Annotated in this window: 49 protein-coding genes (2 of these 49 only partly in view); 20 read left to right on the forward strand and 29 right to left on the reverse strand. The window is 62.9% G+C overall.

Annotated features, from left to right (window positions below; genetic code table 11):
* The 7 genes in view from ACLKMW_RS07165 to ACLKMW_RS07195 are tightly spaced (at most 5 nt apart) and all read left to right on the forward strand, a layout consistent with a single transcriptional unit that may run on beyond the window.
* Nucleotides 1-918, forward strand: the 3' portion of a protein-coding gene (locus ACLKMW_RS07165) for an L-aspartate oxidase (protein WP_415723717.1). It extends 639 nt beyond the left edge of the window; the window shows 918 of its 1,557 coding nt (coding positions 640-1,557); the start codon falls outside the window, past its left edge; the stop codon is at nucleotides 916-918.
* Between the two features lie 5 nt (nucleotides 919-923).
* Complete coding sequence (nadC, locus tag ACLKMW_RS07170; protein ID WP_415723718.1) at nucleotides 924-1,823, forward strand: carboxylating nicotinate-nucleotide diphosphorylase; 900 nt, start codon at nucleotides 924-926, stop codon at nucleotides 1,821-1,823.
* Nucleotides 1,820-2,818 (forward strand): biotin synthase BioB, encoded by a 999-nt coding sequence (gene bioB, locus ACLKMW_RS07175; protein ID WP_415723719.1) that lies wholly within the window; start codon nucleotides 1,820-1,822, stop codon nucleotides 2,816-2,818. Before nadC ends, bioB begins: the two co-directional genes overlap by 4 nt.
* On the forward strand, nucleotides 2,815-3,963 hold the full coding sequence (locus tag ACLKMW_RS07180; RefSeq protein ID WP_415723720.1) for an 8-amino-7-oxononanoate synthase: 1,149 nt from the start codon (nucleotides 2,815-2,817) through the stop codon (nucleotides 3,961-3,963). Before bioB ends, ACLKMW_RS07180 begins: the two co-directional genes overlap by 4 nt.
* Nucleotides 3,960-4,598 carry a dethiobiotin synthase gene (gene bioD, locus ACLKMW_RS07185; protein WP_415723721.1) on the forward strand — a complete coding sequence of 213 codons (639 nt, stop codon included), beginning with the start codon at nucleotides 3,960-3,962 and terminating at the stop codon, nucleotides 4,596-4,598. Before ACLKMW_RS07180 ends, bioD begins: the two co-directional genes overlap by 4 nt.
* Entirely contained in the window at nucleotides 4,595-5,860 is a 1,266-nt protein-coding gene (locus ACLKMW_RS07190; RefSeq protein ID WP_415723722.1) for an adenosylmethionine--8-amino-7-oxononanoate transaminase, read from the forward strand. The genes bioD and ACLKMW_RS07190 overlap by 4 nt, the downstream gene beginning before the upstream one ends.
* Entirely contained in the window at nucleotides 5,857-6,840 is a 984-nt protein-coding gene (locus ACLKMW_RS07195; RefSeq protein WP_415723723.1) for a beta-ketoacyl-ACP synthase III, read from the forward strand. The genes ACLKMW_RS07190 and ACLKMW_RS07195 overlap by 4 nt, the downstream gene beginning before the upstream one ends.
* A 16-nt stretch (nucleotides 6,841-6,856) precedes the next feature.
* Here ACLKMW_RS07195 and doeB read toward each other — a convergent pair whose 3' ends face one another.
* The 10 genes from doeB to ehuR all read right to left on the reverse strand — a co-directional run bounded on the left by doeB (nucleotide 6,857) and on the right by ehuR (nucleotide 16,576).
* Nucleotides 6,857-7,861: a N(2)-acetyl-L-2,4-diaminobutanoate deacetylase DoeB gene (gene doeB / locus ACLKMW_RS07200; RefSeq protein ID WP_415723724.1), complete on the reverse strand. Its 1,005-nt coding sequence runs from the start codon at nucleotides 7,859-7,861 to the stop codon at nucleotides 6,857-6,859.
* Between the two features lie 7 nt (nucleotides 7,862-7,868).
* The gene (gene doeA, locus ACLKMW_RS07205; RefSeq protein ID WP_415723725.1) at nucleotides 7,869-9,047 is read right to left on the reverse strand and encodes an ectoine hydrolase DoeA; all 1,179 of its coding nucleotides are present in this window, start codon (nucleotides 9,045-9,047) and stop codon (nucleotides 7,869-7,871) included.
* 37 nt (nucleotides 9,048-9,084) lie between these two features.
* Nucleotides 9,085-10,077: a cyclodeaminase gene (locus ACLKMW_RS07210; protein ID WP_415723726.1), complete on the reverse strand. Its 993-nt coding sequence runs from the start codon at nucleotides 10,075-10,077 to the stop codon at nucleotides 9,085-9,087.
* A gap of 37 nt (nucleotides 10,078-10,114) precedes the next feature.
* Entirely contained in the window at nucleotides 10,115-11,107 is a 993-nt protein-coding gene (gene eutB / locus ACLKMW_RS07215; protein ID WP_415723727.1) for a hydroxyectoine utilization dehydratase EutB, read from the reverse strand.
* A gap of 5 nt (nucleotides 11,108-11,112) precedes the next feature.
* Nucleotides 11,113-11,892 (reverse strand): ectoine utilization protein EutA, encoded by a 780-nt coding sequence (gene eutA / locus ACLKMW_RS07220; RefSeq protein WP_415723728.1) that lies wholly within the window; start codon nucleotides 11,890-11,892, stop codon nucleotides 11,113-11,115.
* Between the two features lie 3 nt (nucleotides 11,893-11,895).
* Nucleotides 11,896-12,555, reverse strand: coding sequence for an ectoine/hydroxyectoine ABC transporter permease subunit EhuD (gene ehuD, locus ACLKMW_RS07225; protein WP_415723729.1), 660 nt, complete (start codon nucleotides 12,553-12,555; stop codon nucleotides 11,896-11,898).
* Nucleotides 12,555-13,214, reverse strand: a complete 660-nt coding sequence (gene ehuC / locus ACLKMW_RS07230) for an ectoine/hydroxyectoine ABC transporter permease subunit EhuC (RefSeq protein ID WP_415723730.1) — start codon at nucleotides 13,212-13,214, stop codon at nucleotides 12,555-12,557. Before ehuC ends, ehuD begins: the two co-directional genes overlap by 1 nt.
* 132 nt (nucleotides 13,215-13,346) lie before the next feature.
* Entirely contained in the window at nucleotides 13,347-14,198 is an 852-nt protein-coding gene (ehuB, locus tag ACLKMW_RS07235) for an ectoine/hydroxyectoine ABC transporter substrate-binding protein EhuB (RefSeq protein WP_415723731.1), read from the reverse strand.
* Between the two features lie 76 nt (nucleotides 14,199-14,274).
* Nucleotides 14,275-15,060 (reverse strand): ectoine/hydroxyectoine ABC transporter ATP-binding protein EhuA, encoded by a 786-nt coding sequence (gene ehuA, locus ACLKMW_RS07240; RefSeq protein WP_415723732.1) that lies wholly within the window; start codon nucleotides 15,058-15,060, stop codon nucleotides 14,275-14,277.
* Between the two features lie 130 nt (nucleotides 15,061-15,190).
* Nucleotides 15,191-16,576 (reverse strand): MocR-like ectoine utilization transcription factor EhuR, encoded by a 1,386-nt coding sequence (gene ehuR / locus ACLKMW_RS07245; protein WP_415723733.1) that lies wholly within the window; start codon nucleotides 16,574-16,576, stop codon nucleotides 15,191-15,193.
* Nucleotides 16,577-16,660: 84 nt separating this feature from the next.
* Here ehuR and ACLKMW_RS07250 point away from each other — a divergent pair, with 84 nt between their 5' ends.
* The 5 genes from ACLKMW_RS07250 (at nucleotide 16,661) to groL (ending at nucleotide 23,295) form a co-directional block, all read left to right on the forward strand.
* A complete protein-coding gene (locus ACLKMW_RS07250) occupies nucleotides 16,661-17,149 on the forward strand; it encodes an Lrp/AsnC family transcriptional regulator (protein WP_415723734.1) in 489 nt (162 codons plus the stop codon).
* Nucleotides 17,150-17,275: 126 nt separating this feature from the next.
* Nucleotides 17,276-18,769 (forward strand): NAD-dependent succinate-semialdehyde dehydrogenase, encoded by a 1,494-nt coding sequence (locus ACLKMW_RS07255; protein WP_415723735.1) that lies wholly within the window; start codon nucleotides 17,276-17,278, stop codon nucleotides 18,767-18,769.
* 31 nt (nucleotides 18,770-18,800) lie between these two features.
* Nucleotides 18,801-20,180, forward strand: coding sequence for an aspartate aminotransferase family protein (locus ACLKMW_RS07260; RefSeq protein ID WP_415723736.1), 1,380 nt, complete (start codon nucleotides 18,801-18,803; stop codon nucleotides 20,178-20,180).
* 197 nt (nucleotides 20,181-20,377) lie between these two features.
* A complete protein-coding gene (locus ACLKMW_RS07265) occupies nucleotides 20,378-21,478 on the forward strand; it encodes an alcohol dehydrogenase family protein (RefSeq protein ID WP_415723737.1) in 1,101 nt (366 codons plus the stop codon).
* Nucleotides 21,479-21,666: 188 nt separating this feature from the next.
* Nucleotides 21,667-23,295 (forward strand): chaperonin GroEL, encoded by a 1,629-nt coding sequence (gene groL / locus ACLKMW_RS07270; RefSeq protein WP_415723738.1) that lies wholly within the window; start codon nucleotides 21,667-21,669, stop codon nucleotides 23,293-23,295.
* 47 nt (nucleotides 23,296-23,342) lie between these two features.
* Here groL and ACLKMW_RS07275 read toward each other — a convergent pair whose 3' ends face one another.
* Both ACLKMW_RS07275 and ACLKMW_RS07280 read right to left on the reverse strand, forming a co-directional pair.
* Nucleotides 23,343-24,596 (reverse strand): S41 family peptidase, encoded by a 1,254-nt coding sequence (locus ACLKMW_RS07275; RefSeq protein WP_415723877.1) that lies wholly within the window; start codon nucleotides 24,594-24,596, stop codon nucleotides 23,343-23,345.
* A gap of 248 nt (nucleotides 24,597-24,844) precedes the next feature.
* Entirely contained in the window at nucleotides 24,845-26,092 is a 1,248-nt protein-coding gene (locus ACLKMW_RS07280) for a glycosyltransferase family 4 protein (RefSeq protein ID WP_415723739.1), read from the reverse strand.
* 312 nt (nucleotides 26,093-26,404) lie between these two features.
* On the opposite strand from ACLKMW_RS07280, the gene ACLKMW_RS07285 reads away from it, so the two are divergent.
* From ACLKMW_RS07285 to ACLKMW_RS07305, 5 genes are read left to right on the forward strand one after another with little or no spacing between them, the layout of a single operon-like run.
* Nucleotides 26,405-27,793, forward strand: a complete 1,389-nt coding sequence (locus tag ACLKMW_RS07285) for a UDP-glucose dehydrogenase family protein (RefSeq protein WP_415723740.1) — start codon at nucleotides 26,405-26,407, stop codon at nucleotides 27,791-27,793.
* 11 nt (nucleotides 27,794-27,804) lie between these two features.
* Entirely contained in the window at nucleotides 27,805-28,641 is an 837-nt protein-coding gene (locus tag ACLKMW_RS07290; protein WP_415723741.1) for a UDP-2,3-diacylglucosamine diphosphatase, read from the forward strand.
* A 6-nt stretch (nucleotides 28,642-28,647) separates the two neighbouring features.
* The gene (locus ACLKMW_RS07295; RefSeq protein WP_415723742.1) at nucleotides 28,648-29,661 is read left to right on the forward strand and encodes a glycosyltransferase family 4 protein; all 1,014 of its coding nucleotides are present in this window, start codon (nucleotides 28,648-28,650) and stop codon (nucleotides 29,659-29,661) included.
* Nucleotides 29,662-29,696: 35 nt separating this feature from the next.
* Nucleotides 29,697-30,947, forward strand: a complete 1,251-nt coding sequence (locus ACLKMW_RS07300) for a BtaA family protein (RefSeq protein ID WP_415723743.1) — start codon at nucleotides 29,697-29,699, stop codon at nucleotides 30,945-30,947.
* A 3-nt stretch (nucleotides 30,948-30,950) separates the two neighbouring features.
* A complete protein-coding gene (locus ACLKMW_RS07305; RefSeq protein ID WP_415723744.1) occupies nucleotides 30,951-31,619 on the forward strand; it encodes a class I SAM-dependent methyltransferase in 669 nt (222 codons plus the stop codon).
* Nucleotides 31,620-31,687: 68 nt separating this feature from the next.
* Here the strand turns inward: ACLKMW_RS07305 and ACLKMW_RS07310 are convergent, their stop codons facing one another.
* The 10 genes from ACLKMW_RS07310 to ACLKMW_RS07355 form a co-directional block, all read right to left on the reverse strand.
* A complete protein-coding gene (locus ACLKMW_RS07310) occupies nucleotides 31,688-32,236 on the reverse strand; it encodes a formaldehyde-activating enzyme (protein WP_415723745.1) in 549 nt (182 codons plus the stop codon).
* A gap of 158 nt (nucleotides 32,237-32,394) precedes the next feature.
* Nucleotides 32,395-33,900: an L-piperidine-6-carboxylate dehydrogenase gene (gene amaB / locus ACLKMW_RS07315; protein ID WP_415723878.1), complete on the reverse strand. Its 1,506-nt coding sequence runs from the start codon at nucleotides 33,898-33,900 to the stop codon at nucleotides 32,395-32,397.
* 229 nt (nucleotides 33,901-34,129) lie between these two features.
* The gene (locus tag ACLKMW_RS07320) at nucleotides 34,130-36,142 is read right to left on the reverse strand and encodes a putative 2-aminoethylphosphonate ABC transporter permease subunit (protein ID WP_415723746.1); all 2,013 of its coding nucleotides are present in this window, start codon (nucleotides 36,140-36,142) and stop codon (nucleotides 34,130-34,132) included.
* On the reverse strand, nucleotides 36,126-37,295 hold the full coding sequence (locus tag ACLKMW_RS07325) for a putative 2-aminoethylphosphonate ABC transporter ATP-binding protein (protein ID WP_415723747.1): 1,170 nt from the start codon (nucleotides 37,293-37,295) through the stop codon (nucleotides 36,126-36,128). The genes ACLKMW_RS07320 and ACLKMW_RS07325 overlap by 17 nt, the downstream gene beginning before the upstream one ends.
* Nucleotides 37,296-37,361: 66 nt before the next feature.
* Nucleotides 37,362-38,384: a putative 2-aminoethylphosphonate ABC transporter substrate-binding protein gene (locus tag ACLKMW_RS07330; RefSeq protein ID WP_415723748.1), complete on the reverse strand. Its 1,023-nt coding sequence runs from the start codon at nucleotides 38,382-38,384 to the stop codon at nucleotides 37,362-37,364.
* A gap of 187 nt (nucleotides 38,385-38,571) precedes the next feature.
* Nucleotides 38,572-39,411: an EamA family transporter gene (locus ACLKMW_RS07335; RefSeq protein ID WP_415723749.1), complete on the reverse strand. Its 840-nt coding sequence runs from the start codon at nucleotides 39,409-39,411 to the stop codon at nucleotides 38,572-38,574.
* Between the two features lie 173 nt (nucleotides 39,412-39,584).
* Nucleotides 39,585-41,042 carry a phosphonoacetaldehyde dehydrogenase gene (gene phnY, locus ACLKMW_RS07340; RefSeq protein WP_415723751.1) on the reverse strand — a complete coding sequence of 486 codons (1,458 nt, stop codon included), beginning with the start codon at nucleotides 41,040-41,042 and terminating at the stop codon, nucleotides 39,585-39,587.
* A gap of 14 nt (nucleotides 41,043-41,056) precedes the next feature.
* Nucleotides 41,057-42,313: a phosphonoacetate hydrolase gene (phnA, locus tag ACLKMW_RS07345; protein WP_415723753.1), complete on the reverse strand. Its 1,257-nt coding sequence runs from the start codon at nucleotides 42,311-42,313 to the stop codon at nucleotides 41,057-41,059.
* Nucleotides 42,314-42,341: 28 nt separating this feature from the next.
* A complete protein-coding gene (locus tag ACLKMW_RS07350; RefSeq protein ID WP_415723754.1) occupies nucleotides 42,342-43,544 on the reverse strand; it encodes a 2-aminoethylphosphonate--pyruvate transaminase in 1,203 nt (400 codons plus the stop codon).
* Nucleotides 43,545-43,657: 113 nt separating this feature from the next.
* Nucleotides 43,658-45,328 carry a Na/Pi cotransporter family protein gene (locus ACLKMW_RS07355; protein WP_415723755.1) on the reverse strand — a complete coding sequence of 557 codons (1,671 nt, stop codon included), beginning with the start codon at nucleotides 45,326-45,328 and terminating at the stop codon, nucleotides 43,658-43,660.
* A 149-nt stretch (nucleotides 45,329-45,477) separates the two neighbouring features.
* Here ACLKMW_RS07355 and ACLKMW_RS07360 point away from each other — a divergent pair, with 149 nt between their 5' ends.
* Complete coding sequence (locus ACLKMW_RS07360) at nucleotides 45,478-46,347, forward strand: LysR substrate-binding domain-containing protein (protein ID WP_415723756.1); 870 nt, start codon at nucleotides 45,478-45,480, stop codon at nucleotides 46,345-46,347.
* Between the two features lie 5 nt (nucleotides 46,348-46,352).
* Here ACLKMW_RS07360 and ACLKMW_RS07365 read toward each other — a convergent pair whose 3' ends face one another.
* From ACLKMW_RS07365 to ACLKMW_RS07380, 4 genes are all read right to left on the reverse strand, one after another.
* Nucleotides 46,353-48,812 carry a GcvT family protein gene (locus tag ACLKMW_RS07365; protein WP_415723757.1) on the reverse strand — a complete coding sequence of 820 codons (2,460 nt, stop codon included), beginning with the start codon at nucleotides 48,810-48,812 and terminating at the stop codon, nucleotides 46,353-46,355.
* 77 nt (nucleotides 48,813-48,889) lie between these two features.
* Nucleotides 48,890-49,684 carry a DeoR/GlpR family DNA-binding transcription regulator gene (locus ACLKMW_RS07370; protein ID WP_415723758.1) on the reverse strand — a complete coding sequence of 265 codons (795 nt, stop codon included), beginning with the start codon at nucleotides 49,682-49,684 and terminating at the stop codon, nucleotides 48,890-48,892.
* Between the two features lie 74 nt (nucleotides 49,685-49,758).
* On the reverse strand, nucleotides 49,759-52,182 hold the full coding sequence (locus ACLKMW_RS07375; RefSeq protein ID WP_415723759.1) for a GcvT family protein: 2,424 nt from the start codon (nucleotides 52,180-52,182) through the stop codon (nucleotides 49,759-49,761).
* 78 nt (nucleotides 52,183-52,260) lie between these two features.
* Nucleotides 52,261-53,460, reverse strand: a complete 1,200-nt coding sequence (locus ACLKMW_RS07380) for an aromatic ring-hydroxylating oxygenase subunit alpha (RefSeq protein ID WP_415723760.1) — start codon at nucleotides 53,458-53,460, stop codon at nucleotides 52,261-52,263.
* Nucleotides 53,461-53,555: 95 nt separating this feature from the next.
* Between ACLKMW_RS07380 and gcvA the strand changes: the two genes are divergently transcribed.
* Entirely contained in the window at nucleotides 53,556-54,473 is a 918-nt protein-coding gene (gene gcvA, locus ACLKMW_RS07385; protein ID WP_415723761.1) for a transcriptional regulator GcvA, read from the forward strand.
* Here gcvA and ACLKMW_RS07390 read toward each other — a convergent pair.
* From ACLKMW_RS07390 to ACLKMW_RS07400, 3 genes are all read right to left on the reverse strand, one after another.
* Nucleotides 54,470-54,970, reverse strand: a complete 501-nt coding sequence (locus ACLKMW_RS07390) for a hypothetical protein (protein WP_415723762.1) — start codon at nucleotides 54,968-54,970, stop codon at nucleotides 54,470-54,472. The two genes, gcvA and ACLKMW_RS07390, sit on opposite strands and share 4 nt — an antisense overlap.
* Before the next feature lie 36 nt (nucleotides 54,971-55,006).
* Nucleotides 55,007-55,360 carry a hypothetical protein gene (locus tag ACLKMW_RS07395; protein ID WP_415723763.1) on the reverse strand — a complete coding sequence of 118 codons (354 nt, stop codon included), beginning with the start codon at nucleotides 55,358-55,360 and terminating at the stop codon, nucleotides 55,007-55,009.
* A gap of 62 nt (nucleotides 55,361-55,422) precedes the next feature.
* Nucleotides 55,423-56,376 (reverse strand): YihY/virulence factor BrkB family protein, encoded by a 954-nt coding sequence (locus ACLKMW_RS07400; protein ID WP_415723764.1) that lies wholly within the window; start codon nucleotides 56,374-56,376, stop codon nucleotides 55,423-55,425.
* 229 nt (nucleotides 56,377-56,605) lie between these two features.
* Between ACLKMW_RS07400 and ACLKMW_RS07405 the strand changes: the two genes are divergently transcribed.
* Nucleotides 56,606-57,208 carry the 5' portion of a hypothetical protein gene (locus ACLKMW_RS07405; protein WP_415723765.1) on the forward strand. It continues 54 nt past the right edge of the window, so 603 of the gene's 657 nt are visible here — the first part of the coding sequence; its start codon is at nucleotides 56,606-56,608; the stop codon falls past the right edge of the window.

The following is a 57,208-nucleotide window of genomic DNA, read 5'->3' on the forward strand; positions in this document are numbered from 1 at the left end:
CTGGCGCTGGCCGCACGGGCGGGCGCCGAACTCGCCGATCTTGAGTTCGTTCAGTTCCATCCCACGGCGCTCGACGGACCGCGCCGCCCGATGCGGCTGATAAGCGAAGCCGTGCGTGGTGAGGGCGCGGTGCTGGTGGACGAGGCCGGCCGCCGCTTCCTGGCCGATATGCCCGGCGCGGAGCTTGCGCCCCGGGATGCGGTGGCGCGCGGCGTCTGGCGCCATCTGTCCGAAGGACATCGCGTTTTCCTCGACGCGCGGCAATGTCTGGGTACGCGGTTCGCCGAGCGCTTTCCGGCGATCGCTGCATACTGTCATGGGGCCGGCGTCGACCCGGCAACACAGCCGATCCCGGTGCGGCCCGCCGTCCACTATCATATGGGCGGCATCGCCGTGGACCCCGCCGGGCGCAGCTCCGTTCCCGGGCTCTGGGCTTGCGGTGAAGTCGCTTCGACCGGCCTGCACGGCGCCAACCGGCTCGCCAGCAACTCGCTGAGCGAGGCTGTCGTCTGCGCTCAAAGAGTAGCCGAAAGCGTCGCCGCAGCGACCTCCGGCCCGCTACGTCGCTTGCATTTTCCGATGGCGGCGTGTCTGCCGCCGCATCCCGACCCGTTGCCCGTCCGGCCGATCGTTTCGTTCGCCATGGGCGTATTGCGGCACCAGGAGTGCCTGAGCGAGGGCATCGAGGCGTTGCTGCCGCTCGCAACGGCAGACGGCGCGGCTTCCGATCCGGCGACCGTCGCGCTGATGATGTGCGTGGCGGCAATGCAGCGGCAGGAAAGCCGGGGCGCACATTTCCGCTCGGATTTCCCCCAGCGCGACACCATCGCGCGCCGCTCCAAGCTTACTCTCGACGCGGCGCTGGACGCCGCCTTCGCCTTGATCGACCGCCCCATTCCGCTGGCCAGGAGCGCCTGAACCCGATGAGCCTTTCCCCGCTTCCATCCATCCTGCTCGAACCGCTGGTGCGGGCCGCTCTGCTCGAAGACCTCGGCCGCGCCGGCGACCTGACGACGGATGCCATCGTGCCGGCCAACCAGCCGGCCGCCATGGCGCTTGTGGCGCGGCAGAACGGCGTCGTGGCCGGGCTCAACCTTGCCGGCATGGCTTTTCGCCTGATCGATCCGGCCATCGAGATGACCATTGAACGCCCGGATGCGGCCGCGGTGTCTGCGGGAGAAGTCATCGCGACGGTCACCGGTCCCGCGCGTGGCTTGCTGACGGCAGAACGTGTCGCGTTGAATTTTCTCTGCCATTTGAGCGGCATTGCGACTGCAACCTCGGCGGTGGTCGAGGCGGTGCGCGGGCACAAGGCAAGAATCGTCTGCACCCGCAAGACCACACCGGGCTTGCGGGCTGTCGAAAAATATGCGGTGCGCGCTGGCGGCGGCTCCAACCATCGCTTCGGCCTCGACGATGCGGTGCTGATCAAGGACAATCACGTAGCCATTGCCGGCGGCATTCGCCCCGCTGTCGAGCGGGCGCGAGCGAGCGTCGGCCATCTGATCAAGATAGAAGTCGAGGTCGACACGCTCCCCCAACTCGAAGATGCGCTACGGTTGGGCGTCGACGCCGTGCTGCTCGACAATATGACGCTGGAGGAGTTGCGCGAGGCTGTGCGAATGGTCGCCGGCCGCGCCGTAACGGAGGCTTCGGGGCGCGTCACGCCCGTCACGGCACCGGGCATCGCAGCCACGGGTGTCGACCTGATTTCGATCGGCTGGCTCACCCATAGCGCGCCGATCCTTGACATCGGGCTGGACACGGCAGCTCTGCCGGGGCAATGCGAACGACAGGCAGGGCAGGAACAGGAGACGATATGACCGCCGAGTTGCACCTGAACCGGACCACGAAACAGTGCGACAGCCTCCGCCCGAAATGGACTTCCGACGAAGCCCGGGCGATTTATGACTCACCCTTCAACGATCTCCTGTTTCGCGCACAGACGGTCCATCGCCAGAATTTCGATCCCAACCGTGTGCAACTCAGCCGGTTGCTCAGCATCAAGACCGGCGGATGTCCCGAGGATTGCGGCTATTGCAGCCAGTCGGCGCATCATGAATCCGGTCTCAAGGCCTCGAAGCTGATGGAAGTCCAGCGCGTGCTGGCCGAAGCGAAGAAGGCGCGCGATGCGGGCGCCACCCGTTATTGCATGGGCGCGGCCTGGCGCAGCCCCAAGGCGCGCGACATGGATGCGGTGGTTGCAATGGTCGAAGGGGTGAAGGCGCTCGGCATGGAGACCTGCATGACGCTGGGCATGCTCGATATCGACCAGGCCCAGCGGCTCAAGCAGGCCGGCCTCGACTACTACAACCACAACATCGATACGTCCGAGCGCTACTACAGCGAAATCATCTCGACCCGCAGTTTCGCCGACCGCCTGGAAACGCTTGCGAATGTACGCGACAGCGGCATCAAGGTCTGCTGCGGCGGCATTGTCGGCATGGGCGAGGAAGCCTCAGACCGTATCGACATGCTGGTGACGCTGGCGAACCTGCCCGAGCATCCCGACAGCGTGCCAATCAACATGCTGATTCCGATCGAAGGTACGCCGCTCGCCGAGGCCGATCCCATCGCACCGATCGAATTTGTCCGCACCATAGCGCTTGCCCGCATCATGATGCCGAAATCGCATGTGCGGCTGTCGGCCGGCCGTACTGCCATGAGCGACGAAATGCAGGCGCTGTGTTTCTTTGCCGGCGCGAATTCGATCTTCGTCGGCGATACATTGCTTACCGCTGAAAATCCTGAGGAAGACAAGGACACCGCGCTGTTTCGCCGTCTCGGTATCGAGCCGATGGAGCAGGGCGCCGCGTGACCGGATCGGTATGGACCGACCGCTACGAAGCGAACTTGCGAGGTCTTGCCCGAAAGAGCCGGCTGCGCGCGCTTGTCCCGCGCGACGGCCTCGACTTCGCCTCGAACGACTATCTCGGGCTCGCCCGTTGCAGCAGGCTTTCCGATGCGGTTGCGACCGCGCTTGCCAACGGCACATCGGTCGGCGCCACGGGATCGCGCCTTTTGCGCGGCAACGACCCCGAGCACGAGGCGCTGGAGGCGCGGGCGGCGGATTTTTTCGGTGCCGAGCGTGCGCTGTTCTTTGGCGGCGGCTATATCGCCAATTTCGCCGTGCTGACGACGCTGCCACAAAAGGGCGATCTCGTCCTACTCGACGAACTTATCCACGCCAGCGCCCATGAGGGTGCTCGCGCCGGACGCGCGCAGATGCGCGAGGTGCGCCACAACGATCCGGCTGCGGCCGAGGATGTGATCCGCGCATGGCGCGCCACCGGAGGCACCGGGCGACCGTGGATCGTCGTGGAAAGCCTCTACAGCATGGACGGCGATTTCGCTCCACTGGAGGACCTGATGGCGCTTGCGGATCGCCATGATGCCTTCCTCTTCATCGACGAAGCACATGCCACCGGCATCTATGGACCGGAAGGGCGCGGCCTGGCACACGAACTTGAAGGCCGCGACAATGTCGTGGTGCTGCACACCTGCGGCAAGGCGCTTGGCGCGGCAGGCGCGCTGGTCACAGCCTCGGCTCCCCTCATCGACTATCTGGTCAACCGATGCCGGCCCTTCATCTACGCCACGGCGCCTTCGCCGCTGATGGCGGTGGCCGCATTGGAAGCGCTGGCCATCCTTGGCGACGAACCTGAACGGCGCGAACGGCTCGCGCGTCTTGTCGCCCTGGCGGGTGAGGAAGCGGCAGTTCGCTGCGGAGTAAAACCAAGCGGCTCGCAGATACTGCCCATCGTCATCGGCGACAATGGGCGGGCGATGGCGCTGGCCGGCGCGCTCCAGGAGCGGGGCTTCGACGTGCGCGGCATTCGCCCGCCGACCGTTCCGGAAGGCACCGCGCGCCTGAGGGTCTCGCTCACACTCAATGTAGAGGCGGCGGATGTATCGGCGCTGTTTGCCGCCCTTGCCGAGGAATTGGAGCGCGCGGACGCATGAGCACACGTATTGTCGTTACCGGCACCGATACGGGCATCGGCAAGACGGTGTTTGCCGCCGGACTCACCAACCTGCTCGACGGCGTCTACTGGAAGCCGGTGCAGTCGGGTCTCGAAGAGGAGACAGACAGCGAGATCGTACGCCGGCTTGCCGATCTACCGGCCGAACGGGTGCTTCCCGAAGCCTATCGCCTCTCTGCGCCACTCTCGCCTCATCGCGCTGCCGAGATCGACGGGCTGGCGATTGATGCCGGCAACATCATGCTGCCGCCCACCCAACGTCCTCTGATTGTCGAAGGCGCCGGGGGCCTGATGGTGCCGCTCAATCGGGAGACACTGTTCATCGATGTCTTCGCGCGATGGGGCGCACCGGTCGTGCTCTGCGCGCGCACCGGGCTCGGCACGATCAATCACACCTTGCTGTCGATCGAGGCGCTGCGCCGCCGGTCAATTCCGCTGCTCGGCGTCGCCTTTATCGGCGAGGAGATGACGGATACGCAGCGCACGATCGCCGAAATCGGCAAGCTGCGCGTGCTCGGCCGACTGCCCCGGCTTGACCCGCTGACACCCGACAGTCTCGCCGCAGCCATGCGGACATCGTTCAACGCCGCAGCCTTCCGCGAGGATCAGCCATGAGCCGCTCCGCCGTCTGGCATCCTTTCACCCAGCATGCCACCGAACCTGTGCCGCCGCGCATTGCGCGAACCGAAGGCGCCTACCTCGAAACCGCCGACGGCAAACGCATCCTGGATGCGATTTCATCCTGGTGGGTGATCACCCACGGCCACCGGCACCCGAGAATCGTCGAGGCGATCAGCGAAGCGACCGCGACCCTCGACCAGGTGATTTTCGCCGGACTCAGCCACGAACCGGCCGAGCGCCTTGCTTCCGCCCTGGTCGAAATGGCGCCAGCCGGACTCGACTGGGTGTTCTATTCCGACAGCGGGTCGACCAGCGTCGAGGTCGCGCTCAAGATGGCGCTCGGTTTCCACCGCAACATTGGCGCGCCGCGCTCGCGCATCGTCGTCACGGAGCACAGCTATCACGGCGACACGATCGGCACGATGAGCGTCGGCGCTCGCGGTGTCTTCAATGCGGCCTATGAGCCGCTGCTGTTCGAGGTCGACACAATCCCCTTTCCTTCCACCGGGCGTGAACAGGAAATGCTCGACCGCTTCGAAGCGCTGTCGCGCTCCGGCGAGGCGGCAGCCCTGATCGTCGAACCTCTGGTTCTCGGCGCCGGCGGCATGCTTATGTATCCGCCTTCCGTGCTCACCGAACTCAAGCGCATCGCCGAGGCATCCGGCACGCTCCTCATCGCAGACGAGGTGATGACCGGCTGGGGCCGCACCGGCACCATGTTCGCCTGCGAGCAGGCCGGCATCTCGCCCGACATATTGTGCACGTCGAAGGGCTTGACCGGCGGGTCGGTGCCACTCGCCGCGACCCTGGCGACCGATGCCGTCTTCCGCGCCCACTATTCCGAAGACCGCGCCAAAACCTTCTTCCATTCGAGTTCCTACACTGCCAACCCGATTGCCTGCGCGGCAGCGCTTGCCAATGTAGGCATCTGGCGCGAGGAGCCTGTCATCGAGCGCATCGCGGCGCTGTCGCGGATGCAGGCAGACAAGATCTCGCGTTTCCGCGACGATCCGCGTTTCGAGAATGTCCGTTCAACCGGAACCATCGCAGCGTTGGATCTGCGCGTCGGCAGAGCGGGGTATCTGGCGGAGGTCGGCCCCAGGCTGCGTGCCTTCTTTCTGGAGCGCGGGCTCCTCCTCAGGCCGCTCGGCAATGTCATCTATGTGCTGCCGCCCTATTGCGTGACATCGGATGAACTTGACCGTCTCTACGACGCCGTCGATGAGGCGGCCGATATCGTGCGAGCCGTGCGGTGAACAGGACGGCGTGTTTCCTCGGCTTCGGCCATCACGTTCCGGCCCGCAAAGTGCCTAATGCCGAGATCGAGGCCAGCCTCGAGCTGGAAGACGGCTGGATCGAAAGACGCACCGGCATACGCTCGCGCTTCTGGGCCCTGCCCGGCGATACGCTGTCGGAACTAGCAGCCAGAGCCGGCGAAATGGCGCTCCAAACATCCGGCCTCGACCGTGGCGATATCGGGCTGATGCTGCTCGCCACTTCGACGCCCGATCATCTGCTGCCGCCGAGCGCCCCGCTCGTGGCGCATCGGCTTGGTCTTGATCGCGCCGGGGCAGTCGATCTGGCTGGTGCCTGCGCCGGCTTCATCTATGCCCTGGCCTTCGCCGAGGGCTTCGTGCGCCTGCATGGCCAGCCGGCACTCGTCATCGCCGCCAATATACTGAGCCGTCGCATCAACCCGGCCGAGCGGGCAAGTGCGGTGCTGTTTGCCGATGCAGCGGGCGCGGTCGCGCTTGGTCCTTCCGCCGATCCGGATCGGGGCATCCTCGGCGCGTCGGTTGCGTCCGATGGCTCGGCCTATGAATTGATCCGGATTCCGGCGGGCGGCAGCAACCGGCCGTTCGCGGAAGACCTTGATATCGCTGAAACGCGCATGACCATTGCCGACGGCCACAAGGTGTTCGTCAAAGCGGTGGAGATGATATCCCGCTGCTCGGCCGAAGCGCTTGCTGCTGCCGAGATGACTGCCGACCGCGTCGACCGCTTCATCCCCCATCAGGCCAATGCGCGCATTTTCGATGCCGTGGGCAAGAATCTCGGCATCGCCTGCGACAGAACCGTCAGGACCATCGCCGAATACGGCAATTCGTCGGCCGCCACCATCGCGCTGTCCCTGTCGCTGTCGCATCAGGCCAAGCCGCTGCGCCCTGGCGAAAGGCTGTTGCTGGCTGCGGCCGGTGCCGGGCTCACTGGCGGCGCGCTCCTGGTTGGCGCATAGCGCCGCCCGGTCTGTGTCACGCCTCCAACGCCACGACGGACGTGCAATCGCCTGCCTTGACCAAGCCTGGGAAATGCCGCGCCACGAGAATGCCGGACATTTTCGCGCGGATTTCCTGCGGCGCGATGCCGGTGCGGCCGATGGCATGGATACGCGCCACGACATCGCCTTGCGCGACAGGCTCCCCCAGGTCCACCATCGTCTCGATCATTCCGTCCTCCTCTGCAAAGGAGAAGCAATCACCGGAGGGCATATCGAGCCAGCGGGTTCGAGTCTTCTCGACCGCACCACTTACGATGCCCGCATGGCGCAGGACGTTTAAGACACCCACTCGCGCAATCCGCACAGTTTCGGCGCGCGACGTGCCGCCGCCGCCAAGCTCCGTCGTCACGAAGACCTTGCCCATCTCCTCGGCGGCGGTGTCGTACATGCCAACCGCGTCGATCTCGAGCATCTTCACCGAGAAGGGCGCGGAAAATGCCTCCACCGCCGCGAATGCCGCCTGTTCCTGCTTCTTGTCGGGCAGGATATGAGCGGCGCAGAACGGCAGGAAATCGAGCGTCCTGCCGCCGGAATGGAAGTCGAGCACCAGATCGGCGCGAGGCAAAAGCGCGCGCTGAAAGTAATCGGCGATCTTTTCCGTCACCGTGCCGTCGGGTCGGCCGGGAAAGGCACGGTTCATATTGCCCTTGTCGATGGGCGAGGTGCGCGTGCCGGCGCGAAAGGCCGGATAATTCATCGCGGGAACGATAATGACCGTTCCGGTTACGCTTCGTGGATCGAGCGTGCGCGCCAGCTCGTACAATGCCAACGGCCCTTCATATTCGTCGCCATGATTGCCGCCGGTCAGTAGCGCCGTGGGACCGCTGCCGTTGCGGATCACGCAGATCGGGATCATCACCGATCCCCATGCGGAATCGTCACGGCTGTAAGGCAGGCGCAGGAAGCCGTGCTGGACGCCATCCCGATCGAAATCGACGGTGGAAACGATCGGAGACGGGCGCAAGCTATTCGCAGACATCTCGGCCTCAGTCCTTCACCACCAGCTTGCGCGGCACATCGGCCAGGCATTCCACGCCCGTTTCGGTGATGAGTATGGACTCGGTGATCTCCAGCCCCATCGTCTCCAGCCAGAGGCCGGTCATGAAATGGAAGGTCATGCCCGGCTTCAGCTCGGTGCGGTCGCCGGGGCGCAGGCTCATTGTGCGCTCGCCCCAATCCGGCGGATAGGAAAGGCCGATCGGATAGCCGGTGCGGTTGTCCTTGACGATGCCGTACTTCTTCAAAACGGCAAAGAAGGCGTTGGCAATGTCCTCGCAGGTGTTGCCGGGCCTGGCTGCCGCCAACCCCGCTTCCATGCCTTCCAGCGTCGCCTTCTCGGCGTCCAGGAACGCTTGCGTCGGCTTGCCGAGGAAGACCGTTCGCGACAGCGGACAGTGATAGCGGTGATAGCAGCCGGCGATCTCGAAAAAGGTGCCCTCGCCCGATTTCATCGGCTTGTCGTCCCAGGTGAGATGCGGGGCGGAGGCATCCTCGCCCGACGGCAGCAGCGGCACGATGGCCGGGTAGTCGCCGCCTATTCCATCCACCCCGCGCGTGCCGGCGTCATAGATCTCGGCTACCAGATCGCATTTGCGCATCCCAACCTCGATCTTGTCGACGATGCGGGCGTGCATGGCCTCCACGATGCGGGCGGCCCTGCGCATGTAATCGATCTCGGTCGGGCTTTTCACCGCGCGTTGCCAGTTGACCAGGGCCGTGGCGTCGACGAAGCGGGCGTTGGGAAGGTGCTTCTGCAGCGAAGCGAATGCGGCGGCCGAGAACCAGTAATTGTCCATTTCGACGCCGATTCTCTTCGCTCCCCCGCCTCGATCCGCGAGAAGCTGAGCCAGGAAGTCCATCGGATGGCGTTCGGTCGACTGCACGTAGTGGTCGGCATAGCCGACGATGTTCTCGTGGCTGAGATAGGCCGTGCGCTTGGCGCCGTTTGCGTCCTGGCCGCGCCCGTACCAGACCGGCTGCCCTTCCGGCGGCACGATGACCGCCTGGTGCACGTAGAACGACCAGCCGTCATAGCCGGTCAGCCACGCCATATTGGACGGGTCGCTGACGATCAACAGATCGACACCCTTCGCCTCCATGGCCTTGCGCGTTTTGGCGAGGCGGTCGGCATATTCCTCGCGCGTGAATTTGAGATTGGGCTGCATTTCGACATGTCCTGGTTTGTTGAGCCTTGTGGCCGCATCAGTTCTGGAAGATCGTTCCGGCGCCGGCCGCTCTGGCGCGGTCGCGAGCGAACGTGGCAATCGCCGTATCCTGCACACCGGTGCCGGTCAGGTCGCCCAGTGTGATGTCGCTCGGCGAGCGCCTCCCATGCCGCTGGCCGGAGATGATCTGGCCGAGCTCGGCAATGTCGGCATCGGCGGCGATCAGGCCGGCTTCAATGGCATGATGCAGCTCGCCGAGCCTGCGCGTCTGGCGAGCGCTGTCGGCGACGTAAAGATCGGCCATGCGGATCACCGCCGGCGCGATCTCGTTCTTATGCTCGGCGTCGGAGCCCATGGCGGTGATGTGCTGGCCTGATGAAACGAAGCCAGCGTGGATCAGCGGTGCGGTCGCCGGCGTCGTCGTCACAATCACGTCAGCGGCGGCCGCGGCTTTCTCCGCATCGGACTCGAAGCGCACCGAAATGCCCAGCCTTTCACGCATTTCCGCCGCCGCCGCTTGCCCCCGGACAGCGTCGCGCGCCCAGATGCGCGCCTCGGTGATCGGCCGCACCAGCTTCAGTGCCTCAAGCTGGAGTTTCGCCTGCATGCCGGCGCCGAAGATTGCCGCGACAGCCGAATCCGTTCGTGAAAGATGTTTCGCGGCCACCGCGCCGGCAGCGGCCGTGCGGATATCGGTCAGGTAGCCATTGTCGATCAGCAGCGCTTCGGTGAGCCCGGTCTTGGCCGACAGCAGCACCATCATGCCGTTGGTGCTGGGCAGGCCAAGCTTCGGATTGTCGAAGAAACCGGGGCTGATCTTGATGGCAAAGCCGTCGATGCCGGGCACATAGGCCGTCTTGACGTCGACCTCGCCGCGATGCTCGGGAATATCGAGGCGCAGGATCGGCGGCATGGCCACAGGCAACGTCGCCAGCGCGCGAAAGGCGTTCTCCACGCAGGCTATCGCCTCGAGATCAAGCTTCACCACCCGGCGCAGTTCCGCTTCGGTGAGAATGGTCATCGAAGGCATGGAAAGGTCTCCTTGACTTGAGGGCGGGTCCACTCGGTCATGCCGCGTGCTCCCCCGGTGCCAGGACTTCGCCGCAAACGATCTGGCGATGGAGATCCATGTCGATGTTGCGGCCTGACAGCACCAGCACCGTCGGCCCATCGGCCTTGACCTTGCCGCAGAGCAGGGCCGCGATGCCGACCGCGCCGGCGCCCTCCACGATCTCGCGTTCATGCGCATAGGCGTGGCGGATACCTGCGGCAATCTCCTCCTCGGAAAGCAGCACCACATCGTCCAGCAGGTCGCGGCACATGGAAAAGGTCAGCCGGTTCTGGATGCCGATGCCGCCGCCGAGCGAATCCGCCAGCGTCGGCAATTCCTCCACCGACACCGGCCCGCCGGCATCGAGACTCGCCTTCATCGCCGCCCCGCGCGCCATGGACACGCCGACAACCTTGGTCTTCGGACTTGCGGCCTTGACCGCAGCCGCAATTCCCGAGACCAGCCCGCCGCCGGAAAGCGGCACCAGAACCAGTGCCGCCTCGGGCACGGCATCGACGATCTCCAGGCCGATTGTGCCTTGGCCTGCGATGACCGCCGGATGGTCGAAGGGCGGCACCATCACCAGACCTTCGCGTGCCACGAGCCTGTCGACTTCCTCCTGCGCATCGTCCTGGCTGTCGCCGACGATGCGTATCTCGGCGCCCAGACGGCGGATGTCCTCGACCTTGTTTTGCGGTACCAGCTTCGACATGCAGACCACCGCGCGCAGGCCTTCCAGGCTGGCAGCATAAGCAAGCGCCCGCCCGTGGTTTCCGGTTGAAGCAGCAACGACCCCGCGCCGCTTTTCGGCGGCGGAAAGCGATGCGACCGCGTTCGAGACGCCGCGCAGCTTGAAGCTGCCGGTCGTCTGCCGATGCTCCAGCTTGAGGTGGATCGGATGGCCCGACTTCTGCGAGAGCGAGGCAGACAGCACGGTCGGCGTCGGCGCGATTTTGCCTTCTATGCGCTCGCGCGCGGAGCGGATGTCCTGAAGCGTGACGGTTGGCATGGCGGTCAATCGCGGGGCAGCGGCAGCGTCATCAGACGGCCGAATTCGTCACGCGGCCCGGTTTCGCCGCAAAGCCGCAAGCAATTCCACGCCGTTGCCAGATTACTGGTGACGACGGGGCGGCCGATGGCCTTTTCAATCGCCGGCGCGGCAAGTGCCGCTCTCAGCGCCGTGCAGGACACGAACAAGGCATCCGCGTGCCGAGCCGTCGCCTCCCGGGCCAGTTCGATCAGCGCGGCCGGGGAAATACGGGCCATTTCGCGGTCGTCCTCAAAGCCAAGACAGGTGAAGCTCGCGATTTCGAAGCCGTGGCCGGCAAAATAGGCCGCCATCGGCCGGCTGGTCTCGATGGTGTAGGGTGTAAGCACGCTGATCTTTTTCGCGCCGAGCGCCTGCAAGCCCCGCCTTGCGGCCATGGTTGGCGTTACCGCCGGAATCCCCGGCTTGGCGGCACGGATCGCCGCTTCGACTTCGCCATCGCCGATCACCACCGAGGCCGAAGTGCAGGAGTAGCAGATCGCGTCAAGCGGCTCGTCCGGCAGGATGAGCGCCGCACCGGCCGTCAGCGTCGGCTGCATGCGGCGCAGGTTCTCCGGCGTCGTCGGATTGGCATAGGGGATGCGGGCGACATAGACGCCGATGCGTTCGCTCGCCACCAGGCGGCGGAAGTCGGGCTCGGTGGTGTGGTCCGTCGCCAGCACGATCAAGCCAACCCGCCTTTCCAGCGGGCGCGGGTCGAGCGGCGGATGGATGGCGTTCAGGCGGATTTCGGGCAGTACTTCCATTTTCTATCCTTCGATCCGGCCATAGCGCCGCTCCAGCCAGCGCAGCAGGATGACCGAGAACAGGCTGATGACGAGAAAGAAAACGCCCACCAGCGTCATCGGCTCGATATAGCGGTAGTAAGAGTTGGCGACGCTCTTGGCCTGGTTCATCAGTTCCAGAACGGTGATGGCCGAAAGCAGCGGCGTCTCCTTGAACATGGCGATGAAATAATTGGCCAATGCCGGGATCATAGGCGGGATCGCCTGCGGCAGGATTATGTGGGTCCAGGTCTGGCGCCCGGTGAGGTTGCAAGCCTTGGCGGCCTCCCACTGGCCACGCGGCACATTGTCGATGCCGGCGCGATAGACCTCGGCGGCATAGGTGCCGTAATGCAGTCCGAGCCCGATGACGCCCGCCACCAGCGGCGGCAAAAGGATGCCGAAGTCAGGCAGCACGTAGAAGATGAAATAAAGCTGCACCAGAAGCGGCGTGCCCCGGATGAATTCAGCGAAAAAGCCGACCGGGCGCGAAATCAGCCGGTTGGGTGAGCGGCGCAGCAGCGCAATGGCAAGCCCCACCGCCGCAGCCAATGCCGAGCCGAGGATGGTGGCGAGGATGGTGATCTTCACGCCCTCGATCAGGGTTGGAAGGATTTCCCAGACGAAGTTCCAGTCCCACTCCATTACGCGCGCACTCCGTCAAGCCCGCGCGAAAGCCGGCGTTCCAGGCTTCGCACGCCCCAGGAAATGAGGAGGGCAAAGGCGAAATAGACGATCAGGATGGTGGTGAACGGCACCAACGTGCTGCCGGTTTGGGCGCGCACCACTTGCGCCTCGAAGGTCAGGTCCGCCAGCGAGATCAGCGAGACGATGGAGGTCGCCTTCAAAAGCTCGATGGCGTTGTTGCCGAAGGTCGGCAGCATGACCAGGAAGGCCTGCGGCAGGATGACGTGACGCATGCGCTGCCACCGGCCGAGATTGAGCGCGGTGCAGGCTTCGTACTGTTCCTTGCCGACCGACTGCACCGCGCCGCGCACCACTTCCGCCGCGTAGGCGCCGACATTCAGGCCGAGCGCCAGCACGCCGGCCTGCAAGGGCGTCAGTTGGATGCCGATGAAGGGCAGCACGAAATAGGCCCAGAAGAGCTGCACGAAAATGGAGGTGCCGCGAAAGAACTCGATATAGGCGGTCGCCAGCGCCCGCACGGCGAAGAAGCGCGACAAGCGCCCAAGCCCTGCCAGGAAGGCCATGATCAGCGCCAGAACCGATCCCATCAACGTCAGTTCGATGGTGACCAAAGCGCCTTGCAGCATCAGGCCAATATATCCGGACCAGTCGATCATAGGCTCAGGAAGGTTCGGGCTCAGGAAGGTTCGGAGTTCAAAATCCCTCACCCGACTCCGCTACGCTCGGTAGCACCTCTCCCGGACGGGGGAGGAGAGCCTGCGCGTAGTGGAGCCGGGCAAGGGCGAATGCTATTGCGCGGCGCAGAGTTTTTCGCGCGTCGTCGACATCGCCGCTTGCGCCGAGAAGCCGTAAGGCTCGATGATCTTGGCGAACTCGCCCGACTCCTTCATCTTGGCCAATTCGACGTCATAGGCATCGCGCAGCGCCTCGTCGCCCTTCTTGAAGGCGGCGCCGTCGCAATAGACCGGCGCGCCTTGTACCGGCGCGATCACTTCCAGATTCGGGTCGTTGGCCTTTTTCATCAGGTCGTTGATCGATAGAACCGGAAGCGAATAGGCATCGATGCGACCGTCCTGCAGCATCTTCACGCCGCTCTGTCCGTCCGGCACCACGATGACGCGCTCGCGCGGCACGCCGGCGTTAAGCGCCAGCTTTTCCTCGGTGCCGCCGCCCGGCGCGCCGATGGTGGCCGTCTGGTCCTTGGCGACATCCTCATAGCTTTTGAACCCCTTGGGATTGCCCTTCTTCACCAGCATCGCCTCGGCATCGCACAGCACCGGCTCGGAATAAGCCACCGCCGCGCAACGCTCCGGTTTCATGAACAGGCCCGCGGTGACGACGTCGAAGCGACCGGCCTGCAGCCCGGGGATCATGGCGCCATATTCGGAGATCGAAGCGACCACGTCCGGCACGCCGAGCCGCTTGAAGATTTCGCGGGCCACATCCGGAGCCGCGCCCGAAACCTTGCCATCGGCGGCGACCGCCGTGTAGGGCGGCTCGTTGGCGATGGCCAGACGGGCGAAGCCCTGCTGCTTGAGCTGTTCGAGCTTGGTGTCCTCGGCGGAGCCGATACTTGCGGCGGCCAGCACCGCGGTGAGCGCCATGCCGGCAACGCCGGCCAGAATTCCCAGTTTCCTCATCGTTCCCAACTCCTTGGTTTTCTTCTTTGCGGTTCTTCTCGGCATGTGCGGGATGGCTCGGCCTTCCCGATTGCGGTCAGACGCGATGTCCAGCCGCGATGATCTTCTTCAGGAAGCCTTGCGTGCGCTCCTCTTTCGGATGACGGAAAATCTCGTCGGGCTTGCCTTCCTCCACGATCCTGCCGCGGTCGAAGAACAGGACACGGTCGGCGAAGTCATGGGCAAAACCCATTTCATGCGTAACCAGAAGCATGGTCATGTCAGTCTCGGCGGCCAGCCTGCGCATGACGTTCAGCACCTCCTCGACCAGTTCCGGGTCGAGCGCGGAAGTCACCTCGTCGAACAGCATGATGCGGGGAGAGAGCGCAAGAGCGCGCGCGATCGCCACGCGCTGCTTCTGGCCGCCGGAAAGCTGTGCCGGCATCGACTTGGCCTTGTCGGCCATGCCGACCATGTCGAGCAGTTCAAACGCCCGCTTCTCGGCGGCGCCGCGCGGCATGCCCTTGGTCAGCATCGGCGCCAAGGTCACGTTGTCGAGAACGCATTTGTGCGGGAACAGGTTGAAGAGCTGGAAGACCATGCCGATCTTCTGGCGCATTTTCGCCAGGTGCCGTTCGTTCGCCGGCACCAGCCTGCCTTCGCGTTGCATATGGTAGAGCTGCTCGCCGTCGATCTCGATGTGACCGCCGTCGATGCGTTCCAACGTCATCAGAATGCGCAGGATGGTCGTCTTGCCGGAGCCCGAGGGGCCGATCAGAGCCAGCTTTTCTCCCGGCATCACCTGCATCGACAGGCCGTCCAGCACCTTGAAGGCGCCGAAGCTCTTGGAGATTGCGTCGATCTTGATGATGGGCGCGGCCAATATCTCTCCCCGCTCTGGCGACCCCGTGTTCCCCAACGATGAGGAACGCATCAAATCATGTCAATTACTAAAATAATCTCATGACAATATTAGCTATTCATCTAGTTCCAAGGATGTATCCAGGGGGCAGTCAGATCGCAAGCAGCAGATGTTCGGGATCGCCGAGCAACAGCTTGGTAACGACGCCCAGGCCGGCGCGCAGCTCGCCCTCAGTGGTGGAGCCGAGCGATATGCGCACCGCAGGATGCCACGGCGCCTCGGAAATGCGGAACGAGGCACCCGGTGCAATCGCCACGCCCTGCAACCTAGCCTGGGCGACGAACCCTTCCTCGGCGCGGTTGTCGGGCAGTGGCAACCACAGGTGCAAACCGTCCCGGTGGGCGCGATAATCCACGCCGGCCAGCGCCTCGGCGGCAATATCAAGACGGTGACGCACGGCCTCGCGCTGCCATCGCACAAGCTCCATCGCGGTACCGTCGGAAACCCATTTGGTGGCGATTTCGGCCACCATCGGCGTGGCCATCCAGTTCGAAACCAAGTGCCGGTTGGCGACGGCGGCAACGTAGCGGTCAGGGGCCGCCAGATAGCCGATGCGCAGTCCGGGCACGGTGATCTTGCTGAAGGAGGTTACGTAGAGGGTGCGCTCGGGGGCAAAATATGCCACCGGCGGCGCGCGCTCCTCTACCAGCGGGCCCAATACGTCATTCTCGATGACTGCAATATCGTGGCGGCGCGCCACCTCGGCCAGTTCGGATCGCCGCACCGAGCCCATCAGCGTTGCGGTAGGATTGATGACCGAGGGCTGCACGAATACGGCCCGGATGTCGGAATGCCGGCAGGCCTCGTCCAGCGCCTCCGGAATCAGGCCGTCGTCGTCGATCGGCAGCCCTTCGAGGTTAAAACCGAGATAGCGGGCGAGCGGCATCAGCGTATGGTGACCGATCGCCTCGGTGGCGACGGTCGAGCCGGGCGGGGCGACGCTCATCAGCGCCACCGTCATGCCGGCGGTTGCGCCATTGGTAAGCGTGATATTCTGCGGCGACGCCTCCAGCCCGCAAATCTTCAGCCAATCCACCGCCACGGCACGGTGGCGCGGAAACACCATGTTCGGCCGAAACGACAGTGCCGAACTGGCCGGCAGCGTCTCGGCCAGCCAGCCGAGCGCTTCTCTCAGCCGCTCCAGATGCATGGGTTCGCACACGGGCTTGAGGATCGACAGGTCGATGATCTCGCCGAGCCGTTCGGGAAGATAGGGCGGATCGGGCTCGCGGCGCTGAGTCTGGACGAAGCTGCCACGGCCGACCTCGCCGGCGATCAGGCCGCGCCGGATCAGTTCTTCATAGGCGCGGCTGACCGTCTGCACCGAAAGCTTGAGCTCGTCGGCCAGCGCCCGGTGCGTGGGCAGGCGTGCTCCGCTGGCGAGCTTGCCATCGTGGATCGCGCGCGCGAACTGGTCGGCCAGCGAGAGATAGGCAGGGCGGCGGATCAGCGCCGGGTCGGGTCGCCACAATGTCATGACATTATTAGAGATTGAAATCAGTTCAATTGACAATCGAAATCATGCACGATCATGGTGCAGGGACGACAAAGTTGGAAAACCATGGCCGCTGCGAAGCTTGATCCCGTAGATTTGAAAATCCTGGACGCCATACAACGAGACGGGCGCATCACCAAGCTGGCGCTTGCCGAAAAGGTCGGCCTGTCCCCGACGCCGTGCTGGATGCGCCTCTCCAGGCTGGAAAAGGCCGGCATTGTGTCGGGCTACCATGCCAGGATCGCCATGCGCACGATCGCGCCGGTCACCACTGTGCTGATGGAAGTTACGCTTGCCAATCACCGCCAGGCGGATTTCGACCGTTTCGAGCGCGCGGTCCGCGACATTCCCGAGATCGTCGCCTGCTGGTCGGTGGGTGGCGGCGTCGATTATCTCCTGAAGGTCATGGCGCGCGACATCGATTCCTATCAGCGCCTGGTCGATGCATTGCTTGAACGGGAACTCGGCATCGACCGCTACTTCACCTACATCGTCGTCAAGACCGTGAAGGAGCAGACGGTGCTGCCATTGGCGGAGTTGACCGGAGAGCCCTGAGCGGCCCGCGAGAGATTCACTGCCTGATGCGCCGCGCAAAGAGATTCTCTCTCATATCTCACCTCAATCGAGGCTCTTTCTCGCGCGCTGGACGCTAGGCTTGCCGCGATATCACGGAGCCCGCCAATGTCCGCGCATTTCGCTCGTTCGCATCGCCATCACGCGCTTGACCGTCTCGCAGACCGCCGCCTTCTGCGCGAACTCGCCTATGTCGACGGCCATTGGACGGCGAGCGAGGCGGCGGCAAGCTTCGAAGTGACCGATCCGGCTTCCGGCGCCACGGTGGCCTGGGTGGCGGCGCTTGATGCCCAGCAGACGACGGAAGCCATTTCGGCCGCATCCCGGGCGTTTCCTGCCTGGCGAGATATGCTGCCGCAAGAACGATCCCGAATCCTGCGCAAGTGGTTCGAACTGATCATTGCGGCCAAGGACGACCTCGCCCTCCTGATGACACTGGAACAGGGCAAGCCGCTGAGGGAATCGCTTGGCGAGATCGATTATGCCGCCTCCTTCGTGGAATGGTACGCCGAGGAAGCAAAGCGGTTGAACGTCGAGAGCGTGACCAGCCATCTTCGCGGCGCGGAGATGGTGGTGCGCCGCGAGCCCGTCGGCGTCGTCGGCGTTGTGACGCCGTGGAATTTCCCGTCCGCCATGCTGACCAGAAAGGCGGCCGCAGCACTTGCCGCCGGCTGCACCATCGTTGCGCATCCTTCCTCCGAAACGCCGCTGTCGGCGCTGGCGCTGGCTGAGCTTGGCGAGCGCGCCGGCCTTCCGGCGGGTGTCTTCAACGTTGTCACCGGCGATGCCGACACAATCGTCGGGCGGTTTTGCGAGGACGCCCGCGTGCGCGCCATGAGCTTCACCGGCTCGACCGGGATCGGCAGGCTGATCGCCGGCAAATGCGCCGCCACGATGAAACGTCTCGTCATGGAATTGGGCGGCCACGCACCGCTCATCGTCTTCGATGATGCGGATGTCGAAAAGGCGGTCCAGATCGCCGTCGACGCCAAATTCGCCACTTCCGGGCAGGATTGCCTGGCCGCCAACCGCATCTATGTCCAGCAGCAACTCTACGATCGGTTCTGCGCCGCCTTCGGGCGCCGCATCGAGGCGCTGGAGGTTGCGGACGGGTTGACGCCAGACGCCGACATCGGCCCCTTGATGCATGAGCATGCGATTAAAAAAGTGGAGGAGCAGGTGAAGGACGCCATCGGTCGCGGCGCGCGTCTGCTTTGCAGCGGCGGGCGCCATGCCGCCGGGCCGCTTTTCTACAGGCCGACGCTGCTGGCAGACGTGCCGGATGATGCGCTGATCATGCGCGAGGAAACCTTCGGACCGGTTGCGGCGGTCACGTCGTTCGTCACCGAGGAGGAAGTGGTTGCTCGTGCCAATGCCACGGAATATGGGCTGGTCGCCTATCTGGTGACCGAAAACGGAGCGCGGCAGCGGCGCATGGCGCGCGCACTCGACTATGGCATGGTCGCCATAAACCGGGTCAAGATCACCGGCGCGCCGATCCCCTTCGGCGGCGTCAAGCAATCCGGCCTCGGCCGCGAGGGTTCGCGCCACGGCCTCGAGGCCTTCACCGAGCTCAAATATGTCTGCCTCGACCTGGCGTGAGCCAAGCGGCGAAACCGAAAAGGAGAAACGAATGCTTGAACAATCCAACGAACTCGCCGCCTGGGACCGCGACCATTTCTTCCACCCGTCCACCCATATGGGCATGCATGCGCGCGGCGAGATGCCGAACCGCATCATGGCCGGAGGCGAGGGCGTCACCGTCTGGGATGCGGCCGGCAAGAAGAGCATCGATGCCTTTGCCGGGCTCTACTGCGTCAATGTCGGCTATGGCCGGCAGAAGATCGCCGACGCCATCGCCAGCCAGGCGAAGAATCTTGCCTACTACCATGCCTATGTCGGCCATGGCACCGAAGCTTCGATCCGGTTGGCGAAGATGATCATCGATCGTGCGCCCAAGGGCATGAGCCGCGTATATTTCGGCCTTTCGGGCTCGGACGCCAACGAGACCAATATCAAGCTGATCTGGTACTACAACAATGTGCTGGGCCGGCCGGAGAAGAAGAAGATCATCTCGCGCTGGCGCGGCTATCACGGCTCAGGCGTCATGACCGGCTCGCTGACCGGGCTCGCCGGCTTCCACAATGCCTTCGACCTGCCGCGTGCGCCGATCCTGCACACCGAAGCGCCTTACTATTACCGTCGTGCCGACCGCTCGATGTCAGAAGAGCAGTTCTCGCAATATTGCGCCGACCAGCTCGAAAAGCTGATCCTGGCGCAGGGACCCGAAACCATTGCCGCCTTCATCGGCGAGCCGGTGCTGGGCACGGGCGGAATCGTGCCGCCGCCGGCCGGCTACTGGCACAGAATCCAGGCCGTGCTCACCAAATACGACATACTCCTCGTGGCCGATGAGGTTGTGACCGGCTTCGGACGGCTCGGCACCATGTTTGGCTCCGATCACTACGGCATCAAGCCGGACCTCATCACCATCGCCAAGGGCTTGACCTCGGCCTATGCGCCGCTGTCAGGCGTGATCGTCGGCGACAGTGTGTGGAAGGTGCTGGTGGAAGGTTCCGACAAGCTCGGCCCCATCGGCCATGGCTGGACCTATTCGGCCCATCCGATCTGCGTTGCGGCCGGGGTCGCCAATCTCGAACTGATCGACGAGCTGGATCTGGTGAAGAATGCCGGCGAGACCGGCGCCTATTTCAACGCGCAGCTCGCCAAGGCGCTCGGCGGACACAAACATGTCGGCGAGGTGCGCGGCGAAGGCATGCTGGCTGCGGTGGAATTCGTCGCCGACAAGGACGACCGCGTCTTTTTCGACCCCGAGCAGAAGATCGGACCGCAGGTTTCGGCAGCGCTGCTGGAGCGCGGCGTCATCGGCCGCGCCATGCCGCAGGGCGACATTCTTGGCTTCGCCCCGCCGCTCTGTCTCACCAGGCAGGAAGCCGATATCATCGTCGAGAAGACCGCGGATGCGGTGAAGAGAGTGTTTGAAAAAACCTGAATTCAGCCCCACCCTCACCCGGCCTCCGCTTCGCTCGGCCACCCTCTCCCCGTGGGGGAGAGGAGGCATTCGACACCGTGCCAATCCTTCATCGAAGATTTGGCCGAGACGCTGACAAACCTCCTCTCCCCAGCGGGGAGAGGGTGGCCGAGCGAAGCGGAGGCCGGGTGAGGGGGAACAATCGAGAGCAGAAAATCATGACCTCTATCTCCCGCATTCCCGCCACGATGGCCGCAGTGCAGCTCACCGGCCATGGCGGGCTCGAAAAGCTCGTCTACCGAACCGATGTGAAGGTGCCCTCGCCCGCAGCCGGCGAGGTGCTGGTGAAGGTCACCGCCTGCGGCATGAACAACACCGATGTGTGGGTGCGGCAAGGCGCCTATGGCACCGAGGAAGATGCCGCCGCCGTCTCCACCTGGCGCCGGCAGGGCAACACGCTCACCTTCCCGCGGATCCAGGGCGCCGACACGGTGGGCACCATCGTTGCCGTCGGTGAAGGCGTGTCGCAGCAGCGCATCGGCGAGCGGGTGATGGTGGATTTTTCCATCTACAACCGCGATGACGATTCACTCGCCGACATCGACTATATGGGGCATGGTCGCGACGGCGGTTATGCCGAGTATCAGACGCTGCCTGCCGAGAACGCGCATGTCGTCGATACCGATCTGACCGATATCGAACTTGCCACCTTCTGCTGCGCCTATCTGACCGGCGAACAGATGCTGGAACGCGCGGCGCTGAAGGCGGGCGAGCGCGTGCTGGTGACCGGTGCTTCGGGCGGCGTCGGCTCCGCCATCGTGCAGCTTGCCCGCGCGCGCGGCGCCATCCCCTACGCTATCGTCGGCGAAGGCAAGGAACAGGCGCTGCGCGACATCGGCGCCGAGGCGGTTATCACTCGCGGCGCCGCCAACCTGCCGCAAGCCACTGCCGAGGCTACCGGCGGAAAGCCCATCGATGTGGTCGCCGACCTTGTGGGCGGGTCGATGTTCAATGACCTGTTGCGCATCCTGCGCCCGGAGGGCCGTTACACCACCGCAGGCGCCATCGCCGGACCGGTCGTGCAGCTCGATCTGCGCACCATGTATCTGAAGCAATTGCAGCTTCACGGCTCCAGCCAGGGCACGCGGGCGGATTTCCGTCGCATCGTGCGCTACATCGAGGAAAAGAAAATCCGCCCTTTGGTCGGCGGCGTCTACCGGCTTTCCGATTTCCACCGAGCACAGACGGATTTCATGGCCAAGGGTTTCGTCGGCAAACTGGTGGTCGTTCCCGACAGGGTGGCAGACGTCAATTCCTGACCGATTGTGACTGGCACTCTTAAGCCTCGGGAACACCATAGAGATTCGCTTTCGGCGTTCATCGGCCACACTTGTTGCAACCGCAATCGAGCGGCATCATCGCGTTCGAAGCGCCCGATCATTTCTGCGCCCATCTTGGAAAAACGAGCTATAATTTCCCGGTCGATGACCCCTGAAGGAGCAGAAAAATGGCCGCGAAAGACGTGAAATTCCATTCAGACGCCCGCGACAAGATGCTGCGCGGTGTCGATATTCTTGCCAATGCAGTCAAGGTCACGCTCGGTCCCAAGGGACGCAACGTCGTCATCGAAAAGTCCTTCGGCGCACCGCGCATCACCAAGGATGGCGTTACCGTCGCCAAGGAAATCGAACTTGAAGACAAGTTCGAGAACATGGGCGCGCAGATGGTGCGCGAAGTTGCGTCCAAGACCAGCGATGTGGCCGGCGACGGCACCACGACCGCGACCATTCTGGCGCAAGCAATCGTTCAGGAGGGAGCAAAGGCGGTCGCCGCCGGCATGAACCCGATGGACCTGAAGCGCGGCATCGACAAGGCCGTCGACGCCGTCGTCGAGGAATTAAAGAGAAACGCCCGCAAGGTCACGAGGAACGACGAAATCGCCCAGGTCGGCACCATCTCGGCCAATGGCGATGCCGAGATCGGCCGCTTCCTGGCAGAGGCCATGGAGAAGGTCGGCAATGAAGGCGTCATCACCGTCGAGGAAGCCAAGACCGCGGTGACCGAGCTTGAGGTCGTCGAAGGCATGCAGTTCGACCGCGGCTATCTCTCGCCCTACTTCGTCACCAACCCTGACAAGATGCGGGTCGAACTGGACGAGCCCTACATACTGCTCCACGAAAAGAAGCTCTCCAACCTGCAGGCCATGCTTCCGATACTGGAGGCGGTCGTGCAATCGGCCAAGCCGCTGCTGATCATTGCCGAGGATGTGGAGGGTGAGGCGCTTGCCACGCTCGTCGTCAACAAGCTGCGTGGTGGCCTGAAGATCGCCGCCGTCAAGGCTCCGGGCTTCGGCGATCGCCGCAAGGCGATGCTGGAGGATATCGCCATCCTGACCGGCGGCACCCTGATTTCGGAAGACCTCGGCATCAAGCTCGAGAACGTGACGCTCGATATGCTCGGCCGCACCAAGAAGGCGGTCGTCGAGAAGGAAACCACGACCATCGTCGATGGCGCCGGCTCGAAAGACGAAATCCAGGGCCGTGTTGCGCAGATCAAGGCTCAGATTGAGGAAACTACCTCCGACTACGATCGCGAGAAGCTGCAGGAACGCCTGGCCAAGCTCGCCGGGGGCGTTGCCGTCATCCGAGTCGGTGGATCGACCGAAGTCGAGGTGCGGGAGCGAAAGGACCGAGTCGACGATGCCCTGCATGCGACCCGAGCGGCCGTCGAAGAGGGAATTTTGCCGGGCGGCGGCGTCGCACTGCTGCGGGCTGTCAAAGCGCTCGACAATCTGACGACCGAGAACAGCGATCAGAAGACAGGAATCGCCATCGTACGGCGTGCGATCGAGGCGCCGGTACGTCAGATCGCCGAGAATGCCGGGGCCGAAGGCTCGATTATTGTCGGCAAGCTGCGCGAGAAGACCAGCTTCGGCCATGGCTGGAACGCCCAGACCAACCAGTTCGGCGATCTCTTCGAGGAGGGCGTGATCGACCCAGCCAAAGTGGTGCGAACCGCCCTGCAGGACGCTGCCTCCATAGCCGGACTGCTGGTAACCACCGAGGCAATGGTTGCCGAGAAGCCGAAGAAGGAAGCTCCCGCACCGGCGATGCCGGGTGGCGGCATGGACTTCTGACACGCGGGAGTAAACTGGAGCGCGCCTTCCGCCGGCGGTGGGCCTTATCACCCGCCCGCGAGGATGCGCTCCATCGCCTGCATGGCGGCATCGCGCTGCTGATCGTTGCCTGCCGCATAGGGCAGGCTGAACGTCACCGGAATATCCGGCTCGACGCCGCGTCCTTCCAAACGCACGTCCTCACCTATCACGGCATCCGACACGGCCAGTTCGAGAATGCTGTCGTCCGGCAAAAGATAGGCTCGGCCGGCCAGCAGCGCGCCGGCCGTGCGCGTTCCCACCAGCGGTATGCCGTTTGTTTTCAGCGCGTAGGCGAAGAGTTCGAGGCCGCTTCTCGTGCCCTCGTCGATGATGGCAACGACCGGCCGGCGCCAGCGCACATTGGCGAGCATGTCCTCGCCGTCGCGGGAAATCAGCCGGAAGGACGGCGTATCGCCGACGAAAAGCTCGGCCGCGTCAGCCGGACCACCACCCCAGCGGCCACGCAGGTCGACAATGAGTCCATCGGCATCCTTGAGTCGGCCGGTGGCGAGCGCGCGATTGACGATCTCCATCCCGTTCGGAGAAGAGAGCGTCCAGAACCGCAGATAGCCGATCTGCTTTCCGGAGCGCTCGGACACGGCCAGGCTGTTTTCGATCGCCTTTTCGAATGTCCGAAGCGGCCGCAATTGTTCGACCGCGACTTTGACGGTGATCGGCTTTTCGCCGACATGGCGGCGTAACGACACCTCGACCGTCTTGCCGACCTGGCGCTGGAAGGAGTCAATTTCGTGATAGGGCGCACCATCCACCGAGATGATCTCGTCGCCGACTTGAATTCCGGCCTTATCCGCCGGAGAGCCGTCATAGACGTCACTCGCGAACAGGGCGCCATTGGCCGGGCGTGCGATCATGCCGATGCCGGGATAACTCGCGTCACCCTTCGGCGGAAACAATCTCTCCATGTCGTTGCGCAGGGCGAAGCGGAATATGTCGGCGAGTTCGAAATAATCGATCGTGTCGCGCTGAAAGCGCCCTGTATGAGACGCCTCCAGACTGGCAAGCACTGCGTCGATCGCCTCGTCCGCCCTGGCGTTGGAGCTGTTTTTCGTCAGCGGCGTGTCCGCATCCTCTATTTCCTGGCGCACCGCCGCGCCGAAGCGGTCGAGGGCCGACATGTCGTGGAAGTTGTCGAAAACAAGCTGGACAGCACGATCGAAAACCGGATGGCCTGACCGAGGCGGATCGAGCGCAAGTGCATTCGCAGGGATAAGCAACAGCAAGAGCGCTACTGCCAAAAAGCCAGGCATTTTCGCTTGCATGGGCCGCATCCGTTTTTCCTTGCGGAATCATATGGACGCAATAGAGGAAGGATCGAGGCCTGCGATCGACACTATTGCGTGAGCCGCGACAAGACTTGCAGGGTCGTCCGAAGGCGCTGGGTTCCGAGAAAGAAGCGCAGCAGCCTGAAATACATGGCTGCCGGGCTACGCCCGCATCCTATGGCGCGCAATAAGACTGCCTGTTCTGAAGACATTGCAGACCGTGTGATGGCGGCGGTGAGCTCTGTTCAGAGCGTATCCGTGGGCGGCCATACACCTGCCTGAGCGGCCAGCAGCGTGTTTTCGGCCCACGCTCTGCGCTGCCGCTTTATACGCGGATCATGGTTTCCGATTTCGATCGCTACCGCACCGGCCGCCGCCCGTAGCGCGTCCGCCATGCTGCGCCGAAGCGGTCGTCGCAGCATTTCGTCGTAGATTTCGAGTTGAATCTGAACCGCTCTCTTGAGGCTGAACCTGCAGGTGACAACTTTGTGCCCGAACATGCCGACTTGCCTGCGCAGTTCCGGGTCGCAAAGAAGCCTCTCCATCTGCCCCGCAAGACGCTCCACACCGGACGCAGCATCGGCAATGCCATAGAAGCCCTGGTTGAGAAACAGGTCATGGGTCGCGGGCTCGAATATTTCTGAAAAGGCGTGCTCGCCCTGCACAATGACAGGCCGGCCCATGGCCATCGCTCGAAGCGACGAACTTCCCATTCCCAGCACGAGATCGGCCGCCGCATAGGCAGGTCTGGGGTCCAGTTCCTCGCCATGAAGACGCACGACTTCGCGGCCGCAGCGCGCATTGACGGCCTTGGCGCGGTTCGCCAATGCGGTACGGGCCTGACCATCACCGACAAGAACCAGTTTGAGCGGATGACGCTGCGCCAGGAGTTCCACTGCATCAATAGCGCGAACCAGCGCATCGATCTTCAGGTCGAGCGAGAGTCGGGAGACGGTGACGATCAATAGATCCGTATCTGAAACGCCGCAGGCGCGGCGGAATGCGGAGCCGTCGATCCCTGGATTGTCGCGGTCGGTATCGATTGGCGGCTCGATCACCCATACCGGCCCGCTTTGGAGTTCTCGGGCCTGAACGCCAAGCTCCGCGGTCCCCATGATAAGTGGCACCGAGCGTGGGACCATGGGCATCACCGTCATGCCAAGGACGGTGCACAAGACTGGCACACGGGCGAACAGGCCAGCGCCGTAATAGGCATCGAGGCAGGGCGGCCATTCATAGGCATGGATGAGGTCGAGCCTGTCACGCACGGCTATGGAGGCCAGTTGCGCGATGCGAGAGGGAGCCGGCCGATATTTGAGCTTCCGCGCCGGGATGAACCGCAGGCCGCGCTCTTCAATGTAGGAAACCAGCGGACCCGGTATCCCATAGACCGCGACCTCATGCCCGGCCTCGGCGACACCGGCCGCAAGATCGATCGCATTGATCTGGCTGCCGCCAATCGTGAGGTCGTGCGGATAGACAAGAATACGCAAACCGGGAACCGCCGAATCTGTGACGCCGATCCGGCCGCTGGCAGGACAGCGCAGGTTTTTGAGAAACCAAATGTTCCGCAAGGCCGCACCGGCGTCAATTGACCGGCATTGGCGCCTAGGTCTGTCTTTAGGGGAGGCCTTACCACCTGAGGCGTAGGCGGTCGCGGCATTGCGGAATGCAGGGGCCGGATATCGCTGGTGATCGGCAGTGTAATACAGGCGTCAAACTGGAGGCTTAGGCAGGCTCGACACCATCAGGAATCAAGGCCGCGCCTTCGTGGTATCGGCCTTCTCGCTACGGGAGGGGTCGTCGTGAAGATCGCAATCATCGGCATCGGCTATGTCGGGCTCGTTTCGGCGGCTTGTTTCGCGACCTGGGGACATGAGGCCGTAGGCGTCGACAAGGATACGGGAAAGATCGCCGCGCTCAGGCTGGGCAGGCTTCCGATCTACGAGCCCGGGCTGGACCAACTGATCGCGGGCGCCGTCGAGACAGGAAATCTGTCCTTCACGACCGATACCGCCACTGCGGTGGCGGCCGCCGACATCGTCATGATTGCGGTGGGAACGCCGCCGCGGCTGCGCGACGGCGAGGCTGATCTTGCCTTCGTCTACGCCGCTGCGAAAGAAATCGCAGCTTCCATCACCGGCCTCACGGTGGTCGTGACCAAATCGACGGTGCCGGTCGGAACCGGCGACGAGATCGAGCGGATCATTGGTCGCGCTCGGCCCGACGCCAGATTTGCCGTTGCCTCAAACCCGGAATTCCTGCGCGAAGGTTGTGCGGTGGCCGACTTCCAGAAACCGGATCGGGTCGTCCTTGGCGCCGATGACAGGAGAGCGCAGGAGCTTCTGCAGGCCGTATATGAGCCGCTGCGGCGTGTTGGCGTGCCGATCGTAACGACACGGCGGCGTACCGCTGAACTCATCAAATATGCCGCCAACGCCTTTCTGGCGGTCAAGATCTCCTACATCAACGAAATGGCCGACCTTTGCGAGAGCGTCGGCGCCGATGTGCGCGAGGTGGCGCTCGGCATGGGCCTCGACCACCGCATCGGCGCCGGCTGCCTCAATGCCGGGCCGGGATATGGTGGCTCCTGCTTTCCCAAGGATACGCTCGCCTTGCTGCGCACATCGCAGGACCATGGCGTGCCGCTGCGGATCATCCAGGAATCGATCGTTGCGAACGACGCCAGGAAGCGGCGAATGGCCCTAAAAGTCATCGATGCGTTGGGTGGGGACGCGGACGGCCGCAGCGTCGCCATTTTGGGGCTGACGTTCAAGCCGGAAACCGACGACATGCGCGAGGCGCCATCGATCCCGCTGATCGAGGCATTGCAGCGTGCCGGCCTGAAGATACGCGCTCATGACCCGCAGGGCATGGAGAATGCGCGCGCCCTGCTGGATGATGTCGAATTCTTCGACGATGCCTATGAATGCGCGTCCGGCGCCGACGGCGTCGTGCTGATGACCGATTGGGCGTGCCTGAAATCGCTCGATCTCGAGCGGTTGTCGCGTGTCGTGCGAAAACCCACGCTGATCGATTTTCGCCATGCCTTCGATCCGGCCGAGGTTCGGAAGCACGGCTTTGCGCTGACCTCGATCGGGGTGGCGCCAGACACGCAGATCAAGACCACGATACGCCCGCACTCGCCCGTTTTGCACGCCTTGCGTCACTCGCCTGTCATGGAAAGCAATTGAAAATGCCCGGCATGACAAACGCTGCAAACGACGATTCGACCGACAACGCCGATGTCCGGCGGTATCGCACCCTGTTCATCTCGGACATCCATCTGGGCATGCGTGGCAATCAGGTCGAGGCTCTGCTTGAATTCCTCAAACATCACGATGCCGAGACGATCTATCTGGTCGGCGACATCGTCGATGGCTGGCGGCTGCGCTCAGGCTGGTACTGGCCGCAAAGCCACAACGACGTCGTCCAGAAATTGCTTCGCAAAGCCCGCAAGGGCACGAAGATCATCTATATCCCCGGCAATCACGATGAATTCCTGCGGGAATTCTACGGGTCGCATTTCGGCGGCATCGAGGTGCGCGAGACCGCGCTGCACGAGGCGGCCGATGGCAAGCGGTACCTTGTCATTCATGGCGACATATTCGACGTGGTCGTACGCCATGCGCGATGGCTGGCCTATTGCGGCGATTGGGCCTATGAAATCGCGCTTAGGCTCAGCACCCGTGTCAATTTCGTCCGGCGCAAGCTCGGCTTCACCTATTGGTCGCTGTCGGCCTGGGCCAAGCTGAAGGTCAAGAACGCCGTCAACTTCATCGGCAAATTCGAGGAAACGCTGGCCTCGGAAGCCCGGCGGCATGACGTCGACGGCGTGATCTGCGGCCACATCCACAGCGCCACCATGCGCGATTTCGACGGCTTCACCTATATCAACACCGGCGACTGGGTCGAAAGCTGCACGGCTGTCGTCGAGCATGACGACGGGCGGATGGAGATCATACGGTGGGCCGCGCTGAGCCGGCTGCTCAATGAGCAGAGGTCGCTCGCCGTTTCGCCCTGGCGGCGCCGCGCGGCGTGAGTGGCGATGCGCGTACTTATCGTCAGCGACGCCTGGCGCCCGCAAGTCAACGGAGTGGTGCGGACGCTCGAGAAACTCAGCGAGGCGCTGCGAGAGCGCGGCGTCGAGGTAGAGTTCCTGACGCCGGAAGGCTATCCCACCCTGCCGCTGCCCTCCTATCCTGAGATCAGGCTTGCGCTCGCCTCGACGCGGGAGATCGCGCGGCGGATCGAGGCTGCAGCACCCGACAGCATCCATATCGCGACCGAAGGACCACTCGGCTTACTGGCGCGGCGCGCCTGCCTTGCCGGCGGACGCGCATTCACGACGAGTTATCACACACGGTTTCCCGAATTCCTTAGCGCCCGGACCGCAGTGCCGGAAAGCTGGAGCTACCGTTGGATGCGCCGTTTCCACAATGCCGGCCAGGGCACGCTGGTGGCAACGCCCTCGCTCGGCACGGAACTGGCCGCAAAGGGTTTCACCAACCTCAGGCCATGGACGCGCGGCGTGGATACCGATCTTTTCAATCCGGCGCGAAAGAACGGCATTGGACTGCCGAGTCCGATATTCCTTTCTGTCGGCAGGGTGGCGATCGAAAAGAACCTGCCGGCATTTCTTGATCTGGACTTGCCCGGCAGCAAGATAGTGGTCGGCGATGGACCGGATCTGGCCAGGCTGAAGGCGCGCTACCCCGACGTGCATTTCCTCGGAACCTGCGTGGGAGAAGAACTCGCTCGAATTTACGCATCGAGCGATGTGTTCGTCTTTCCCAGCCGCACCGACACTTTCGGCAACGTGCTGCTCGAGGCTCTCGCCAGCGGATGTCCGGTCGCAGCCTATCCGGTGACCGGTCCGCTCGACATTGTCGGCGAGAGCGGCGGCGGCGTGCTGTCGAACGATCTGCGGCAGGCGGCACTCGCTGCCCTTGACGTGCCGCGCGATGCGGCCCGAGCGAAGGCGCTTACCTATAGCTGGGCCGAATGCGCATCGCAGTTTCTCGGACATCTCAGGCCGGCCGCACCGAAAGCGGCTGCTTGAGATTTATGCCCGTTTTAACAGGAGATCGGCTCTCGATGTCAGGCGTCATAACGCTCCGCAAACCTGCCGCAAGCAGTGCTCGGCTCAATCGCGCCGTTCGCCAGAACCCGTTGCTTTCCGGGGCCGGACTGTCAGAGCGAATTTTTGCCCAAGTCTTCAAGGGATTGGTCTACCCGCAAATATGGGAGGACCCCGATGTCGACATGGCCGCGTTGAAGATCAGGCCCGGTGACCGCATCGTCACCATCGCATCCGGCGGCTGCAACGCATTGTCCTATCTCATCGCCGATCCGGCCAGCGTCGAGGCGGTCGATCTCAACACAGCGCATGTCGCCTTCAACCGGCTCAAACTGGCGGCAGTCGCCAATCTTCCCGCGTACGAAGCCTTCTATCGTTTTTACGGCAAGGCCGATGACAAGGAGAATATCGAGGCCTACAGGCGCTTCATCCGACCGCATCTGGATGCCGAAAGCCGCACCTATTGGGAAAAGCGGACGGTTTCGGGCCGGCAGCGGATTTCGATCTTTTCGCGGGCCCTTTACCGGCACGGGCTACTCGGCTTCTTCATCGGCTGGGGACATCGCGTCGCGCGCTTGTACGGCATCGACCCGCGCGATCTGCTCAAGGCCGAAACACTTGACGAACAGCGCCGTTTTTTCGACGCGGCAATCGCGCCGCTGTTCGAAAAGCGTTTGGTGCGCTGGGCGACTTCGCGCAAATCCTCGCTGTTCGGCCTTGGAATCCCCCCACAGCAATATGATGCGCTGGCGACCGCCGGCAGCGCCGGCATGGCCGCAATTCTGCGCACGCGCCTCGAGCGGCTTGCCTGCGGCTTCCCGCTTTCGGAAAACTATTTTGCCTGGCAGGCGTTCGGCCGAGGCTACAGCCCTGCCGAGACGGGGCCGCTGCCACCCTATCTCTCGCGCGCGAATTTTCCGGTTGTTCGCGCCCGCGTCGACCGGGTGAGCGTGATCAACGCATCCTATACGGAGTTCCTCGCAGCCAAGCCCGACGGCTCGGTCGACGGCTTTGTTCTGCTCGATGCGCAGGACTGGATGACGGACCGGCAATTGTGCGAACTCTGGCGCGAAATCACCCGGACGGCGGCTCCGGGCGCGCGCGTCATCTTCCGCACGGCGGCGTCGGAAAATCTCCTGCCCGGCCGCGTCGACAACGCAGTCCTGCAGCGCTGGGAATACCGCGAAGCAGAATCGAAAGCGCTTCATGCCCGTGACCGGTCGTCGATCTATGGCGGCTTCCACCTGCATGTGCTGAAGGGAAGCTAGCCGATGGAAACGCAGCTCGATCACGGCGGCTTGATGGACCGCGTCTATCGGCATCAGCGCCATGTCTACGACGCCACGCGCCGATACTATCTTCTTGGTCGCGATCCGATGATTGCCGCGCTTACGCCCCCCGACGGCGGCAGCGTACTTGAGATCGGCTGCGGAACCGGACGCAATCTGGTCAAAGCGGCGAAACTGTTTCCGCAAGCCACGTTCTACGGCGTCGACATTTCGCAGGAGATGCTGGCGACCGCCGGAAAATCCGTGGCGGCCGCCGGGCTTCAAAGGCAAATCCGCCTCGCCTATGCGGACGCGTCCCGCTTCGATCCCATGAAGGTCTTCGGCCACTGCACATTCGACCGGATATTCATTTCCTACGCGGTGTCGATGATCCCCGGATGGCAGGCTGTGATGCGTAATGCCGTCACGCATCTGGCACCGGGTGGAGAACTCCACATCGTCGATTTCGGCGACCAGCGCGAGCTTCCGAACTGGTTCAAGACGGCGCTTTACACATGGCTCGGCTGGTATCATGTGACGCCGCGCACAAATCTGTTCGAAATCAGCGCCGAGATTGCTCGCAGTCTGGACGCCGTAACGGAGACAAAGCGGCTCTATCGCGGCTTCGCATGGATTTCGATCATTCGTCGCCCTTCAGGTGGAGGGCATTGAACGGTTCGGCAGCAAAGTTTCCCCGGCCGATGCGAGAAATGCCCGGCCGGGTTTCTTGAAGATCAAGCTCAGATCTTACCGTCAAGCCCCATCTGGTGGTACTTGTGCATGATCTTGTCCTGGTTCTCCAGCAGCCAGTCGATCGACGGTTCGTTCGTCATGGCCTTGCGGATGGCTTCCGTGGTTCCCTTGCGGTGCAGGTCGAACAGGATCTTGTGGTCGAGATTTTCGGCGTCGATGACGCTCGGAGCCAACCACACAGAGCAGATGATGCCGAGATCGTTCGCCTTTTCCTTCGGGATGAAACCGGCGCGCACGGCATCGAGAACGCCGTTGGCGATGGCGAACTGCACTGTGCCCATCAGGATGTTGGTATAACGTGAGTTCTTTACCGTCACCTTCGACACACACAGCGTGACCGGGCGCACCATGATGTCGGTGTTGAGAAGCGCAAAGACGCGCGTATGTCCGGCCACCTGATCGCCGGTCAGCGTAGCCAGCGCGGTGCCAACCGGGCCGTCGAGTTCGCCGATCACCACTTCCGGCTCAGCCGCGGTTCCGGGAGGGCCGCCTGCAGCAAGTGCCTCTCCGGTGCGCATAACGATACGATTGCTCATTCGAACTCCTCCTTACGGGAAATTTGGGGGTGATGGCGGCAGACCCTGCGCCGCTAAACGATCAGCGTATCTCCAAATGAATCGATACGCGACAGGAAGCTACCAACTTAGCCTCCTGCAATCGACTGCGGCATAGGCGCGCTGTCGCGCCCATGCCCTCATTCGATGTCGAAGGAGACGCCCTGGGCGAGCGGCAGCGCCTTGGAGTAGTTCACCGTGTTGGTGGCGCGGCGCATATAGGCCTTCCACGCGTCGGAACCGGATTCGCGGCCGCCGCCGGTTTCCTTCTCACCGCCGAATGCGCCTCCAATCTCGGCGCCGGAGGTGCCTATATTGACGTTGGCGATGCCGCAGTCCGATCCGTCCGCGCCAAGGAAACGCTCCGATTCCTGGAGGTCGCGGGTGAAGATGGAAGACGACAGGCCGGCACCGACGGCGTTGTGCAGTTCGAGCGCCCGGTCGAAATCGCTGTATTTCATGACATAGAGGATCGGGGCGAAAGTCTCCTCCGTCACCGGGCCAGCCTGGGCCGGCATTTCCACAAGCGCCGGACGGACATAGTAGGCGTCGGCGTGCCCGTTCTCGACGCGCTCACCACCCGTCGTCTTGCCGCCATGGGCCTCGGCATCTCTCAGCGCCTTCTGCATGTTGTCGAAAGCCGCCTTGTCGATCAGCGGGCCGACGAGCGCGCTGGTTTCGAGCGGACTGCCGACGGACACGCTTTCATAGGCCTTCTTCAGGTGAGGCACGAGCGCATCATAGACGCTCTCATGAACGAAAAGACGGCGCAGCGTGGTGCAGCGCTGGCCGGCCGTGCCCATCGCGCCGAAGGCGATGGCGCGCAACGCCATGTCGAGGTCAGCCGTGGGGCAGACGATACCGGCGTTGTTACCGCCAAGTTCAAGGATGGCCCGCGCGAAGCGCTTGGCGAGACGTGGGCCGACCTCGCGGCCCATCCGCGTCGAGCCCGTGGCGGAGACCAGCGCGACCTTAGGGTGATCCACCATCACCTCACCGATCGAGCGGTCGCCGATCAGCACCTGCAGCAGGCCCTTCGGCGCGTCTCCGAACCGCTTGACCGCCCGCGTGAAGATTGCCTTGCAGGCGAGCGCAGTGAGCGGCGTCTTCTCGGACGGCTTCCACACAACGGTGTCACCGCAGACAAAGGCAAGCGCCGCGTTCCACGACCAGACCGCGACCGGAAAATTGAAGGCCGAAATGACGCCGACCACGCCGAGCGGATGCCAGGTTTCCATCATGCGATGGCCGGGCCGTTCGGTGGCGATGGTGAGCCCGTAGAGCTGGCGCGAGAGGCCCACGGCGAAATCGCAGATGTCGATCATCTCCTGGACTTCACCCAGCCCCTCCGAAGGGATTTTGCCGACCTCGATCGAGACCAGGCGGCCGAGATCTTCCTTGGCGGCCCGCAATTCCTCGCCAAGCAGGCGAACGAGTTCGCCGCGCCGCGGCGCAGGCACCAGCCGCCAGGCACGAAAGGCTTCGTCGGCCGCATCGATGGCGTTCGAGACCTCGGCTTGCGACATCGTGGAGAGAGAGGCGATTTTCTCGCCGGTGACAGGGCTGTGGACCGCCAGGTCGCCACCCTGGTCGACATTCACGCCGAGCCTTGCCAGAAGCTCCGCCGTCTCCTGCTTGATGTCCATCATCTCATTCCTTCTTAAGCTTTCGGACCAAATTCACGCAGGGCCCGCTCACCTGACGCATCCCGGATTAGCACGAAATCGCCCGGAGAAGCGACAGCGTCAACATGCATGCGGGCTGCGCCCGTTGCGAAGGCCTTTTCCTTCAAACTGTCGGATGCTGGTGATGTAGTTGCCGGAACGCAGGCATGCAATCGGCCGGCGACCAACCATCGCCAGCAATCTTCATGCGCTAGCGCGCACGCCAGGACTGTGTGCGGTTGAGAAGACCGCGCGACAGCGCCATGTGGAGGATACGGGCAAGCGCATTGGTATAGAAGATCATCATGCCCATGGCGGCTGCGGGCGCGATGTCCCCGGCATCGTCCATGTTCAGCACCGCGACGGCGGCAAGGTTCGTATCGGGCGAGTAGAGAAACACCACGGCCGAAACCGTCGTCATCGCGTTGACGAACAGATAGATCGAGATATCGAGGATCGCCGGCAGGCAGACCGGCACGGTCACCTTGGTAAACAGCCGGTGGAACGGCTGCTTCAGCGAAGCCGCGACCGGTTCGAACTCGCGGTCGATCTGCTTCAGCGCCGTCAGGGCGGTCAGATGGCCGACGGTGTAAAAATGCGTGACCGTGCAGACCACCAAAATCGCCATCGTGCCGTAGATTGCATGCAACGGATTGGCCGGGTTGTTGAAAAAGAAGATATAGGCGAGGCCGAGCACCATTCCCGGCACCGCCATCGGCAGCATGGCAAGGAACTGAAACGCCGACCTTCCAAGCCTGAAATCATCGGTCTTCTCCACCATATAAGCACCGATGAAGACGATGATCGTTCCGAAAAACGCCGTGAGCGCAGCCAGCTTGATCGAGTTGTAGTACGAAGACCAGCCGCCGCCATCCATGCGATTGAAGGCGAAGTTCCTCAGGCTGAGGCTGAGATCGTAGGGCCAGAACTTCACCAGCGCGGCATATTGGCAGATGCCGACGATGCCCAGAATGAAGATCGCGACCAGGCTGCAATAGGCAAGGCACATCAGGTCGAAGCGACGGTTGGGCCTGGGCTCGTAAGGAACTGAACGTGCCGACAGCAACGCAACCTGCTTGCGCTGCACCATACGGTCGACGACGAAGGCTGCGAGCGCGGGAATGAGCAGGATGACCGAAACCACCGCGCCCATTTCGAAATTCTGCTGCCCGATCACCTGCTTGTAGATATCGACCGCCAGCACGTTGAACTGGCCGCCAATGACCTTGGGCAAGCCGAAGTCTGTGATGACCAAAGTGAACACAACGAAGGCCGCCGAAATCAGGCCATAGCGGGCCCCTGGCACGGTGACGACCCGGAAGGTGCGCCACTTGCTGGCGCGCAGCGAGGCGGCCGCCTCGTAATGGCGCTGATCAGAGATCGCCAGCGCCGTCGAGATGATGATGAGTGCATGCGGAAAGGTGAAGAACACCGAACCGATGACAATGCCGAGCGGGCCGTAGATCGACACGCCGAGCAGCAAGTCCCTGAGCAGACCCTGATTGCCGAAAAGATAGATCAGAGCGATGCCAGGCAGAAGCGACGGCACCAGGATGGGGGCCATCGCGATCAGCCGGAAAGCGCTCTTGAAGCGCATCTTGCTTCGGTTGAGCGCATAGGCGAAGCCGAAGGCGATGGCGACGGTGACAATCGTGCTGACAATGGCGATGAAGAACGAATTCTGGATCGAGCGGAACAAGGCCGGAGTTGAGAAATAGGTGACATAGTTCTCGAAACCGATGGTTCGGCTCGGCCGCAGCATGACCCGGCGGAAAGTGTTGGAATCGAGTTCCTGCCACTCTGTGCCGGCATGAGGCGCCGTGCCGATCAGATAGGAGGCGTTCTCGTCCGTTCCGCGGACCCGGTATTTGACGGGGCTGCGAAAGCTGAATTCCGGAAAGAAACTGGTGGCCGGCAGCCTGCCATCGGCATTGGTTGCGAGCTTCTCGGGCGATACGGCCGACAGTTTCTCGTTCAGCGCCGCCGCCGATACCGGCTCGCCGAAATTGCCCTGCGGGTCGCTGACCTGGAACTCGAAGGCGGTCAGATCGAAACTGTAGGTCGAAAGCGACTTCGACAGCATCACATAAAGCGGCGCGGCAAGCGACAGCACAAGGTAGAGCGCGATGACGACCATCAAGCCGCGCTTGATGAGGTCGTCCTTGTCGAGCCCGCGCCGCAGCATGCGGCCAGACGGCGCCAGCCCCTCAGCAGCCGCGGTCATGACGCGTCTCCGGCGAAAACGCCAGCAGCCGGTCGGCCGGCAGTTCGACGGTCAACGCGCCGCCCTTGGCAAGCGCCAGGCGCCGTACGGCATTGACCGAAAAGTCGGCGATCAGGATTTCGTCTCCAAGCCTTTCGCCGTGCAATCGGGTTCGCCAGAAAGAGCCCAGGAATTCCATCTCTCCGATCAGCACGTCGAGGAAATTGCTTGCCCCATCCGGCCTCGAGCCGGGCGCATGCGGGGTCACGTCTTCCGGGCGGATCGCCGCTATGACGCCATCGCCTCTGGTGAATGCATGCGCCGCGCAGCGCAGTTCGACATCGCCAAGAGCAACGCCGTCCGCGCATGTGGCGCGAGCGCCGAGCTTGTTGGTCTCGCCGATGAAATCGGCCACGAACAGCGTTTTCGGATTGCGGTAGATTTCGCTCGGCGTGCCGACCTGCTCGATCACGCCTTGGTTCATGACCACAATGCGGTCGGCCATCGACAGCGCTTCTTCCTGATCATGGGTGACCATGATGGTGGTGACCCCGAGCTTGCGCTGCAATTCCTTGATTTCGTGGCGAAGATGCACGCGCACCTTGGCATCGAGCGCCGATAGCGGCTCGTCGAGCAGCAGCAGGCCGGGCGAAATGGCGATGGCGCGGGCCAGCGCAATGCGCTGTTGCTGGCCGCCGGAAAGCTGCGCCGGATATTTCCTGGCCTGGTCGGACAGCCCCACCAGCGTGAGCAATTCCTCGACGCGGGCCTGGATTTCGGCGCGCGGGCGCTTCGTGTTCTCGAGGCCGAAAGCGACGTTCTTTTCGATGGTCAGATTGGGAAACAGCGCGTAGGACTGGAAGACGATGCCGTAGTCGCGCTTGGAGGGCGGCAAGGTGGAGATGTCTCTGCCCCCTTGATGGATCGCGCCACGCGTCTGCAAATCCAGACCGGCGATTGCTCGAAGCAGCGTGGTCTTGCCGCAACCCGACGGGCCGAGGAAGCAGATGAACTCGCCTTCGTCGATATCGAGCGAGATGTCCCGCAGCGCCTGAAACTCACCGAACGACTTCCAGAGATTTGCGATCTGCAGATAGGCCGGCTTGCTGGCGACTGGCATGTGACGCACCTCTGTCGGCGCGGCCGACGAGCCGGCGAGTGTTTCATGTCTCATCTTGACCATCCGACTGGCGTTGCGCAATGGGCGCCACCCTGAGGCAGCGCCCGCTCGCTTGTCGGGTCAGCTCTTCGGTTCCGACTTGGAGTTGTAGCGCGATTGCCATTTCTCCAGGATGGCGTTGCGGTTGTTGGCCGCCCACTCGAAGTCGTTTTCAATCATGTGGCTGGCGACGTCGGCCGGCAGATGTTCGACCTGCTTGGCGACGCCCGGCATGGCGACCACCGCATAGCCGACATTGTACATCTCGTTGGCCTTCTGGCTGATTGACCAGTCCACCAGCGTCTTGGCGGCTTCGAGATTGGGCGTGCCAGCGATGATGGCGGTGGCTTCGGCCTCCCAGCCCGAGCCCTCTTCCGGGAAGATGATGTCGATCGGGGCGCCCGCCTGCTTTGCCTTGGCTCCCGGAAACTCGAAGGAAACGCCGATGACCGTTTCGCCCGCGCCAGCCATCTTGCAAGGCTTCGACCCGGAGTGGGTGTAGCTCGAAATGTTCTCGTGTAGCGCGTCCATGAAGGACCATGCGCCTTCTTCGCCGAACATCTGCAGCCAGGCCGAAACGTCAAGGAAGCCGGTGCCGGACGAAGCCGGGTTCGGCATCACCACGTGCCCCTTATATTCCGGCTTGGTCAGATCCTTCCAGCTCTTGGGTGCGGCCAGCCCGAGTTTTTCAGCCTCGACCGTATTGAAGCAAAGGGCGGCCACATAGGCATCCATGCCGACCCAAGATGGCGGCGCGGCCTTGTCGACGAATTTCGGATCGAGTTTTTCAACCCCTGCCGGCGCATAGGGCTCGAGCATGCCCTCGCCCTTCAGCAGCAGGAGCGAGGTCGCAGCCACGCCCCACACCACATCCGCCTGCGGATTGTCCTTTTCCGCCAAAAGCTTGGCCGTCATCACGCCGGTGGAATCGCGAACCCAGTTGATCTTGATGTCGGGATGATCGGTATTGAATGTTTGCGCATAACGCTCAAGGTCTACGGCCTCGACAGCAGTGTAGACCGTAAGTTCCGTATCGGCGAATGCCGCCGAAGACGCCAGCGCTGTGGAAAGAGCGGCGATTACCAGAAATGTTTGCTTTTTCATGGACTTGGTTCCCATTGGAGGTCTGCTGTGCGCATTTCTTTTTGGGAAGTATTTGCTGCCGGTGCCGAGACATGCCTCATCCCACCGGACACCCTTCCGCCAAAGATAGTGCGAAACACGTATCGATAAGTAAAATCTATTTATCTTATGGTGCGGTAAGAGCCGTCGATAACAGACTGATGGCAGTTCAGGCGGAAAACGCCAATGTAATGACCCCGCCCGCCACCACTCCCGCCGACAAGAGACGGGTCGGCCACGGCCGCTCGCCGAAAACCACGAGCCCGATCAGCGCCGCGATGATGACGCTCGATTCACGCACCGCCGATACGGCACCCAGCGGCGCGATGGTTTTTGCATAGATGACCAGGCCATAGGCTGTAACGGCACAGAGGCCGCCAATGAGCCCGATGGCGAACGTTCGCCAGTTGAAATGATGGACGCTGCCGCGCCTGCGCAACAGGACGAACAGAACGACCGGCAGTTCGAGCAGGAACAGCCAGCCCATATAGCCGAATGGATTGCCCGAGAGCCTCACGCCGATGCCGTCGACCACGGAATAGCCGGCAATCAGCAGGCCGGTGACCAGAGCCGCCGCCACCGCCTTCGGATTGGCGTTCGCCGCGCCGCGCTGGAAGGCTAGCAGGCCGATGCCGAACGAGACCGCCGCCAGACCGATCAGCGATCCGACCGGCAGCGTCTCGCCGACCGCCAGGAAAGCGCCAAGCGCCACCAGCGCCGGCGCCACTCCACGCGAAATCGGATAGACCTGGCTGAGGTCGCCCAGACGGTAGGACTGGAACAGGAAAACATAATAGCCGTAGTGGATGACAGTGGAGGCGAAGATATAGACCCAGCTTTCGACGGCCGGAAGCGGCGTGGCAAGAACCAGTGCCAGCCCCAGAAAGGCATGCACGGAAGACACCGCCGCCAGCACCACGGCGCGATCCGAAACCGCCTTGACGAGAGCATTCCAGAACGCATGGAGGCAGGCCGCCGACAGGACGAGCGCAAGCGCGAAACCCGACATGCGCGCTCAATCTTCCATCAATGATGGATACGTGGTTGTTCCAGCAGCAGTCATTCGTCCCCCCTCAAACGCGAAGGAGGGAGCGCCGAACGCCCCCTCTTCCACGACTTTACCGATGCAGTGCGCCCTATCCGGGAAACCTCCAATTTTTCCGTATCGACACGTCCCGGGGGTCAGGCCCAGGGCAGCGAGAATGTCTTGACGTTGGTGTAGCTCTTCATCGCCTCAATGACGCCTTCCTTGTAGCCGTTGCCGGAATCCTTGATGCCGCCGAAAGGTGACATCTCGATGCGGTATCCGGGGACTTCCCAGATGTTGACCGTTCCGACCTGCAGGCCGGCAATGTACTTCTGCATGCGACGGAAATCATTGGTGCACACACCCGAAGAAAGGCCGAAGGCCGTCGAATTCGACAGCGCGATCAGCGCGTCGTCATCCTCGGGCGCCCGGATGATCGGGATCACCGGTCCGAACGTTTCCTCCATCACCAGTTCGGAAGCGTGCGGCACGCGGTCGACGACAATCGGCGGCAGCAGCGCGCCCTTGCGGCCAGGATTGTAGAGCACTTCCGCGCCCTGTTCGGCAGCCATGTTCACCCGGTTCTCGAACAGGGCCGCAGCTTTTTCATGGACCACCGTGCCAAGATCGGTTGCACGATCCATCGGATCGCCGAAGCGTATTTTCCTTGCCCGTTCCAGCACCAGCGGGACGAACCGGTCGGCGACGCTTCCCTGGCACAGTATGCGCTTGACGGCGGTGCAGCGCTGGCCGGAGTTCTTGGTGGCGCCGGCAACCGCCAGATCTGCCGCCTTGGCGAGGTCGTGGTCGGAGAGGTCGTTCAGGATGATCAGCGGGTCGTTGCCGCCGAGTTCGAGCACCTGGCGCCTGTAGCCGGCGGTATTGGCAATCAGCTTGCCCACCGGGACACCGCCGGTGAAGGTGATGAGCTCGATGTTCGGATTGGTGATCATCTCCGCGCCGATGTCGGCAGGCATGCCGGTGACCACCGACAGCATCTGCGGCGGCAGGCCGGCCTCGTAGAGAATGTCGGCCAGCACCAGCCCCGTCATTGGCGTCAGTTCGGTCGGTTTGACCACCACGCAATTGTTGGTGGCGATCGCCGGCGCCACCTTGTGCGCCACCATGTTGAGCGGGTGATTGAAAGGCGTGATCGCCGAAATCGCCTTCAGCGGCTCGCGCGTGGTGAATATCTTGCGCGCCTTGCCGTGGGGGGTAAGGTCGCAGGAGAATATCTGGCCATCATCCTGGATGCACATCTGCGCGGCCAGCGTGAACACGTCATAGGCGCGACCGACTTCGTAGAGCGAGTCGGCCTTGGAGATGCCGAGTTCCAGGGTGATGATGTCGGAGATCTCTTCCTTGCGCGCGGCCAGCGCCTCGGCGGTGCGGAACAATATCTGCTGACGCTCATAGCGCGTCAGCTTCGAGGTGTAGCCTGCCGCGATCTCGAACGCCTGGCGGGCATGTTCGGCGCGCCCGGCCGGCACGGTACCGATCACCGCATCGGTATAGGGATAGTGCACATTGACGACGCCATCGGCTTCCACCTTGCGCCCGGCAATCCGCATCGGCTCATGGCGCACCGCAAACTGCGTCTCGACCTTGACCATGTCCGCCATCTCCGTCAGTTCAGCGCCGCGGCCATCGCGGCATAGTGGAAGGCATCGAAATTGCGCAGCGTCGGCGCGTTCGGCAAATCGGGCAGCTTGCGGTTGACGATGAACGGCACCGTCTGCTCGGTCAATCCGCCATGCGAGCGCAGCGGTTCGTTGAGCGCGGCGAGATCGTGGCGATGCTCGCTGGTGCCGATGGTTTTGTTCTCCGACGACACCAGCACGATGTCGCCGATGCGGTCGTTCGGCAGTTCGAAGCGCTCGCAGGCCGTCGCATTGTCGATGACCACATCGATGCCGTCGATCGCAGCCAGCCGTTTCATGATACCGGCCTGATCGGCGCCTTGCGGCAGATAGGCGGTGGCAAACGAGCCCAGCGCGCCGTGATGCACCACGTAAGGATCGGTGATCGGTAGGATGACGCGGGCCGCATCCTTGCCAAGCCACTGGTCGAGCAGGTCCTGCACATAGATCACGTCGGGCGCGCCGTCGGCCTTGTGCTTGGGCTTCATGCCATGGTCGGCGGTGATGACGATGGCCGCCCCCAGCGCGTCGAGCTCCGCCAGATATTTGTCGAACATCTCGTAAAAGGCGTTGGCCTGCGGCACGCCCGGGGCATATTTGTGCTGCACGTAGTCGGTCGTGGTCAGGTACATGATGTCGGGCCGGAACTCCTTCAGCAGCTTGACGCCGGCGGCAAAGACGAACTCCGACAGTTCAGCCGAATAGACCTCCGGCACCGGCCTGCCGAGCCATGCCGAGGCGTTGTCGACGCCGTTCTCGGCCTTGGTCGACTTGTCGGATTTTTCCGAGGAAAAGCAGACGGCGCGGCCTTCGTCGAACGCCAGCCCGTGGCCGAGAAGCGCCCGCAGCTTGTCCTTGGCGGTTACCACCGCAACCCGCGCGCCGGCATCGTAATAGGCCTTGAAGACGGTCGGCGCGCGCAGGAAGCGCGGATCGTTCATCATCACTTCCTTGCCGGTTTCGCGCTCGTAGAGATAGTTGCCGCAAATGCCATGCACCGATGGCGGACGGCCGGTGGCGATCGACAGGTTATTGGGATTGGTGAAGCTCGGAATGACGCTGTGCGCCATGCGCACCGTGCCCTTTTCCTTGATCCGCACCAGCGCCGGCATCAACCCTGCTTCGATCGCCGCGTCGAGATAGGCCGGCTCGCAACCGTCGAGGCAAATCGCAATCGCCGGCACGCGCGGCCAGGCATAAGAGCGGCCATTCGCGCTCACATTGATCGGAGACATCTGGTTCATCGAAAATTCCTTTTGAGTGTACTGCCGTTCAGGCGGCAAGCTTGGCGCGCTCGGCGATTGCCGCGGGAGGAGGAGCGGCGGTATCGACGTTCATTTCCTTGAGCGAGGCGGCGGCTGCCTCGACGACGCGGCGCATGACGTGCTCGTCCATGCGGCCGATGCAGCCGACACGAAAACTGTCGACCACGGTAAGCTTGCCCGGATAAATGATGAAGCCCTTTTGCTTCATCATCTCATAGAAGCGGTCGAACGCGAAATTCGGATGCGCCGGATTGAAGAAGGTGACGATGATCGGCGACAGCCAGCGATCCTTCAGCAGCGTCTCGAAACCGAGCGCACGCATGCCATCGACCATCACGTCGCGGTTGCGTGTGTAGCGCGCACCCCGGCCGGCGACGCCGCCTTCGGCCTCGTGCTGGCGCAACGCCTCGAGGAAGGCGGCGACCACATGCGTCGGCGGAGTGTAGCGCCACTGGCCCGTCTTGTTCATGTGCGCCCACTGGGCATGCACGTCGAGGCTGAGCGAGTGGCTGCGCCCCTTGGCCGCCTCGAGCTCGCTCTTGCGGGCGATGATGAAGCCGAAGCCGGGCACGCCTTCGATGCACTTGTTGGCCGACGACACCATCGCCTCGTAGCGGATCTCGTCGACCGCAAGCGGGATGGCGCCGAAGGCGCTCATCGAGTCGATCAGGAGCTTGCGGCCCCGGCCGTAGACGGCCTCCGAAATCTCGGCGACGGGATTGAGTATGCCGGAACTGGTTTCGCAGTGCACCACCACGACATGGGTAATCGCGGGATCGGCGTCGAGGGCGGCCGCCACCTCGGCCCCGCGCGGCGGCATGTAGTCGCCCTTGTCGATCGTGGCATAAGCGCGACCGAGATAATCGAGGGTTTGGGCGATGCGCTGGCCGTAGGCGCCGTTTATCAGAACCAGCACCTTGCCGTCGCGCGGCAGGAAGCTGCCGAGCAGCGCCTCTACCGAGAACGTGCCGCTGCCCTGCATCGGAACACAGTCGAATTCATTCCCGGTATCGCCGATAAGCGACAGGAGGTGGCGGCGCAGTTCCGCCGTCATGGCGCGGAAATCGCCGTCCCACGAACCCCAGTCGCGCAGCATCGCCTGCTTGACCGGATAGGATGTGGTCAACGGGCCGGGCGTCAGCAGATAGGGTTCGCCGAGCGCGGGCGGGTCAAACGGCGCGGCAGCGGCGAAATTCGTTTCGGCTAGCATTCTGGAACCCTCCGCTTGGTCGCTGCCTGTGTGTCTTTGAAGAGCATTTTCCGGAAGCGGGATGTATTTGTAAAATCGTTATTTTGTATCGATCGATAGGTAGGATCGATATATCAAGCGACCTTGGCCAACCGGCTTTCGAGCAGGTCGCCGCTTTCCTTCAGCAGCGGATAGGCGACGGCAGCCATGAGCGAATTGATTTCCTTGAGTGCCCGCATGGTCTCAAGGTGCAGATCGCTGGTTTCGATGCTCTGCACCTGCCCGGACTGCAGCCGCTTCAGATGCCGATCATGGCTCGCCCGTTCGAGTTTGCGCATCAGGTCCTTTTCCCCGACAAGCTGCCGCGCCGACTCCAGATTCCCCGACACCAGGACGTTCAGCGCAAGCTGCATGTTGGTCATGACACGATCATGAAGATCGGTGAGTTCGCTCCATCCTTCCTGGGAGAACCGCAATTTCTGATCGCGTTTTTCCAGCGCCAGCACGAGCAGGTTTTTCGCAACGATGTCGCCGGCACGCTCCAGATTGATGGCAAAATCGGTAAGGTCGATGCCGCGCTTCGCCTCGGCTGTGCTCATCGACCCCCGGTTGACCTCTGCAATGTAGAGCTTGATGTCCCTATGCGCTCGGTTGACCTCCTCGTCCAGTTTTTGCGTCGCGCGGATCTGCTCGGCCGTGCCGGTTTCCATCAACTGCATGACCGGGCGCAGCATGATCTCGACGACCTCGCCCATCCGCAGCAGCTCGCGTGTAGCGCTGGCCAGCGCCAGGCCGGGCGTTTGAATGACCGAGCGGTCAAGCGCGCTGACGCGCCGCGACAGGAGATTGGCGGCTTCGCCCGCCGGCGTCGGCTTGTCGGCGATGAGTTTGCCCAGCAACCATTCGGCTCGCCCGGCGAAAGGCAGACACAAGACCAAGAGCGCGAGATTGAAGGCGAGATGGAGGTTGACGAGCTGGCGGGCTTCGGTCGCCCCGAAAAGATGGGCCGGAAAGGGAAATATCTGGAAGGCGAGGAGAGCCGCGATTGCCGCCACCGACCTGAACAACAGATTGCCGAGCGGGATGCGGCGTCCATCTTCAGCCTGACCGCGCGTCAGCCAGACGGCAATCAGCCCGCTGCCGAGATTGGCGCCGAGGACGAAGGAAAGCCCGACCTCTATCGGCAGCAGGCCCTGGGTGGCCAGCGTCATGAGCAGCAGGATCGCCGCCACGCTCGAATGGATCAGCCAGGTAAACACTGCCGCCGCGACAAAGGCGGTAACGAAGTCCTGGCGCAGATATGAGATGGCAAGCGGCAGGAATTCGCTTTGCCGCAGCGGCGCTGTCGCCTCGCCGATCATCCGCAGCGACAGCAACACAAACGCTATTCCCATCAGGATGCGCCCGGTCTGCTTGATGCCGGCGGTTTCGAACTTCACAGCCATGGCGCCGCCGACCAGCAGCAGCACCGGCACCAGCCAGCTCAAGTCGAATGACAAGGCCTGAACCACCAGCGCTGAGCCCAGGTCGGCGCCGAGCAGGATCGCCAGGCCCGTCGAAACGCCGAGGATGCCGCTTGCCGCGAAACCTGCCGCGAGAATGGCAACCGCGGTCGAGCTTTGCAGCACGATGGCGAGCAGCGCCCCCGCGCCCGCGGCCCTGACCCGCCCGCCCTTTGCGTGCCGCAGCGAGTGGCGCAAGGCCGCTCCATGCGCCTGCTCGACAGCGGTACGCACCATGGAGACAGCCCATAAGAGCAGCATGGTGGCGCCGCCGATATGAAGCAGGATCAAGGAAAAATGCATATACAGCCTCCATGCCTGAAGAACGGGTCGTCAAACATCGGGCCCGTTCAAGGCTGGACGCGCTTCATTCATAAATCAAATCGTTAGTTTTAATATTTGTATCGGACTATTTTATGATGCTAGGCTGAGGTCTATCTGGGGAGCTTTCCATGCGCTACGTGCAGCTTCGAGCCTTCCATCACGTCGCGGTTTCCGGCGGGTTCTCCCGCGCCGCCGAGGTGCTCTTCCTGACGCAGCCGGCCATTTCCGATCAGGTGCGCAAACTGGAAGAGGAATATGACGTCCTCCTGTTCAATCGCAACAAGAAGCAGGTGACGCTGACGCAATCCGGCCAGAAGCTGCTGGAGATCACACGCCGCATGTTCGACACCGAGCAGCAGGCGTTGGAACTGCTGACCGAATCGCGAGCGCTGCGCTCCGGCACGCTGCGCATCGTCGCCGACGCAGCCCACCACCTGCTGCATATTTTAGGCATCTTCCGCCAGAAGTATCCCGGCATCAGGGTTTCGGTTCGGGCGGGAAACACCGAAACCGTGATCAGCAGCCTTTACAGCTACGATGCCGATATCGGCGTACTGGGCGAAGTGCCGACCGGGCGCGATTTCGAGATGTTGAAGCTCAACTCGACGCCGATCGTCGCCTTCGTTTCGGTCGACCATCCGCTAGCGGCGGCGAAGTCGCTGACGCTCGACGAACTTGCCGGCCAATCGCTGGTCATGCGCGAGCGCGGCTCGAAAACGCGCCAGAAGCTGGAAGATCTGGCGGCGATGTCGAAGATCGAACTGAAGCCGGCAATCGAGGCCGAGGGCCGGGAGGCCGTGCGCGAGATCGTGGCCTCCGGTGCTGGGCTGGGCTTCGTTTCAGCCGCCGAATTCGGCCAGGATTCCAGGCTTGTGTCGATTCCGATCGACGGGCCGGAAATGCTGATGGACGAGGCCCTGATCTGCCTGCGCGAGCGCAGTGGCGGCAAGCTTGTCCGCGCCTTTCTCGATATCGCCAAGTCGATGTCTGCCGGCTAGTCTAATCAAGACGCTGCGTCAGCCTTCACCCGTTCCGATTTCGGGTCGTAGGGACTGCGCAGGTGCGGTGTCGCGGCATAGCGCGTCCCGGCAAGATCGATCTCGAAGCGTGCGCCGGCAAGAAAATCCTTATCGACTCTTTGCGGTGCCTCGACCAAGCCCAGTGCTACCGAGCGGCCGAGGGTGTGGCCATAGGCGGCGGAGCGCACGTCACCCACCGGCTTGCCGTCGCGCAAGATGAGTTCGCCGCCCCATAGCATCGGCTCGGCATCATCGACGATGAACTGGACGATGCGGCGCCGCTGGGTTGCGCTGCTGGCCTTCACCAGTGCCTCACGGCCGATGAAACCGCCCGGCTTGTCGAGAGAAACCGCAAAGCCGAGACCCGCCTCGAACGGATTGATGTCGGGGGTCAGTTCGCGGCTCCAGGCGCGATAGCCCTTTTCGATCCGCAGCGCATCGAGCGCATAGTAACCCGCATCCGCAAGACCGAATTCGGCGCCTGCCTCGTGCAGCATCTCATAGACGCCGACCGCGAATTCGGTCGGCACGATCAGCTCCCACCCAAGCTCGCCGACATAGGTCATGCGGTTGGCGAAGGCCGTGGCACTGCCGATGTCGATCTCCCGGATGCTGGCGAAGGGGAATCCGGCATTGGACAGGTCGGCCGAAGTGATCTTGCCCAGAAGGTCGCGCGCCTTCGGCCCCATCAGCGCCAGCACCGCATAGGACGAGGTGACGTCGGTGAGGACGGCATGGGCGGCGGCAGGCGTGTTTCTGGCAATCCAGTCGGCATCGTGCACCGCCTGCGCCGATCCGGTGACGATCAGAAATTTTTGCGCCGACAGCCGCATCACGGTCAGGTCGCTTTCATAGCCGCCGCGCTCATTGAGCATGCCCGTATAGACGGAGGTGCCCGGCGCCACGTCTATATTGGCGGCGCAAAGCCGGTTCAGCACCGCGCAAGCATCGCGGCCCTGGACAAGAAACTTGGCAAATGACGTCTGATCGAAAACCGCGACGTTCTCGCGTGTCGCCCTCATCTCGCGCCGCACCGCCTCGTGCCAGTTCTGCCGGCCGAATGAATAGTCGGTGTGCGGTGCTTCGCCCGCAGCTGCAAACCAGTTGGCGCGTTCCCAGCCCATTTTCGAGCCGAAGCAGGCACCCTTGGCGGCCAGCCGGTCATAGAGCGGCGAGCGGCGGAACGGCCGCGCCGTATCCAGTTCGCGGTTCGGCCAAGGCATTGCATAGTGCAGACCGAGCGTTTCCTTGACGCGGTCGTGCAGCCAGCGCGGATTGTTGTTGAATGCGGCAAAACGGCGAATATCCACCGGCCACAGATCCATGGTCGGCGTGCCGTTGACGATCCATTCGGCCAGCGCTCGTCCAGCGCCGCCGGCGCTGGCGATGCCCATCGAGTTGAAGCCGGCGCCGACATAGAAATTTTTCAGTTCCGGCGCTTCTCCCAGGATGAAATTGTTGTCGGGCGTGAAGCTTTCGGGACCATTGTAGAATTTCCTGACCTCCGCCTGCTCCAGTTGCGGCACGCGGATCAGAGCGTTTTCCATCAATATTTCGAACTGCTCCCAATCGTCCTCAAGCAGCGCGAACTCGAAATTGTCCGGAATGCCGTTCATGCCCCACGGCTTTGCATGCGGCTCGAAGCCGCCCATGACGAGGCCGCCGACTTCCTCCTTGAAATAGATGAAACCGTCGGGATCGCGCAGAACCGGCAGATCGGGATGAACGCCTTCGATCCTGCCGGTGACGATATACATGTGCTCGGCCGAATGCAGCGGCACGGAGACGCCGCACATCAGCCCAACCTTGCGCGCCCACTGGCCGGCGCAGTTGACGACGATTTCGGCGGCGATGTCGCCGTGATCGGTCTCGACGCCGCAGGCCGCACCGTCCTTGACCTTGATGCCGGTCACTCTCACGCGCTCAATAATCCTGGCGCCGCCGTTGCGCGCGCCCTTGGCAAGCGACTGGGTCAGGTCGGTCGGGTTGGCCTTGCCGTCACCGGGCAGCCAGACGGCGCCGACCAGATCGTCGGTCGCCATCACCGGCCACAGCTCGGCCGCCTGCCGGGGCGAAATGAGCTCGACCTCCACCCCCTGCGCGCGCGCCGACGCGGCGGTGCGCTTCAGCACCGTCATGCGGTCGGCGGTTCGCGCGACCGCCAGCGATCCGCAATTCTTCCATCCGGTTGCAAGGCCGGTTTTGGCTTCGAGCTCCGCATAGAGCTGCGTCGAATATTTGATCAGCCCTGTCATGTTGGCATGGCTGCGCAACTGGCCGACAAGACCGGCCGCATGCCAGGTCGTGCCGCCGCTGAGCTGTCCCTGCTCGAGCAATACCACATCGCGGCAGCCAAGCCTGGTCAGATGATACGCGACCGAGCAGCCGATGATGCCGCCGCCGACGATGACGACGCGCGCTTGAGTCGGGAAAACATTTGCCATGACGAAGCCGATTTCGGTTGCAGATGGGTCAACATACCCTCAGCAGCCCAAAAATCAACATAAAATGCAACAAAATATCACATTCCATGCGCCACGATCAGTTGCGGCCCTCTTTTGGCGAGGGCTTCGACGATCGAAGCCGGGGGGCGTGCATCCACGATGATACCGGCGGCCAGTTCGAAGCGAGGAATTCGCAGCGGCGTCAGCTTTCCAAATTTGGTCTTGTCCAGCACGAAATAAGCCTTGTGGGCTGCGGCGACCATGCGCGAGCGTTGCTCGGCGCCGGCACGTGTGAAGTCCGTCACCTCGCCATCGGGCGAGAGCGCGCCGCCGCCCAGAAAGGCGACATCGACGCGAAACCGGCTGATCGCCTCGAGCGCGTCTATGCCAACCGCAGCCTCTTCGCCGGGGTCGATCTCGCCGCCGAACATGTGAACCCGGACATTCGGCAAGTGGCACATATGAAGCGCAATCGCCAGGCTTGCCGTGCAGATCGTGAGGTTCTGGCGCGCGCCGAGCGCGTGGGCGAGCGCCAGCGTGGTCGTGCCCGAATCCAGGAAGACCACCATGCCGTCATCGACGAGGTCGGCCGCGGCCCTGCCGATGGCGGCCTTCCCCGGCGCATTTTCCTTGCTGCGCTCGCTCATGACCGGCTCGCTGGTCTCGAAACGCCTGGCACCGCCATGGACGAGGTCCAGCCGGCCCTGGTCAGCGAGAAGCTTCAGGTCACGCCGTATCGTTTCGCGCGAGACGGCGAAAAATCCGGCAAGCTCGGTGATGCTGACGGAGCCCTCAACGGCTATGCGCTTCAGGATCTCGTCGTGGCGGCGCGGCGCGAGTGCTCGCGTCGTATGGCTGTGTGACTCGGACATGCTTTACTGTGGCGGGATGTCGCCGATGTTGCAAGCATGTGGCGTTATGTGGCGATCGACGCAGGTAAGGACTCTCAGACCCGGACGCGTGTTCCGGCCGGATCGTAGACGCAGCCCTCGACGAGAAATGCGCGACTGCGGCGGCCGAAAGCTTCCACTTCGATCTCCTTGAGCTTCATGTCGTCCCCGGCGAGATAGCCGAACACCAGTGACGCGCCGGCAGTGTGGCCGTAGTCGCCGCTGGTGGTCATGCCGACGGTGCGGTCTGCCACCAGCATCGCCTCGCCGCCATAGACCGGCAATGGCTCATCAAGCCGGAAGCAGGCGAGCTTGCGGCGAATGCCGCTTTCTTTTTGTTCAATCAGCGCATCGCGTCCCTGGAAATCGCCTTTCTTGATCGACACCGCAAATCCAAGCCCGGCCTCGAGCGGCGTGTCATCGGGGGTGATGTCGGCGCCCCAGTAAAGATAGCGCTTTTCCATGCGCAGGCTCGATATCGCCCTATAGCCCACGTCGGCGATACCGAACTCGTCGCCGGCTGCGCGCAGCGTATCATAGACATAGGACACGTATTCCGTCGGAATATGCAGTTCCCAGCCGAGTTCGCCGACATAGGTAACGCGCGCCGCCAGGACCGGTGCCCAGCCGATGCGTATTTGACGGCAGGTCATGTAAGGGAAAGCGTCGTTGCCGACATCGTCTTCGCTGACCCTCTCAAGAACCTTGCGTGCAAGCGGGCCGCAAAGATTGATGACGCCACGCGCGCTGGTCACCTCCTGCATGGCTACGGACCCGTCGCGGGGCATGTGCGCACGTATCCAGCCACCGTCGCGGGTTCCGAAACCCGAGCCGGTGACGATGTAGAACACGTCCTCGCGCGGCCGCATGATGGTGAGATCGGCCTCGATGCCGCCGCGCCTGTTGAGCAACTGCGTGTAGATCACGGCACCTGGGGCGCGCTCGACATTGGCCGCAGCCAGCCATTGCAGATAGGCGAGAGCTCCCGGGCCCGACACCTCGAATTTCGAGAAGGAAGACTGGTCGATCAACGCCACGCCCTCGCGCACGGCGCGGTGCTCGCGGCCGATCACCTCGGCATAGGGCGCACGCTCGAAGGTTTCAAGCGGCGGCTTCTCTTCGCCGTGCTTGAGAAAATAATTGGGCCGTTCCCAGCCGAACTTGACGCCGTGCACGGCGCCTTGCGCGGTGAGCGTCTGATAGAGCGCCGAGCGGCGCAGCGGACGGCAGGCCGACCGCTCCTCTTCCGGCCAGGCGACGGCGTAATATTTCGAGTAGGCCTCGATGGCGCTGTCGCGCAGATAGGCAAGGCCGGTGTGAGGCTGGCCGAAGCGGCGCAGATCGAAGGCCCACAAATCCATGCCCGGATCGCCCTCGACGATCCAGTTGGCCATGGCGCGGCCGGCGCCGCCGGAGGCGGCGATGCCCGAGGTGAAGCCGCAGGCGACAAAGAAATTGTCGAGGTCGCCGGCAAGTCCCATCACCGGCTCGCCGTCGGCGGAAATCGGAATCGGGCCGTTGACGACAGAGCGAACGCCGAGTTCGCTCAGTACGGGAATGCGGCTCGACGCGCCCTCGATCACCTCGGAAATACGCTCCAGATCGTCCGCGAAAAGCTCCTGGCCGAAGCTCATCGGCAGTTTGCCTAACCCATAAGCGGCGCGCGTCTCCTTTTCCCATCCGCCGATCGCCATGGCACCCGGCTCCGGCTTGACGTAGAAATTTGCGTCCGGATCGCGCAGTGTGGGCAGGTCGTCGGGCACCAGCGGCGATTTTTCGGTGACGAAGTATTCATGCTCGACCACGGTGACCGGCAGTTCGACACCCGCCAACTCGCCCACCTGACGCGCCCACAGCCCTGCCGCATTGACGACGATCTCGCAGCCGATCTCTCCTTCGGTCGTCTTTACGCCGTGGATACGGCGATGCTTGATCGAGAACCCGGTGACGGTCACGCCTTCGATAATGCGCGCGCCGCCGGTCCGGGCACCCTTTGCGTAGGCATGGGTCAGCGAGTAGGGGTCGACATGACCATCGGACGCGATCCAGGTCGCGCCGCGCAAATCTTTCGTGTCGACAAGCGGAAACAGGCGCTTGACCTCCTCGGGACCAACCAGTTCCATGCCGAAGCCATAGCTTCTGGCGGCCGTAGCGGCACGCTTCAACTCCTCCCACCGGGCGTCGGAGGCGGCAAGCCGCAGGCTGCCGACGTTTTTCCAGCCGACGTCCTGGCCGGTTTCGGCACCGATCCTCGCGCAGAGTTCGGCGCTGTACTGCATCAACCGCGTCAAATTCACCTTGCTGCGCAGTTGCCCCATCAGGCCGGCCGCATGCCAGGTGGAGCCGGCGGTCAGCGCGTTCTTTTCGAGAAGCAGCACATCGCGCTCGCCCGCCTTGACGAGGTGGTAGGCGATGCTGGCGCCGAGCGCGCCGCCGCCAACGATGACGATGCGGGAATGTGAGGGAACTTTGCTGGACATGTTCGCCTTTCCGGCCTGCCCGCCAAGGCGGGAATTGAATTGTGGGAAGCTGTGCCGCCGGCGCGCGTTGCACCGACGTCAGGCGCTCATCTGGCGCACATACCAGCGCACGTAGCGGTCGACATTCTGCTCCTTGAGCGGCGAATAAGGCCCGGGCTCGAAGCCGGGCGAGGTGACGCCGATCCATTGGCGACGGCAGATTTCCCAGTCTTCGGACATGACCTTATCGTGGAAGGCCGCGAGTTTTTCGGGATCATAGTCCTGGCCCTCGACCGCATTCTCGTCGACGAGCCAGTAGCCGCGGACGATGGTTTTGCTCGGCGACACCGGTGTGATGCGCACCGTATGGGCATAGTCGGAATTGGCATGGCACCAGAAATTGATGTTGGTGTTGGCTCGCGCCGTGCCCATGTCGGGGTCGGTGAAACCCGCCATCAGCACCTTGCAGACGAGTTGGCCGTCCGGACTTTCCGTGACCATGCCCTTGCGTACCGGCGTGCGATTGGCGCGGAACCACTCCGCGGTGTTGTTGGAAGAGGTGTTGACCCGGGTGACGTCGAGCCCCGCCTTATCCCAGCGGATTGAACAGTCGGCGAGCCGCCGGGCGATTTCGTCAGCCAGATCCGGGTTGTCGTTTTCGGTGTCGTATTGCACCGAGACATAGCCGTGATGATTGACCTGGCAGTGGTAGCATTCGCGATTGTTCTCGACGACGATCTTCCAGTTCACATCGAGGTGGTAGTCGCGGATCAGCGCGATCCTGGCGCGCGCCATGCCCTGCGATTTCAGGATGGGCGAAAGATGGTCACGCAACTCGCTGAAGGGCGACGGCTTATCGGAAAGATTGACGAAGATCAGGCCGTCAAATTCCTCGACATGTACGTGCTTCAGCCCATGGGCACTCTTGTCGAAGTTCTCGCCCATCATCGGTGCGCCGATCAGCGCGCCGTCATGCGCATAAGCCCAGGAATGATATGGGCAAACCAGCCGCGTGGCCTTGCCTTTCTCCTCGGTGCAAATGATCGAGCCGCGATGGCGACAGACATTATGATGGGCGTGCAGCTTGCCGGCACTATCACGCACCATCACCACCGGAGCGCCGCCGACATTGAGCGTTGCATAATGGCCAGTCCTGGGAAGCTCGACCGAGTGCCCGGCGAAGAACCAGTTGTTGCGAAAGATCTTCTCTTGCTCGGCTTCGAAAATCTCGTCGCTGGTGTAGAACTCCCGCGGCAAGCCATATCCGGGGCGGTAATCCTTGAGCCAATGGACGTTCATTACAGCGTCTCCAGAGGGCGTCTATCGGTGTATTGGAATTGTTCTTGTCCGACCCGGCAAACATGAATATCTTGGGGCAAGCACAAGAAAAACTAATGGTAATCATGGCCGTTACCCGTGCTCCCCTGAACTGGCTTCGGGCATTCGAATCCGCCGCGCGCCTCGGCAGCTTTGCCGCCGCGGCCGCCGAGTTGAACGTGACGCCGTCGGCTGTCAGCCAGCACATCCGCGCCCTGGAACTGCGCTTGTCGAAAAACCTGTTCAGTCGCCATGCCAATGGCGTGGTGCTGAGCGCCGCGGGCAGGCGCTACGCCGAAGATCTCGGCAGCGCATTTGCACTGATCGAGGAGGCGACGGCGAAACTTACCGGCAGCGGTGGCCGCGAAATGCTGGTCATCCATGTGGCGACTTCATTCGCAAGCCAATGGATCGCACCGCGGCTCGATCTCTTTCGTGCGTCGCATCCAGCTATCGATCTCCGGCTGACCGCGCTTGGCCAGGGGATAGACCATGGCGGCACCAAGGCTGACGCCGAGATTCGCTACGGGTGGGGCGACTGGCCAAAGCTTGAGGCTGTCCAGTTGATGCGGGAAGAGGTTTTTCCCGTATGCGCGCCCGGTCTCGCCGCCGACCTTTTGTCGCCGCGCGACCTGAAGGCCCGTGATCTTTTACATGTGCCGGGCTACGCTGAAGATTGGGACATGTGGCTGGCTCTTGCCGGCGTTACCGGCATCGACACGTCCGAGGGTGCATCCTTCGACCAGTCGATCATGGCGATCCGGGCCGCGGTCGAGGGCAAGGGCGTCGTGCTCGGCCGCTCGGCACTGATCGAGCGGGAGCTGGCCGCAGGGCTACTCGTGGCGCCATTCCCACAGAGGCTGCAAAGTTCTGGCGCCTACTGGTTCCTCGCCTCGCCGCAAAACGCCTCCGCGCGGAAGGTGCGCGCTTTCAGGGATTGGCTTCTGGACGCGGTCCACGCAGCGAAAGCCGCAGCAGAGAGCGTCCGTGGCTAGGACCGCCGCAGATCGATCCGGCTGGTCATGACTTTCTTGCCGCTTTTTGGGTCGGTGTCGGTCGTGGTCAGGCGCATGGCGGCCTCGCCCAGTTTCTCGATCGTCAGCTGAGCGGAATGGTCGCCATTGACCTGCTTGGCCCACTGAATATCGAGATTGATCGCCGACCCCGCGCGGCTGCCCGTCAATCCGGCGGTGCCAGTGCCTGCGCCGACATAGGAGCCGCTGTACCTTGTTCCATCCGCCTGAAGATCGGCGCCGATAGCCCGCGAAAAGATCAGCAGCCCTGTGCATCTCCCATCCAGCGACAACGCACTCGCCGTCGTGTCGGAGTTGAACACGCATGAGACCTTGACGGGAGACGAATCGGTGCGAACCTTCACGGTGCCGCTGCCCTTCCAATCGCCCTCGAGCGATTCCAGGAAAGTGGCTTCGTCAGCATGCGCGACGCCGATGGACAATACCATAGCCACTAAACTTGGTGCGAGCGCTCTCATCGTTGCTTCCCTCGGTTCAAAAAAGGACGCGTATGGCTATCGCCAGTAACGATGGTGATTAGATGACGTCTGTCCCAGGATAAACCCCACCATCACGCCAAGGAGTGCCGTTGTCGTAAGCACTGTCGCCGCAGTGCCGGGGTTTTCGCGAATGACGTCGGTTACCGCCTGCGCCTGCCGCGTAGCCGCACTTGCCGCCGATTTCGCCTGCTCGGTTCCGGCCTGATACATTTCGGAACCGCTTTTTGCCAACTCCGCGGTAATGTTCGCGATCTGGCTCCTGAGTTCCTCAATCTGCTGTTCCACAGTTCCGGAAGTAACAGCGGATGACCTGGCAGATACCGTCGAGTCGCGGCGCTTGGGTGAACTATCTTCCGATTGGTTTGCCATTGTTCGCTTCTCACTTTGGGAAGTAGGATAAATGGAACGAATGCCGTTTCGTTCCGCCAAGTTTATTCCTCGGCCGACTTCCCGATGGTGTCGGCAACCACTGCTCCGCGTTCTCCCATGGGTTTTGGTCGGCCGACGGTTGAGTCCTGCGCAGTCTGATGCTCCATTTCCGCATTGAGCTCGGCGCCGACGATCAGGATGATTACGGAAATCCACGTCCACATCATCAAGCCGATGACCGCGCCAAGCGAGCCGTAAGTGGCATTGTAGTCGGCAAAATTCTGCAGATAGAATGAGAACCCTGCCGAGGCAGCCATCCAGACCACCGTTGCCGTCACCGCGCCCCAGTTCAGCCAGCGCCACTTGGCACTTCTCCTGCTTGGCCCGAATCTGTAGATCAGCGATATGCCGAACCAGACCGCTCCGAGCAGCACCGGCCAGCGCCCGATGGCAATGAGGGCCTGTGCCCAGCGCTCCAGATTGAGCAAAGCGAGCATGGCGGGGACAACGCCGACCGCAAGCAGAAGAAGAATGCCTATCAACAGAGCCCCCAGCGTAAACGCTGCCGAAGACAGGTTCAGCATTAGGAAGCTCCGCTTCTCGGTCTCCTCATAGGCAATATTCATCGCGTCAAACAGCGCCTTGATCCCATTATTGGCGCTCCATAGAGCGACGCCCAGACCAACGAGAAATCCGATGCCGAGCGCGCGGTCGCCTTCGGCCAACAAGGAGCCGAGCTGCGTCTTGATTATGTCGATGCCTGCAGCGGGGAGCAGGCCGCCGAGATAGGATATATGGTCGGCAATCGTCTTGGGGTCGGCCACGAAGCCATAGAGCGAGACGAAGGCGGCCAAGGCAGGAAAGAGCGCAAGCAGCAGATAGAAAGTCACACCTCCGGCCACCAGCATGACGCGGTCGTCGTTCACTTCCGACCACACGCGCCACAGAATATCCTTCCAGGCCAACTTCGGCAGCTCCGAGGGCCAATCGGCGTCCCGTCCACGATCGTCAGTCATCCTTGGTCCTCGGTCACATCTGCCAGCCGGATGCGTACCGAACTCTCCCGCAGCCCTTAGGTTTCCGGGCCCTTCCCAAAAAAATCTTCGTCGAAATGGAACCGGGATGCCGCGAACCGGTTCGAATCGGAAAGGAGATCGCGCCATGAACAGCGTCATATACCTCATCGGCCTTGTCGTCGTCGTGCTTGCGATCCTGTCTTTCCTCGGGATTGGTTAGGAGAACGACATGCAAGGTGAGGCCGACAAGGATCGCCCGAAATCCGATTTCGCGGCTGCTAAACACGAATTCGCTGACAAGCTGGAGCAGGAAAAGCGTTCCGCCACCGAGGCCCTGCATGAGGCCAGGGATGAAATCACCGCCAAGGCCGGTGAATATGCATCGGAGGCCAAGGATGCGCTTTTTCAACAGGCCGAGGGAGCGCAACGGAGTATCGGTGCCAATCTGACGGCGTTGGGGGGAGCATTGCGCGCGGCCGGCGAGCACCTCGCTAAAAACGACCAGCCCACCGTCTCGAAGCTCGCTTCCAATGCCGCCGGCGGACTGGAGCGGCTTTCCTCTTCATTGAAGAACAGGCCCTTCGAAGATGTGCTGAGAGAGATCAGGGCCTTCGGCCGCGAGAACTCTGGGGCGCTCATCGCCGGCTCGGTTCTGGCGGGGCTGGCGCTTGGCCGCTTCCTCAAGAGCTCAACGTCGAACACCTCCACCGGTGAGGCCTCCCGCCCTGGCGCAGGCGGTACCGGCACCGGCATGGGCAGCATGTCCCCCACAGGGCCAATCTCGTCGGATGTGGTCGCGCAAGCCAATCTATCCAACCGCGACACGCGTCAA

Origin of the sequence: Borborobacter xinjiangensis (genome assembly GCF_047739745.1) — a bacterium.
Classification (GTDB): Bacteria; Pseudomonadota; Alphaproteobacteria; order Rhizobiales; family Rhizobiaceae; genus Pseudaminobacter.

Bases quoted from the DNA above. Each gene is read 5' to 3' on its own strand.
- doeA (WP_415723725.1), bottom strand. From the start codon at position 9,047: ATGCAGCCCAATCTCAAATTCACGCGCGAGGAATATGCCGACCGCCTC.
- eutB (WP_415723727.1), bottom strand. From the start codon at position 11,107: ATGCCAACCGTCACGCTTCAGGACATCCGCTCCGCGCGCGAGCGCATA.
- eutA (WP_415723728.1), bottom strand. From the start codon at position 11,892: ATGGAAGTACTGCCCGAAATCCGCCTGAACGCCATCCATCCGCCGCTC.
- groL (WP_415723738.1), top strand. From the start codon at position 21,667: ATGGCCGCGAAAGACGTGAAATTCCATTCAGACGCCCGCGACAAGATG.
- phnY (WP_415723751.1), bottom strand. From the start codon at position 41,042: ATGGTCAAGGTCGAGACGCAGTTTGCGGTGCGCCATGAGCCGATGCGG.
- doeB (WP_415723724.1), bottom strand. From the start codon at position 7,861: ATGTCTGCGAATAGCTTGCGCCCGTCTCCGATCGTTTCCACCGTCGAT.
- phnA (WP_415723753.1), bottom strand. From the start codon at position 42,313: ATGAACCAGATGTCTCCGATCAATGTGAGCGCGAATGGCCGCTCTTAT.
- gcvA (WP_415723761.1), top strand. From the start codon at position 53,556: ATGGTAATCATGGCCGTTACCCGTGCTCCCCTGAACTGGCTTCGGGCA.
- ACLKMW_RS07275 (WP_415723877.1), bottom strand. From the start codon at position 24,596: ATGCAAGCGAAAATGCCTGGCTTTTTGGCAGTAGCGCTCTTGCTGTTG.
- ACLKMW_RS07255 (WP_415723735.1), top strand. From the start codon at position 17,276: ATGTCCGCGCATTTCGCTCGTTCGCATCGCCATCACGCGCTTGACCGT.
- ACLKMW_RS07300 (WP_415723743.1), top strand. From the start codon at position 29,697: ATGTCAGGCGTCATAACGCTCCGCAAACCTGCCGCAAGCAGTGCTCGG.
- ACLKMW_RS07190 (WP_415723722.1), top strand. From the start codon at position 4,595: ATGAGCCGCTCCGCCGTCTGGCATCCTTTCACCCAGCATGCCACCGAA.
- bioD (WP_415723721.1), top strand. From the start codon at position 3,960: ATGAGCACACGTATTGTCGTTACCGGCACCGATACGGGCATCGGCAAG.
- ACLKMW_RS07395 (WP_415723763.1), bottom strand. From the start codon at position 55,360: ATGGCAAACCAATCGGAAGATAGTTCACCCAAGCGCCGCGACTCGACG.
- ACLKMW_RS07265 (WP_415723737.1), top strand. From the start codon at position 20,378: ATGACCTCTATCTCCCGCATTCCCGCCACGATGGCCGCAGTGCAGCTC.
- ACLKMW_RS07370 (WP_415723758.1), bottom strand. From the start codon at position 49,684: ATGTCCGAGTCACACAGCCATACGACGCGAGCACTCGCGCCGCGCCGC.
- ehuD (WP_415723729.1), bottom strand. From the start codon at position 12,555: ATGGAGTGGGACTGGAACTTCGTCTGGGAAATCCTTCCAACCCTGATC.
- ACLKMW_RS07380 (WP_415723760.1), bottom strand. From the start codon at position 53,460: ATGAACGTCCATTGGCTCAAGGATTACCGCCCCGGATATGGCTTGCCG.
- ACLKMW_RS07305 (WP_415723744.1), top strand. From the start codon at position 30,951: ATGGAAACGCAGCTCGATCACGGCGGCTTGATGGACCGCGTCTATCGG.
- ACLKMW_RS07330 (WP_415723748.1), bottom strand. From the start codon at position 38,384: ATGAAAAAGCAAACATTTCTGGTAATCGCCGCTCTTTCCACAGCGCTG.
- ACLKMW_RS07310 (WP_415723745.1), bottom strand. From the start codon at position 32,236: ATGAGCAATCGTATCGTTATGCGCACCGGAGAGGCACTTGCTGCAGGC.
- ACLKMW_RS07335 (WP_415723749.1), bottom strand. From the start codon at position 39,411: ATGTCGGGTTTCGCGCTTGCGCTCGTCCTGTCGGCGGCCTGCCTCCAT.
- ACLKMW_RS07375 (WP_415723759.1), bottom strand. From the start codon at position 52,182: ATGTCCAGCAAAGTTCCCTCACATTCCCGCATCGTCATCGTTGGCGGC.
- ACLKMW_RS07290 (WP_415723741.1), top strand. From the start codon at position 27,805: ATGACAAACGCTGCAAACGACGATTCGACCGACAACGCCGATGTCCGG.
- ACLKMW_RS07400 (WP_415723764.1), bottom strand. From the start codon at position 56,376: ATGACTGACGATCGTGGACGGGACGCCGATTGGCCCTCGGAGCTGCCG.
- ACLKMW_RS07320 (WP_415723746.1), bottom strand. From the start codon at position 36,142: ATGACCGCGGCTGCTGAGGGGCTGGCGCCGTCTGGCCGCATGCTGCGG.
- ACLKMW_RS07390 (WP_415723762.1), bottom strand. From the start codon at position 54,970: ATGAGAGCGCTCGCACCAAGTTTAGTGGCTATGGTATTGTCCATCGGC.
- ACLKMW_RS07355 (WP_415723755.1), bottom strand. From the start codon at position 45,328: ATGCATTTTTCCTTGATCCTGCTTCATATCGGCGGCGCCACCATGCTG.
- ehuC (WP_415723730.1), bottom strand. From the start codon at position 13,214: ATGATCGACTGGTCCGGATATATTGGCCTGATGCTGCAAGGCGCTTTG.
- ehuB (WP_415723731.1), bottom strand. From the start codon at position 14,198: ATGAGGAAACTGGGAATTCTGGCCGGCGTTGCCGGCATGGCGCTCACC.
- amaB (WP_415723878.1), bottom strand. From the start codon at position 33,900: ATGGACATCAAGCAGGAGACGGCGGAGCTTCTGGCAAGGCTCGGCGTG.
- ACLKMW_RS07295 (WP_415723742.1), top strand. From the start codon at position 28,648: ATGCGCGTACTTATCGTCAGCGACGCCTGGCGCCCGCAAGTCAACGGA.
- ACLKMW_RS07350 (WP_415723754.1), bottom strand. From the start codon at position 43,544: ATGCTAGCCGAAACGAATTTCGCCGCTGCCGCGCCGTTTGACCCGCCC.
- bioB (WP_415723719.1), top strand. From the start codon at position 1,820: ATGACCGCCGAGTTGCACCTGAACCGGACCACGAAACAGTGCGACAGC.
- ACLKMW_RS07210 (WP_415723726.1), bottom strand. From the start codon at position 10,077: ATGCCTTCGATGACCATTCTCACCGAAGCGGAACTGCGCCGGGTGGTG.
- ACLKMW_RS07360 (WP_415723756.1), top strand. From the start codon at position 45,478: ATGCGCTACGTGCAGCTTCGAGCCTTCCATCACGTCGCGGTTTCCGGC.
- ACLKMW_RS07325 (WP_415723747.1), bottom strand. From the start codon at position 37,295: ATGAGACATGAAACACTCGCCGGCTCGTCGGCCGCGCCGACAGAGGTG.
- nadC (WP_415723718.1), top strand. From the start codon at position 924: ATGAGCCTTTCCCCGCTTCCATCCATCCTGCTCGAACCGCTGGTGCGG.
- ACLKMW_RS07250 (WP_415723734.1), top strand. From the start codon at position 16,661: ATGGCCGCTGCGAAGCTTGATCCCGTAGATTTGAAAATCCTGGACGCC.
- ehuR (WP_415723733.1), bottom strand. From the start codon at position 16,576: ATGACATTGTGGCGACCCGACCCGGCGCTGATCCGCCGCCCTGCCTAT.
- ACLKMW_RS07365 (WP_415723757.1), bottom strand. From the start codon at position 48,812: ATGGCAAATGTTTTCCCGACTCAAGCGCGCGTCGTCATCGTCGGCGGC.
- ACLKMW_RS07260 (WP_415723736.1), top strand. From the start codon at position 18,801: ATGCTTGAACAATCCAACGAACTCGCCGCCTGGGACCGCGACCATTTC.